The 57,375-nt window shown below is 71.6% G+C and carries 47 protein-coding genes and 5 tRNA genes (2 of these 52 cut by a window edge); 34 read left to right on the top strand and 18 right to left on the bottom strand.

Annotated elements, in window-relative coordinates; genetic code table 11:
• Positions 1-45, top strand: partial view of a ketol-acid reductoisomerase gene (gene ilvC, locus B446_RS25960; protein ID WP_020942404.1) — the 3' portion only. 954 nt of this gene lie to the left of the window's left edge; 45 of the gene's 999 nt are visible here — the last part of the coding sequence; its start codon lies off the left edge, out of view; it ends in the stop codon at positions 43-45.
• Positions 46-329: 284 nt separating this feature from the next.
• The gene (serA, locus tag B446_RS25965) at positions 330-1,919 is read left to right on the top strand and encodes a phosphoglycerate dehydrogenase (RefSeq protein WP_020942405.1); all 1,590 of its coding nucleotides are present in this window, start codon (positions 330-332) and stop codon (positions 1,917-1,919) included.
• Positions 1,920-2,013: 94 nt separating this feature from the next.
• Here serA and B446_RS25970 read toward each other — a convergent pair whose 3' ends face one another.
• A complete protein-coding gene (locus B446_RS25970) occupies positions 2,014-3,546 on the bottom strand; it encodes an MFS transporter (RefSeq protein ID WP_020942406.1) in 1,533 nt (510 codons plus the stop codon).
• Between the two features lie 137 nt (positions 3,547-3,683).
• Here B446_RS25970 and B446_RS25975 point away from each other — a divergent pair, with 137 nt between their 5' ends.
• On the top strand, positions 3,684-4,259 hold the full coding sequence (locus B446_RS25975; RefSeq protein WP_020942407.1) for a TetR/AcrR family transcriptional regulator: 576 nt from the start codon (positions 3,684-3,686) through the stop codon (positions 4,257-4,259).
• Positions 4,260-4,395: 136 nt separating this feature from the next.
• On the opposite strand, the gene B446_RS25980 is transcribed toward B446_RS25975, so the two are convergent.
• Entirely contained in the window at positions 4,396-5,610 is a 1,215-nt protein-coding gene (locus B446_RS25980) for a PucR family transcriptional regulator (RefSeq protein ID WP_020942408.1), read from the bottom strand.
• Between the two features lie 164 nt (positions 5,611-5,774).
• Between B446_RS25980 and B446_RS25985 the strand changes: the two genes are divergently transcribed.
• The 3 genes from B446_RS25985 (at position 5,775) to B446_RS40805 (ending at position 8,854) form a co-directional block, all read left to right on the top strand.
• Entirely contained in the window at positions 5,775-6,701 is a 927-nt protein-coding gene (locus tag B446_RS25985; protein ID WP_020942409.1) for a proline dehydrogenase family protein, read from the top strand.
• Between the two features lie 39 nt (positions 6,702-6,740).
• Positions 6,741-8,372 carry an L-glutamate gamma-semialdehyde dehydrogenase gene (gene pruA, locus B446_RS25990; RefSeq protein ID WP_020942410.1) on the top strand — a complete coding sequence of 544 codons (1,632 nt, stop codon included), beginning with the start codon at positions 6,741-6,743 and terminating at the stop codon, positions 8,370-8,372.
• A 350-nt stretch (positions 8,373-8,722) separates the two neighbouring features.
• The gene (locus B446_RS40805) at positions 8,723-8,854 is read left to right on the top strand and encodes a hypothetical protein (protein WP_020942411.1); all 132 of its coding nucleotides are present in this window, start codon (positions 8,723-8,725) and stop codon (positions 8,852-8,854) included.
• A 45-nt stretch (positions 8,855-8,899) separates the two neighbouring features.
• On the opposite strand, the gene B446_RS25995 is transcribed toward B446_RS40805, so the two are convergent.
• Positions 8,900-10,450, bottom strand: a complete 1,551-nt coding sequence (locus B446_RS25995) for a purple acid phosphatase family protein (protein ID WP_020942412.1) — start codon at positions 10,448-10,450, stop codon at positions 8,900-8,902.
• Between the two features lie 142 nt (positions 10,451-10,592).
• On the opposite strand from B446_RS25995, the gene B446_RS26000 reads away from it, so the two are divergent.
• Entirely contained in the window at positions 10,593-11,636 is a 1,044-nt protein-coding gene (locus tag B446_RS26000) for a 3-isopropylmalate dehydrogenase (protein ID WP_020942413.1), read from the top strand.
• 239 nt (positions 11,637-11,875) lie between these two features.
• Positions 11,876-12,964, top strand: a complete 1,089-nt coding sequence (locus B446_RS26005) for a branched-chain amino acid aminotransferase (RefSeq protein WP_020942414.1) — start codon at positions 11,876-11,878, stop codon at positions 12,962-12,964.
• 16 nt (positions 12,965-12,980) lie between these two features.
• Here the strand turns inward: B446_RS26005 and B446_RS26010 are convergent, their stop codons facing one another.
• A complete protein-coding gene (locus tag B446_RS26010; RefSeq protein WP_020942415.1) occupies positions 12,981-14,423 on the bottom strand; it encodes a cytosine permease in 1,443 nt (480 codons plus the stop codon).
• A gap of 142 nt (positions 14,424-14,565) precedes the next feature.
• Here B446_RS26010 and ureA point away from each other — a divergent pair, with 142 nt between their 5' ends.
• The 5 genes from ureA (at position 14,566) to cimA (ending at position 20,622) form a co-directional block, all read left to right on the top strand.
• Positions 14,566-15,291 (top strand): urease subunit gamma, encoded by a 726-nt coding sequence (gene ureA, locus B446_RS26015; protein WP_020942416.1) that lies wholly within the window; start codon positions 14,566-14,568, stop codon positions 15,289-15,291.
• Complete coding sequence (locus tag B446_RS26020; RefSeq protein ID WP_020942417.1) at positions 15,288-17,012, top strand: urease subunit alpha; 1,725 nt, start codon at positions 15,288-15,290, stop codon at positions 17,010-17,012. The genes ureA and B446_RS26020 overlap by 4 nt, the downstream gene beginning before the upstream one ends.
• 10 nt (positions 17,013-17,022) lie before the next feature.
• On the top strand, positions 17,023-18,063 hold the full coding sequence (locus B446_RS26025) for an agmatine deiminase family protein (protein ID WP_020942418.1): 1,041 nt from the start codon (positions 17,023-17,025) through the stop codon (positions 18,061-18,063).
• A gap of 34 nt (positions 18,064-18,097) precedes the next feature.
• Entirely contained in the window at positions 18,098-18,709 is a 612-nt protein-coding gene (locus B446_RS26030; RefSeq protein WP_020942419.1) for a TetR/AcrR family transcriptional regulator, read from the top strand.
• Positions 18,710-19,011: 302 nt separating this feature from the next.
• Positions 19,012-20,622 (top strand): citramalate synthase, encoded by a 1,611-nt coding sequence (gene cimA / locus B446_RS26035; RefSeq protein WP_020942420.1) that lies wholly within the window; start codon positions 19,012-19,014, stop codon positions 20,620-20,622.
• Positions 20,623-20,703: 81 nt separating this feature from the next.
• On the opposite strand, the gene B446_RS26040 is transcribed toward cimA, so the two are convergent.
• Together B446_RS26040 and B446_RS26045 are read right to left on the bottom strand one after the other, a co-directional pair.
• Positions 20,704-21,303 carry a GOLPH3/VPS74 family protein gene (locus B446_RS26040; RefSeq protein WP_020942421.1) on the bottom strand — a complete coding sequence of 200 codons (600 nt, stop codon included), beginning with the start codon at positions 21,301-21,303 and terminating at the stop codon, positions 20,704-20,706.
• A 118-nt stretch (positions 21,304-21,421) separates the two neighbouring features.
• A complete protein-coding gene (locus B446_RS26045; protein ID WP_020942422.1) occupies positions 21,422-23,290 on the bottom strand; it encodes a ricin-type beta-trefoil lectin domain protein in 1,869 nt (622 codons plus the stop codon).
• Between the two features lie 160 nt (positions 23,291-23,450).
• Between B446_RS26045 and B446_RS26050 the strand changes: the two genes are divergently transcribed.
• The 3 genes from B446_RS26050 (at position 23,451) to B446_RS26060 (ending at position 29,489) form a co-directional block, all read left to right on the top strand.
• Positions 23,451-26,465 (top strand): glycoside hydrolase family 3 protein, encoded by a 3,015-nt coding sequence (locus tag B446_RS26050; RefSeq protein ID WP_020942423.1) that lies wholly within the window; start codon positions 23,451-23,453, stop codon positions 26,463-26,465.
• A gap of 62 nt (positions 26,466-26,527) precedes the next feature.
• Entirely contained in the window at positions 26,528-27,913 is a 1,386-nt protein-coding gene (locus tag B446_RS26055) for a hypothetical protein (protein ID WP_020942424.1), read from the top strand.
• A 94-nt stretch (positions 27,914-28,007) separates the two neighbouring features.
• Complete coding sequence (locus tag B446_RS26060; RefSeq protein WP_020942425.1) at positions 28,008-29,489, top strand: ATP-binding protein; 1,482 nt, start codon at positions 28,008-28,010, stop codon at positions 29,487-29,489.
• Between the two features lie 125 nt (positions 29,490-29,614).
• Here the strand turns inward: B446_RS26060 and B446_RS26065 are convergent, their stop codons facing one another.
• Entirely contained in the window at positions 29,615-30,226 is a 612-nt protein-coding gene (locus B446_RS26065) for a YceI family protein (protein ID WP_020942426.1), read from the bottom strand.
• A 257-nt stretch (positions 30,227-30,483) separates the two neighbouring features.
• Between B446_RS26065 and B446_RS26070 the strand changes: the two genes are divergently transcribed.
• The 4 genes from B446_RS26070 to B446_RS26085 all read left to right on the top strand — a co-directional run bounded on the left by B446_RS26070 (position 30,484) and on the right by B446_RS26085 (position 35,336).
• Positions 30,484-30,999: a hypothetical protein gene (locus B446_RS26070; RefSeq protein ID WP_020942427.1), complete on the top strand. Its 516-nt coding sequence runs from the start codon at positions 30,484-30,486 to the stop codon at positions 30,997-30,999.
• Positions 31,000-31,024: 25 nt separating this feature from the next.
• Positions 31,025-33,343: a polysaccharide lyase 8 family protein gene (locus B446_RS26075; protein WP_106960715.1), complete on the top strand. Its 2,319-nt coding sequence runs from the start codon at positions 31,025-31,027 to the stop codon at positions 33,341-33,343.
• A gap of 154 nt (positions 33,344-33,497) precedes the next feature.
• Complete coding sequence (locus B446_RS26080) at positions 33,498-35,093, top strand: acyl-CoA carboxylase subunit beta (RefSeq protein WP_043476476.1); 1,596 nt, start codon at positions 33,498-33,500, stop codon at positions 35,091-35,093.
• Between the two features lie 57 nt (positions 35,094-35,150).
• Positions 35,151-35,336, top strand: coding sequence for an acyl-CoA carboxylase subunit epsilon (locus B446_RS26085; RefSeq protein ID WP_020942430.1), 186 nt, complete (start codon positions 35,151-35,153; stop codon positions 35,334-35,336).
• A gap of 132 nt (positions 35,337-35,468) precedes the next feature.
• On the opposite strand, the gene B446_RS26090 is transcribed toward B446_RS26085, so the two are convergent.
• From B446_RS26090 to B446_RS26125, 8 genes are all read right to left on the bottom strand, one after another.
• The gene (locus B446_RS26090; RefSeq protein ID WP_026248371.1) at positions 35,469-36,050 is read right to left on the bottom strand and encodes a GTP-binding protein; all 582 of its coding nucleotides are present in this window, start codon (positions 36,048-36,050) and stop codon (positions 35,469-35,471) included.
• The gene (locus tag B446_RS26095) at positions 36,031-36,606 is read right to left on the bottom strand and encodes a DUF742 domain-containing protein (RefSeq protein WP_043476478.1); all 576 of its coding nucleotides are present in this window, start codon (positions 36,604-36,606) and stop codon (positions 36,031-36,033) included. The genes B446_RS26090 and B446_RS26095 overlap by 20 nt, the downstream gene beginning before the upstream one ends.
• 97 nt (positions 36,607-36,703) lie before the next feature.
• On the bottom strand, positions 36,704-37,117 hold the full coding sequence (locus tag B446_RS26100; RefSeq protein WP_007384910.1) for a roadblock/LC7 domain-containing protein: 414 nt from the start codon (positions 37,115-37,117) through the stop codon (positions 36,704-36,706).
• A gap of 10 nt (positions 37,118-37,127) precedes the next feature.
• A complete protein-coding gene (locus B446_RS26105) occupies positions 37,128-40,409 on the bottom strand; it encodes a nitrate- and nitrite sensing domain-containing protein (protein WP_193384499.1) in 3,282 nt (1,093 codons plus the stop codon).
• Positions 40,410-40,790: 381 nt separating this feature from the next.
• Positions 40,791-41,366, bottom strand: a complete 576-nt coding sequence (locus tag B446_RS26110; RefSeq protein ID WP_020942433.1) for a GTP-binding protein — start codon at positions 41,364-41,366, stop codon at positions 40,791-40,793.
• Complete coding sequence (locus B446_RS26115; RefSeq protein WP_009190816.1) at positions 41,347-41,745, bottom strand: DUF742 domain-containing protein; 399 nt, start codon at positions 41,743-41,745, stop codon at positions 41,347-41,349. Before B446_RS26115 ends, B446_RS26110 begins: the two co-directional genes overlap by 20 nt.
• Before the next feature lie 111 nt (positions 41,746-41,856).
• Positions 41,857-42,270: a roadblock/LC7 domain-containing protein gene (locus B446_RS26120; RefSeq protein ID WP_003973453.1), complete on the bottom strand. Its 414-nt coding sequence runs from the start codon at positions 42,268-42,270 to the stop codon at positions 41,857-41,859.
• A gap of 9 nt (positions 42,271-42,279) precedes the next feature.
• Positions 42,280-46,011, bottom strand: a complete 3,732-nt coding sequence (locus B446_RS26125; protein ID WP_106960616.1) for a nitrate- and nitrite sensing domain-containing protein — start codon at positions 46,009-46,011, stop codon at positions 42,280-42,282.
• 558 nt (positions 46,012-46,569) lie between these two features.
• On the opposite strand from B446_RS26125, the gene B446_RS26130 reads away from it, so the two are divergent.
• The 9 genes from B446_RS26130 to B446_RS26175 all read left to right on the top strand — a co-directional run bounded on the left by B446_RS26130 (position 46,570) and on the right by B446_RS26175 (position 51,367).
• On the top strand, positions 46,570-46,758 hold the full coding sequence (locus B446_RS26130; protein WP_020942435.1) for a hypothetical protein: 189 nt from the start codon (positions 46,570-46,572) through the stop codon (positions 46,756-46,758).
• 934 nt (positions 46,759-47,692) lie between these two features.
• Complete coding sequence (locus B446_RS26140) at positions 47,693-48,478, top strand: fumarylacetoacetate hydrolase family protein (RefSeq protein ID WP_020942437.1); 786 nt, start codon at positions 47,693-47,695, stop codon at positions 48,476-48,478.
• Entirely contained in the window at positions 48,471-49,964 is a 1,494-nt protein-coding gene (gltX, locus tag B446_RS26145) for a glutamate--tRNA ligase (RefSeq protein ID WP_078614799.1), read from the top strand. Before B446_RS26140 ends, gltX begins: the two co-directional genes overlap by 8 nt.
• Before the next feature lie 119 nt (positions 49,965-50,083).
• The gene (locus B446_RS26150; RefSeq protein WP_020942439.1) at positions 50,084-50,815 is read left to right on the top strand and encodes an HAD family hydrolase; all 732 of its coding nucleotides are present in this window, start codon (positions 50,084-50,086) and stop codon (positions 50,813-50,815) included.
• A 91-nt stretch (positions 50,816-50,906) separates the two neighbouring features.
• Positions 50,907-50,978, top strand: a tRNA-Gln gene (locus B446_RS26155).
• A gap of 21 nt (positions 50,979-50,999) precedes the next feature.
• Positions 51,000-51,072: transfer RNA gene (locus B446_RS26160), tRNA-Glu, on the top strand.
• Between the two features lie 29 nt (positions 51,073-51,101).
• Positions 51,102-51,174: transfer RNA gene (locus B446_RS26165), tRNA-Glu, on the top strand.
• Positions 51,175-51,194: 20 nt separating this feature from the next.
• A tRNA-Gln gene (locus B446_RS26170) sits at positions 51,195-51,266 on the top strand.
• Positions 51,267-51,294: 28 nt separating this feature from the next.
• Positions 51,295-51,367, top strand: a tRNA-Glu gene (locus B446_RS26175).
• Between the two features lie 192 nt (positions 51,368-51,559).
• Here the strand turns inward: B446_RS26175 and ndgR are convergent.
• Positions 51,560-52,276, bottom strand: coding sequence for an IclR family transcriptional regulator NdgR (gene ndgR, locus B446_RS26180; protein WP_020942440.1), 717 nt, complete (start codon positions 52,274-52,276; stop codon positions 51,560-51,562).
• 188 nt (positions 52,277-52,464) lie between these two features.
• On the opposite strand from ndgR, the gene leuC reads away from it, so the two are divergent.
• The 4 genes from leuC to B446_RS26200 all read left to right on the top strand — a co-directional run bounded on the left by leuC (position 52,465) and on the right by B446_RS26200 (position 55,774).
• The gene (gene leuC, locus B446_RS26185) at positions 52,465-53,889 is read left to right on the top strand and encodes a 3-isopropylmalate dehydratase large subunit (RefSeq protein ID WP_020942441.1); all 1,425 of its coding nucleotides are present in this window, start codon (positions 52,465-52,467) and stop codon (positions 53,887-53,889) included.
• A gap of 5 nt (positions 53,890-53,894) precedes the next feature.
• A complete protein-coding gene (gene leuD, locus B446_RS26190) occupies positions 53,895-54,488 on the top strand; it encodes a 3-isopropylmalate dehydratase small subunit (protein ID WP_020942442.1) in 594 nt (197 codons plus the stop codon).
• A gap of 265 nt (positions 54,489-54,753) precedes the next feature.
• Positions 54,754-54,984: a hypothetical protein gene (locus tag B446_RS26195; protein WP_020942443.1), complete on the top strand. Its 231-nt coding sequence runs from the start codon at positions 54,754-54,756 to the stop codon at positions 54,982-54,984.
• A gap of 136 nt (positions 54,985-55,120) precedes the next feature.
• The gene (locus B446_RS26200) at positions 55,121-55,774 is read left to right on the top strand and encodes an HU family DNA-binding protein (protein ID WP_020942444.1); all 654 of its coding nucleotides are present in this window, start codon (positions 55,121-55,123) and stop codon (positions 55,772-55,774) included.
• A gap of 72 nt (positions 55,775-55,846) precedes the next feature.
• Here the strand turns inward: B446_RS26200 and B446_RS40410 are convergent, their stop codons facing one another.
• Positions 55,847-56,050, bottom strand: coding sequence for a hypothetical protein (locus B446_RS40410; protein ID WP_020942445.1), 204 nt, complete (start codon positions 56,048-56,050; stop codon positions 55,847-55,849).
• Positions 56,051-56,100: 50 nt separating this feature from the next.
• Entirely contained in the window at positions 56,101-56,739 is a 639-nt protein-coding gene (gene cofC / locus B446_RS26210) for a 2-phospho-L-lactate guanylyltransferase (protein ID WP_020942446.1), read from the bottom strand.
• A gap of 154 nt (positions 56,740-56,893) precedes the next feature.
• Here cofC and B446_RS26215 point away from each other — a divergent pair, with 154 nt between their 5' ends.
• On the top strand, positions 56,894-57,375 hold the 5' portion of the coding sequence (locus B446_RS26215) for a lysophospholipid acyltransferase family protein (protein WP_020942447.1). 385 nt of this gene lie beyond the right edge of the window; 482 of the gene's 867 nt are visible here — the first part of the coding sequence; its start codon is at positions 56,894-56,896; the stop codon falls past the right edge of the window.

A 57,375-nucleotide genomic window follows, 5' to 3' on the forward strand; every position in this document is an offset into this window, starting at 1 on the left:
AAGCAGCTGCGCAAGCTGATGAGCTGGGTGAACGAGGAGGCGTAAGCCTCGCGTCAGGGGGCCGGGGCATGCTGCTCCGGCCCCCTTCCGCCACCCCGGACCCCGCCGGGCCGACGACGATCCGCGAACGCCGTCCACCGGTTGTCCACCCCGTCCAGCCACGGACGGGTGATACTTCCGCAGCGGCGCAATACGGCGACCCTGGCGCCACTAGACTGCTGCACAACATACGCGTCAGGCCCACAGCGTCGTGCGTCTTCCGCGGCTAGCCCCCTCCACCGCCAGCGGCCGTCGGGACGGCCGTCCGCATTGGACTTGTGAGGACTCACGTGAGCTCGAAACCCGTCGTACTCATCGCTGAAGAGCTGTCGCCCGCGACCGTCGACGCGCTCGGCCCGGACTTCGAGATCCGGCACGCCAACGGAGCCGACCGAGCCGAACTGCTCCCCGCCATCGCCGACGTCGACGCGATCCTGATCCGCTCCGCGACCAAGGTCGACGCGGAGGCCGTCGCCGCCGCCAAGAAGCTCAAGGTCGTCGCCCGCGCCGGCGTCGGCCTGGACAACGTCGACGTCTCCGCCGCCACCAAGGCCGGCGTGATGGTCGTCAACGCGCCGACCTCCAACATCGTCACGGCCGCCGAGCTGGCCTGCGGTCTGATCCTGGCCACCGCCCGCAACATCCCGCAGGCCAACGCCGCGCTGAAGAACGGCGAGTGGAAGCGCAGCAAGTACACGGGCGTCGAGCTGGCCGAGAAGACGCTGGGCGTCGTGGGCCTGGGCCGTATCGGCGCCCTGGTCGCGCAGCGCATGTCCGCCTTCGGCATGAAGGTCGTCGCCTACGACCCCTACGTGCAGCCCGCGCGGGCCGCGCAGATGGGCGTCAAGGTGCTGTCCCTGGACGAGCTGCTCGAGGTCTCCGACTTCATCACCGTCCACCTGCCCAAGACCCCCGAGACGCTCGGCCTGATCGGTGACGAGGCGCTGCGCAAGGTCAAGCCCAGCGTGCGCATCGTCAACGCGGCCCGTGGCGGCATCGTCGACGAGGCGGCGCTGTACGCGGCACTGAAGGAGGGCCGGGTCGCCGGCGCCGGGCTCGACGTGTACGCGAAGGAGCCCTGCACCGACTCCCCGCTGTTCGAGCTGGACCAGGTCGTGTGCACCCCGCACCTCGGCGCCTCCACGGACGAGGCCCAGGAGAAGGCGGGTATCGCGGTCGCGAAGTCGGTGCGCCTCGCGCTCGCCGGCGAGCTGGTGCCGGACGCGGTGAACGTCCAGGGCGGTGTCATCGCCGAGGACGTCAAGCCGGGCCTGCCGCTCGCCGAGCGCCTCGGCCGCATCTTCACCGCGCTCGCGGGCGAGGTCGCGGTCCGCCTCGACGTCGAGGTCTACGGCGAGATCACCCAGCACGACGTGAAGGTGCTCGAACTGTCCGCACTCAAGGGCGTGTTCGAGGACGTCGTGGACGAGACGGTGTCCTACGTCAACGCGCCGCTGTTCGCGCAGGAGCGCGGTGTCGAGGTGCGCCTGACCACCAGCTCCGAGTCGTCGGACCACCGCAACGTGGTGACCGTGCGGGGCACGCTGGGCAACGGCGAGGAGGTGTCGGTCTCCGGCACCCTGGCCGGCCCGAAGCACGTCCAGACGATCGTGGCGGTCGGCGAGTACGACGTCGACCTCGCGCTCGCCGACCACATGGCCGTGCTGCGCTACGAGGACCGCCCGGGTGTCGTCGGCACCGTCGGCCGCATCCTCGGGGAGGCGGGCATCAACATCGCCGGCATGCAGGTGGCCCGTGCGACGGTGGGCGGCGAGGCGCTGGCCGTCCTCACCGTCGACGACACGGTCGCCCCCGGTGTGCTGGCCGAGGTGGCCGAGGAGATCGGGGCGACCTCCGCCCGCTCGGTGAACCTCGTCTGACCTCCCTCTCGTCCGGGCATCACGAAACGCCGGACGGGCCGAGTTCCCTCGGCCCGTCCGGCGTTCTCCGTATGTCCCGGCGCCGCCCGGTGTCCTACGCGTCGTCGCCCACCCGGATACTGCGCAGGGTCACCGCCGCGCCCACCGCGGCCAGCGCCAGGACCACCGCGCCGGCGATCGCCGCGCCGTGCATCCCGCTGGTGAAGGCCTCCCGCGCCGTGGCGAGCAGGGACCGACCGGCCCGGCCGGGCAGCCGGTCGGCGTCGGCCAGGGCGCCGCCCAGCGTCTCGCGGGCCTCGGCCGGTGCCGAGGACGGCATCCGGTGCCGGTAGACGGCCGTGCCGACGGAGCCGAGGACCGCCATGCCGAGGGCGCCGCCGAACTCGGTGGCGGTCTCCAGCAGGGAGGAGGCGCTGCCCGCGCGCTCCACCGGGGCGGTGGACATGGCCAGGTCGGTGAGCTGGGACATCACCATCACGACGCCGGAGGCCAGGACCCCGGCGGCGGCCAGCACCAGCCACAGGGAGTCGGTGCCGGTGAAGGCGAGGGCCGTGTAGCCGGTGGCGGTGACGGCGAACCCGGCGGCGACGACGTGGCCGCGGTGGACGCCCCGGGCGACGAGCACCCCGGTGACCGGGCCCGCGACACCGATCAGCACCGAGGGGAGCAGGCTCCACAGGGCGGCCTGGAGCGGGCTCTTGCCGAGGACCGACTGCAGGTACTGGGTGGTGAAGATGGCCGAGCCCATCATGCCGAACGCGGAGACCAGGGTCAGGACCAGCGCCGGGGTGAAGCCGCGGCCGCGCAGCAGGGCCGGGGGGATCAGCGGCGAGGCCGCGGTGCGCTGCCGGCGGACGAAGAGGGCCGCGAAGAGCAGACCGACCGTCACCGAGACGACGTAGAGCGGGTGCCAGCCCTCGGAGGGGATCTCCTTCAGGCCGTAGATCACGGGGAGCACGGCGGCCATCGACAGCGGGACGCTCGGCCAGTCGAAGCGGCCGGGGTCCGGGTTCTTCGACTCGGGGAGCAGGATCGGGCCGAGGACCAGCAGCAGTGCCATCGCGGGCAGGTTGACCAGGAAGACCGAGCCCCACCAGAAGTGCTCGACGAGGACGCCGCTCATCACGGAGCCGAGGGCGATGCCGCCCGTCATCACGCCCGACCACAGCCCGATCGCCTTGGCCCGCTGGCCGGGGTCGGTGAACATCGTGCGCAGCAGGGCCATCGTCGACGGCATCAGGGTGGCGCCGCCGATGCCGAGGATCGCGCGGGCCGCGATCAGGGTCCCGGCGCTGTCGGCGTAGGCGGCCAGGAGCGAGGCGCCGCCGAAGGCCGCGGCGCCCGTCAGCAGGAGCCTGCGGCGGCCGACGCGGTCGCCCAGGGACCCCATCGTCATCAGCAGGCCGGCCAGGACGAAGCCGTAGATGTCGAAGATCCACAGCTGCTGGGTGCCGCTCGGCCGCAGGTCGGCGCTGATCGCAGGGGTGGCGAAGTACAGGACGGAGACGTCCATGGAGACCAGCAGCAGCGGCAGCATCAGCACGCCCAGAGCGGTCCACTCACGGCGTCCGGCGCGGACGGGGGCGCTCTCGGCGCCGACGGTGGTCGTGCTCGTCGAGTTCGTCATGACAGGGACTGTACGGACGTCTTAAACGCTTGTCTAGAACGTTTGTATAGAACATACGTATAGGACGCTCGCATCGAACCGCCGTGTAAGTCAGCCGTCTAGGACGCCTGTATGGACCGCCGGGTAGCCTGATCCGCATGGGACACCGTGAGGATCTGCTCGAAGGCGCCAAGCGCTGCCTGCTGGAGAAGGGGTTCGCGCGGACGACGGCGCGCGACATCGTGAAGGAGTCGGGGACCAACCTGGCCTCGATCGGCTACCACTACGGCTCGAAGGACGCCCTTCTCGCGCAGGCCTACGTCGCGCTCATGGAGAACGTGTCCGGCGCCTTCGAAGGCAGCGGCGACCTGGCCGAGGGCGCACCCGGATCGCTGGAGCGCTTCCGGTGGGTGTGGTCCAACATCATCGCCACCATGCGGGAGCCCGGCTCGGTCTACCGGCTGAGCATGGAGGTCATGACCCTCGACATGCCGGTGGTGCGCGAGCACCTGTCCCGGGCCCAGCGCGAGGGCGGCCGCGGACTGGTGGCGCTGCTGATGGGCGTGCCGGAGGAGGAGGTCTCCGACGAGAGCGCGGACACGCTCGGCCGGTTCTACCTGACGCTCATGACCGGCCTCATCGCCCAGTGGACCTTCGACCCGAAGAACGCCCCCGAGGGCGACGCGCTGACCGAGGGCCTGCGCCAGGTCGTCGAGGCGGCCACGAAGAGCTGAGCCCCGCCGGGCCGAGCCCCCTTCGGACCCGCCTTGCCCCGCCGGGCCGAGCCCCATGGGCCCCGCTCTGCCGCGCCGGGCCCCGCCCCGTCGGGCCCCCGTCGGCCCGGACCCCGTCGGTCGTCCGCCGCCCGGACTACAGCCGTGCCCGTTTGAGGGCCATGTGCAGCAGGAGGCGGTCCTCGCCGTCGTCGAGGTCCAGGCCCGTGAGCTGTTCCACCCGGGACAGGCGGTAGTACAGGGTCTGGCGGTGGATGCCCAGGGCGGCGGCCGCGCGGCCGGCCTGGCCCGCGCAGTCGAGGTACACCTCCGCGGTCCGGGCCAGCTCCCGGTGGGCGGGGGAGAGCAGCGGGCCGACCACCGGGTCGTGGGCGGACTGCGGGGGCAGCGCGGTCAGCAGCCGGTACGGCCCGATCCGCCGCCACTCGGCGACCGGACCGAGCCGCGGCTCGGCCAGCGCGGCGCGCGCGGCGGCGGACGCCTCCCGCCAGACGTCCCCCAGCTCGGCCAGCCCGGTCCGGGGCTCCCCGACCCCGGCGGCCGCCGGCCGGTCCCGCGAGCCGCGGCCACCGGCCCCCTCCGACTCCTTCAGCAGCCGGGCGGCCGCCGTCAGCGCCGGCGTCGCCACGTCCGTCGCGCGCAACCGGACCAGTACCGCCAGGCTCTGCTCGGTCGCCCCCCACGGCACCGTGCACAGCGCGGTGGCGTGCGGGACCGCGCGCGCGGACGGCGCCTGTTCCGGATCGGCCGACGGCCAGGGCGCCACGCAGACCAGCGTGTGCGGGACGTCCGCGCGGGGCCCGAGCGCCGTGCGCAGCTCGGCCACCGCCATGTCCTGCTGCCAGCCGCGCTCGGCCGCCAGTACCGCCCGCAGCTCCCGGCCGAGGTCGGCCCCGGCCTGCGCCTCGTCGGCCAGCAGCGCGCCGATCCGGCCGGCCACCAGCATGGCGGCGGCGAGCTGCGCGTCCGTCGGGCCCGGATCGTCGTCCAGCAGCCAGACGTAGCCGAGGACCACCCCCCGGTGGCGCACGGGGAGGCAGACGCGCCCGCGGTAGACACCGGCGTCCGGGGTCGGCGGGATGCGCACGGGTCCGGTAGCCCGCGTGATGCCGAAGCCCTCGAACCAGGTGCGCACCGCCGCCGTGGAGCGCCGGGTCAGGATCGAGCGCGTGCGCACCGGATCCAGGGCCGAGGGGTCCAGGTCGCCCTCGCTGTCGTACGCGCCGAAGGCGATCAGCTCGAAGTCCCGGTTCTCCAGGGTCGCCGGCGCGCCCAGCAGCTCCGAGATCTCGTCCACCAGCTCCTGGTAGTCACCCTTGTGATCGGTCGCCACCCGGGCATTCTCCCGCATTCTCCGGCCCTCTTCATACATCTGTCTGAGATCGGACTCGGGGATGCGTGACAGCTGTCGATGGCCCACGATCGGAGAACTCCCTAGGTTTCACGGTGGTTCTCCGTGCCGTACCCGGACAGTCGGGTAGTGGCCGTTCAGATGCTCGCCTGTGGAGGTGCCCCGTGCTGGGTCCCGTGATTCTCGCCGCGTCGCGCAGCGACCGGATGCGTCGCCTGATCTCGGCGGCCCCGGTGACCAAGCAGGTCGTCGACCGCTTCATCCCCGGCGAGACCGTGACCGACATCGTCCCGATCGTCGAGGACCTCACGGCCAAGGGCCTGGAGCTGACGATGGACGTCGTCGGCGAGGACATCACCACCCCCGAGCAGGCCGCCGCCGCCCGCGACGCCTACCTGGAGCTGATCGGCCGGCTCAAGGAGCTGGAGCTCGGCGAGCGCGTGGAGATGTCCGTCAAGCTGTCCATGTTCGGCCAGGCGCTGGAGGGCGGCCACGAGCTGGCCCTCGCCAACGTCCGCCCGGTCGTCGAGGCCGCCGCCGCCATCGGCACGACCGTCACGCTGGACGCCGAGGACCACACCACCCTGGACTCGATGTTCGCCATCCACGAGGAGCTGCGGAAGGACTTCCCGCAGACCGGCTGCGTCATCCAGGCCTACCTCTTCCGCACCGAGGCCGACGCCCGCCGCCTGGCGGACGCCGGCAGCCGCGTGCGTCTGGTGAAGGGCGCCTACAAGGAGCCCGCCGAGGTCGCCTACCAGCAGAAGCACGAGATCGACAAGGCCTACGTGCGTATCCTGAGGACGCTGATGGAGGGCGAGGGCTACCCGATGATCGGGTCCCACGACCCGCGCCTGATCTCCATCGCCCAGGAGCTGGCCCACCAGGCCGGCCGCAAGCTCGACGAGTACGAGTTCCAGATGCTGTACGGCATCCGCGGCGACGAGCACCTGCGCCTGGCCGCCGAGGGCCACCGCATGCGCGTCTACACCGCCTACGGCACCGACTGGTACGGCTACTTCATGCGCCGTCTGGCGGAGAAGCCGGCGAACCTGCGCTTCTTCCTCCGGTCGATGGTCAGCAAGGGCTGAGCCCGAACACCCGCTCACGTACAAGGAGTTACGGATCTCATGGACGCTGTGACCCAGGTCCCCACCCCGGTCAACGAGCCGGTGCACGGCTACGCCCCCGGTTCGCCCGAGCGCCTGCGCCTGGAGGCCAAGCTCAAGGAGCTGGCCGACAACCCGATCGACCTGCCGATGACCATCGGCGGCGAGAAGCGCATGGGCGGCGGCGAGCCGTTCCAGGTGGTCCAGCCGCACAACCACAAGGCCGTCATCGGCACCCTGCGCCACGCCACCCAGCAGGACGCGCAGGACGCCGTGGACGCGGCCCTGGCCGCCGCGCCGGCCTGGCGCGCCATGTCCTTCGACGACCGCGCCGCGATCATCCTGCGCGCCGCCGAGCTGCTCTCCGGCCCGTGGCGCGAGACGATCGCCGCCTCCACCATGCTCGGCCAGTCGAAGACCGCCCAGCAGGCCGAGATCGACAGCCCCTGCGAGCTCGTCGACTTCTGGCGCTTCAACGTCCACTACGCCCGCCAGATCCTCGCCGAGCAGCCCCCGGCGAACTCCCCGGGCGTGTGGAACCGCATGGACCACCGCCCGCTGGAGGGCTTCGTCTACGCGATCACGCCGTTCAACTTCTCGGCGATCGCCGCGAACCTGCCCACCGCCCCCGCGCTCATGGGCAACGTCGTGGTCTGGAAGCCGTCCCCGACGCAGACGCACGCGGCCGTGCTCCTCATGCAGCTCCTGGAGGAGGCCGGCCTGCCCAAGGGCGTCATCAACCTCGTCACCGGCGACGGCATCGAGGTCTCCAAGGTCGTCCTCGAGCACCGCGATCTGGCCGGTATCCACTTCACCGGCTCGACCAAGACCTTCCAGTACCTGTGGAAGACGGTCGGCAACAACATCGAGAAGTACCGCTCCTACCCGCGCCTGGTCGGCGAGACCGGCGGCAAGGACTTCCTGGTCGCGCACCCCAGCGCCGACCGCGCGGTGCTGAAGACCGCCCTGACCCGCGGTGCCTTCGAGTACCAGGGCCAGAAGTGCAGCGCCACCTCCCGCGCCTACATCCCGGCCTCCATCTGGAACTCGGGCTTCAAGGAGGAGTTCGCGGCCGAGGTCGACTACCTCACCATGGGTGACGTCACCGACCTGTCGAACTTCATGGGCGCCGTGATCGACGACCGCGCGTTCGCCAAGAACAAGGCCGCGATCGACCGGGCCAAGGCGGACCCGACCTGCACGATCGTCGCGGGCGGCACCTACGACGACTCGGTCGGCTACTTCGTCCGCCCGACCGTCGTCGAGTGCAGCGACCCGGAGAACGAGGTCTTCACGAGCGAGTACTTCGGCCCGTTCCTCGCCGTGCACGTCTACGAGGACGACCAGTACGACGAGATGCTGACCCAGATGGAGTCGGTGTCGGACTACGCGCTCACCGGTTCGGTCATCTCGGGCGACCGTGCCGCGGCCGCGTACACGATGGAGAAGCTCCGCTACGCGGCGGGCAACTTCTACATCAACGACAAGTCGACCGGCGCCGTCGTCGGCCAGCAGCCCTTCGGCGGCGGCCGCGCCTCCGGCACCAACGACAAGGCCGGTGCCCCCCAGAACCTCCTGCGCTGGACCCTGACCCGCGCGATCAAGGAGACCCTGGTCCCGCCGACCGACTACGCGTACCCGCACATGGGCTGATCCGCCCACCCCCGAGCGACGGGCCGGGGAGCCTGACACCGATCAGGCTCCCCGGCCCGTTTCCATGTCCTGAGGGCTGTCCGGGCCCCCGCCCCGGACAGCGAACGCGCAGGTCAACGCGGTGTGACCGGGTCCACCGTCTCAGATAGTAGGAAGTCCGAGTAATTGGGCAGACAGGCGCGGTCCGCTCCCTTACTTTGGAAGAAGCCGAACGTCTCGCTCGATCCAGCGAATGGCGGTCGTGAGCCGGGCCCCGTGCAGGCAACCCCTGCGGCCGCAGCTCCCCGCCCCTTCCGGCGTCTCGTAACCCTCATTGCGCACAGCACGTGCGTCGAAGGAGTCGATCTGCCATGGCCGAGACGACCGTCAGCCGCCGGGTCCGCCACGCGACCCGCACCAGCGAGTCCGACCGCAAGAACGCCGCCGCCGCCCTCCAGCGCGCCCTCGACCGCCGCGACAACGGCGGCGAGACCGGCCACTGAGCCACCCCGGACCGGGAGCCGCACCCCGTGGGGTGCGGCGCGGCCTCAGCCGCCGCGCCGCACCTCGAAGTGGTCGATCCGCCGGCCGTCCTGCGCCAGCGCCGACACCTTCAGCCGCGGCCGCGGGCCGGGCCGCGCCTCCACCCTGAGCAGCGAGAAGCCGGTGTAGCGCACCCGCGACCAGTGCGCCGTCTCCGGCACCCGCTCCTTGTCCCGGCCCCAGTGGAAGGTCGGCACCGCGCGGTGCCGGCCGACGTGCCCCTCGTAGCTGTCCCTGACGCCCGAGGGGAAGGAGTACAGGTCGCGGCCGCCCCCGCCGGCGGTGACGTACACGATCCCGTCCCGGGCGGGGTCGGTGGAGCCGCCGACGGGCACCTCACGGCCCACCGCGCCGTTCCGGATGGCGTCCGTGCGCTCGTAGACGTGGTTGTGCCCGTTGATCACCAGGTCCACCCGGTGCCTGGCGAGCAGCGGCAGCCACTTCGCCCGCACCCCGCCGTCCGAGGCGTGCTGCGAGGTCGAGTACGCGCAGTGGTGGAAGAAGACGACCACGAAGTCCACGCCCGGCCTGGCCCGCAGCTCGCCCAGCTTCGCGTCCAGCCAGCGGGTCTGCCGGCCGTCACTGTGCCCGTGGTTGGCGGGGATCTCGTACGACACGTCGTTGGCGTCCAGCGCCACGAAGGCGGTGTTGCCGTAGGTGAACGCGTAGGCGCCCGGCGTCCCGCGCGGGTCGAACCCGCTGTCCGGCAGGGAGAACCGGGCGAGCTGGCCGCCGTAGCCGTCCGGCGAGTACCACGCCTCCATGTCGTGGTTGCCGGTCGTCACCATCCACGGCACCGACCGCGCGACCGGCTCGTTCTGCTTCAGGAACAGGTCCCAGAACGTGGGGTCGTAGCCGTCCGAGGTCTGCCCGGCGCCGTTGACGTCCGCGTAGCAGATGTCGCCCGCGTGCAGGTGGAAGGCCGGTTCCTGGCGCAGCACCACGTGGTCGTTGGCGTTCGCGGCCCGGCCGACCCCCTGGTCGCCGAAGGCGGTGAAGACGAAGCGCTCCGCCGCCGCGGGCGCCGTGCGGAACGAGGCGAGGGCGGTGCGGTGGGCGGGCGCGGCCGGGTCCCAGCCGTCGTGCCCGACCCCGTAGTAGTACGTCGTGCCCGGCCGCAGCCCGTCCAGAGCCGCGTGCAGGTAGTACTGCTCGACCGCCCGCCGCACCCCCGGTACCCCGGGCGTGCGCAGGTCGCGCAGCTCGGCCGGGACCCGGCGGCCGAGGTCGTCCGGGCGCGTCCCGAGGCGCAGATACGGCCGGCGCACCGCGAACGGCACCTGCCAGGAGACCCGCATCTGCGTCCTCGGGTCGGCGCCGAAGGCCAGGTGGCGGCCGAACGGCCGGATCACCGACCCGGAGACGCGGGAGGCGGCCGGGCCCGGCCGCGCCGCCGCGCCGGCACCGGAGCAGCCGGCCAGCAGCCCGCCCGCGACCGCGCCCGCCGTCACCAGGGTGCGGCGGGGGACCAGCCGGGCGCGCAGGTACTCGTACTGCTCGGCCATGCTCATCCGCTCCGCCAGCGGGCGCGGGATGCCGAAGTCGGGAGTCTCCATGGAGGGGAAGTTTCCACGGGGTTGCGACGGCCGAGCCACCCCGGGGTGAACGCCAGCCGACAGGATGACACCGCACCCGTCCCGGGTGTCCGCATCGCGGACAAGGCGTGTCATCCCCTGGGACGAGGAGTAGGGTGCCGACATGTCTCGCAGCATCAATCTCGCAGTGATCCCCGGTGACGGCATCGGCCAGGAGGTCGTGGCCGAGGGTCTCAAGGTCCTCTCCGCCGTCCTGCCGCAGGATGTGAAGCTGGAGACCCAGGAGTACGACTTCGGCGCCAAGCGGTACCACGCCACCGGTGAGACCCTCACCGACGCCGACCTCGACGCGCTCAAGCGGCACGACGCCATCCTGCTCGGCGCCATCGGCGACCCGTCCGTGCCGTCCGGCGTGCTGGAGCGCGGCTTCCTGCTCAAGCTCCGGTTCGCCTTCGACCACCACGTCAACCTGCGTCCGTCGAAGCTGCTCCCGGGTGTCGCCACCCCGCTCGCCGGCCAGCCCGAGATCGACTTCGTCGTGGTCCGTGAGGGCACCGAGGGCCCCTACACGGGCAACGGCGGCACCATCCGCAAGGGCACCGAGCACGAGGTCGCCACCGAGGTCTCCGTCAACACCGCCTTCGGGGTGGAGCGCGTGGTCCGCGACGCCTTCGCCCGCGCCCAGGCCCGCCCGCGCAAGAAGCTCACGCTGGTCCACAAGAACAACGTGCTGACCTTCGCCGGGCACCTGTGGACGAACGTCTTCAACAAGGTGGCCCAGGAGTTCCCCGAGGTCACCACCGACTACATCCACGTCGACGCGGCGACCATCTACCTGGTCACCGACCCGGCCCGGTTCGACGTGATCGTCACCGACAACCTCTTCGGCGACATCATCACCGACCTCGCCGCGGCCGTCTCCGGCGGCATCGGCGTGGCCGCCTCCGGCAACATCAACCCCGGCCGCGAGTTCCCGTCCATGTTCGAGCCGGTGCACGGCTCGGCCCCGGACATCGCGGGCCAGGGCAAGGCCGACCCCACCGCCACGGTCCTGTCCGTCGCCCTGCTGCTGCGCCACCTCGGCTACGACGGCGAGGCCGACCGCATCGACGCGGCGGTCACCGCGGACCTGACCGAGCGGGCCGGCAAGCCCGCCCGGAGCACCTCGGAGATCGGCGACGCCCTCGCCGTACGCGTAGCCGGCTGACCCGCCGAGCACGCCCAAGCCGCCGGGTCGCATCAGCGCCCGGCGGCTTTTCCTGTGCGGTCGCCGGGTGCCACCATCAACCCCGGGCCGCATTCACCCCGATTCCGTCCGCCGGGGCCCCGCGCGCGATAATCGAACGCGGAGCCGCGACATGAGGGAATGCTCGGACGTCCTCGCACTGGCCACCGGCCGGCCGGGCGTGCACGCGGCTCGTCACTACAACCGGTGAAGGACAACACATGACGACGCCCACGATCGAGCTCAAGCCCTCCGCCCACCCGCTCGCCGCCGCGGAGCGCGAGGCGATCCTGGCCAGCCCCGGATTCGGCCGCCACTTCACCGACCACATGGTGACGATCAAGTGGACCGAGGGCCGCGGCTGGCACGACGGCCAGCTCGTTCCGTACGCGCCGATCCCCCTCGACCCGGCCACCAACGTCCTGCACTACGCCCAGGAGATCTTCGAGGGCCTGAAGGCCTACCGCCGGCCCGACGGCTCGGTCGCCACCTTCCGCCCGGACCAGAACGCCAAGCGCTTCCAGCGTTCCGCGCGCCGCCTGGCGATGCCGGAGCTGCCGGTCGAGACGTTCATCGAGGCGTGCGACGTGCTGGTCCAGCAGGACAAGGACTGGGTGCCCGCGCACGGCGGCGAGGAGTCCCTCTACCTGCGCCCCTTCATGATCGCCACCGAGGTCGGCCTCGGCGTCAAGCCGGCCAACGAGTACCTCTTCATCGTCATCGCCTCCCCGGCCGGCGCCTACTTCCCGGGCGGTGTGCGCCCGGTGTCGATCTGGGTCTCCGAGGACCGCGTCCGCGCCGTCCCCGGCGGCATGGGCGACGCCAAGACCGGCGGCAACTACGCCGCCTCGCTGCTCGCCCAGGCCGAGGCCGCGGCCAAGGGCTGCGACCAGGTCTGCTACCTCGACGCGGTCGAGCACAAGTGGGTCGAGGAACTCGGCGGCATGAACCTGTACTTCGTCTACGGCGACCGGATCGTCACGCCCACGCTGACCGGCTCGATCCTGGAGGGCGTCACCCGTGACTCCCTGCTGGCCGTCGCCCGCGACCTCGGCTACAAGTCCGAGGAGGGCCGCGTCTCCGTCGAGCAGTGGCAGCGCGACTCCGAGAACGGCACGCTCACCGAGGTGTTCGCCTGCGGCACCGCGGCCGTGATCACCCCGGTCGGCACCGTCAAGCGGGACGGCGCCGAGTGGCGGCAGAGCGGCGGAGAGCCCGGCGAGGTCACCCTCCGCCTGCGCCGCGCCCTGCTGGACATCCAGCGCGGCACGGCCGAGGACCGGCACGGCTGGATGCACGAGCTGGCCTGACGCCCCCGGCCAGCCCTCAGCGCTCGGCGCCCACGCCCGCGGCCGCCGCGGACTCCTGGTCCGCGGCGGCCGTGGGCCGTTCCGGGGTGAGCGTCAGCAGCACGTAGACCAGCCCGCCGACGGCGCCCGACAGCAGGAAGCTGCAGTCCACCCCGCCGGTCAGGCCCAGCAGCGGGCCCTCGTACGACGGCAGGGACACCGCCAGCAGGCCGACGGCCGCGCCGGCCGCCCAGGAGACGGTGGCCCGCGGGTTCCAGCCGGCCCGGTACCAGTAGATCCCGCCCCGCGAGCGGCGGTTGAAGACCTGGAGGGCGTCGGCGTCGTACACACCGCGGCAGCGGACGAAGCCGATGAGGGTGATGACCGCCCACGGGGTGCCGATCGCGGTGAGCAGCAGCACGAAGGACGTCATGGCGGACTGCGCGTTCCAGGCGTAGTGCCCGGCGAAGACGCAGGCCGTGGCCACCACGGCGACCGTGCAGGTGGCGCGGGCGCGGGAGGCGCGGGGCAGGATCGCGTCCAGGTCGAGGCCCATCGAGTACAGCATCAGGCCCGCGTTGCCGACCGAGCCCGCGGAGGCGGACAGCAGCAGCGGCAGCAGGTACCAGGCGGGCGAGGCGGAGACCAGGGGACCGGCGTAGTCGCCGGCCGCGCGGGCCGCGTAGGCCGTGAAGGTGCCGAACAGCTGCGGCACCAGCAGACCCAGGACCAGGCCGAGCCAGGTCGCGTGCAGCACGCGGCGGCCGGAGTGGCGCGCGGGGGAGATGTAGCGGGTGTAGTCGCCGAGCAGCGTGATGAACGCGATCGGCCCGGACAGCCCCGCCGCCACCGCCGCGAGGAACCAGGTCGGCCAGAAGGAGCCCAGCAGGTAGCCGCCGGCGTCCGCGAGCGGCGAGGTGCCGAAGCGCGGGGCGTAGGCGAGGACGCCGAGGGCCAGCAGGGCGGTCATGCCGACGGCCAGTACCCGGGACATGGCGAGCAGTACCCGGTAGCCGTAGACCGCGCCCGCGACCGTCGCCGCGGCGAGCAGCGCGTAGACGACGGCGTACGACAGTCCGTCCGCGCGCAGCCCGAACAGCCGGCCGAGCACGCTCACCATCACGTCACCGCCGATCCACACGGTCAGGGCGGTGTAACCGAGGGCCAGCAGCAGGCCCACCACCGAGCCGACGAGCCGGCCGCGCACGCCGAACTGGGCGCCCGAGGAGGTGGACAGGTTGGTCGCGGTGCGCAGGGAGACCAGGGCGAGCGGGGCGGTGAACACGGTGCCGACCACGGTGCCCGCGACGACCGCGCTCACCGAGGCCCACCAGCCGAGCCCGAACGACGCCGGCAGCCAGCCGAAGATGATCACCCCGAGGCAGAGGTTGGAGCCGAGCAGGATCGAGACCAGGTCCCGTGGCCCGCTGGTCCGCTCCTCCTCCGGGATGGTGTCGACACCGCGCTGTTCGATCGGCATGGCTGGTCTCCTTCGACGCCGCCTACGGTTTGAGCGACGTTCAATGTGTCGTGAACAGCGGTCGTGGGTCAATGCTTCTGTTTCATGAAGAGTGTGTTTAGAGTGATGTTCTAAACTGTGGAAGGCAAGGAGGTGCCGCGTCGTGAGACTCACCCCCACCGAACGTGACCGGTTGCTGCTCTTCGGAGCGGCCGAGCTGGCCCGGGCCCGCCGGGCCCGCGGCCTCCGGCTGAACGTGCCGGAGGCGACCGCGCTGATCGCGGACACCGTCTGCGAGGCCGCGCGGGACGGCAGGCGGCTCGCGGAGGCCATCGAGGCGGCCCGGTCCGTCCTCGGCCCCGAGGACGTGCTGCCGGGGGTGGCCGACGTGGTCACCGAGGTCCACGTCGAGGCGGTCTTCGACGACGGTTCCCGGCTCGCCGTGGTCTGCGACCCCATCGGCGCCGGGACGGGCGAGGACGGCCCGGGCGCGCTGCTGCCGGGACCGCAGCACACCGAGCCCGGGCCCGCCGTCCGGCTGCGGGTCACCAACACCGCGACCGTGCCGGTCTCCGTCACCTCCCACTTCCACTTCTTCGAGGCCAACCCGCGGCTGGACTTCCCGCGGGAGAGGTCCTACGGCATGCGGCTCGCCGTGCCCGCCGGCTCCTCGGTCCGGTTCGGGCCCGGCGAGAGCGCGGAGGTCGGGCTGGTGCCGATCGGCGGCGCGCGGATCGCGATCGGCTTCGCCGGCCTGGTGGACGGGCCGCTGGACGCACCGGGGGCCCGTGAGGAGGCCCTGCGCCGGGCCGCCGCCTGCGGCTACCTCGGCATCACACCGGACGGCAGCACACCGGACGGCAGCACACGGGAAGGGGACGAGCGATGAGCCGCTCCAAGGGCCGGGAGATCAGCCGCGCCACCCAGGTCGACCCGCACGCGTACGCCGCCACGCACGGCCCCCGGGCCGGCGACCGCGTCCGGCTCGGCGACTCCGGCCTCGTCGTCCGGGTCGAGTCGGACGCCCAGAAGTACGGCGACGAGTTCCTCGCCGGCTTCGGCAAGACCGCCCGCGACGGACTGCACCTGAAGGCCGCCGCCGTCCGCGACACCTGCGACGTCGTGATCAGCAACGTCCTCGTGATCGACGCCGCGCAGGGCATCCGCAAGGTCTCGATCGGCATCCGCGAGGGCCGGATCTGCGCCGTCGGACGCGCGGGGAACCCGGACACCCTCGACGGGGTCGACGTCGTCGTGGGCACGGGCACGTCCATCGTCTCCGGCGAGGGCCTGATCGCCACCGCCGGCGCCGTCGACACCCATGTCCACCTGCTGTCGCCGCGGATCATGGAGGCCTCGCTGGCCTCCGGCGTCACCACGATCATCGGGCAGGAGTTCGGCCCGGTGTGGGGGGTCGGCGTCAACTCGCCGTGGGCGCTGCGGCACGCCTTCAACGCCTTCGACGCCTGGCCGGTCAACATCGGCTTCCTGGGCCGCGGCTCGTCCTCGCACGACGCTCCCCTGGTCGAGGCGCTGGCCGAGGGCGGGGCCTCGGGGTTCAAGGTGCACGAGGACATGGGCGCCCACACCCGTGCCCTGGACACCGCCCTGCGGGTCGCGGAGGAGCACGACGTCCAGGTCGCCCTGCACAGCGACGGCCTCAACGAGTGCCTCTCGGTCGAGGACACCCTCCGCGTCCTGGAGGGCCGCACGATCCACGCCTTCCACATCGAGGGCTGCGGCGGCGGGCACGTGCCCAACGTGCTGAAGATGGCCGGGGTCCCGAACGTCATCGGCTCCTCCACCAACCCGACCCTGCCCTTCGGCCGGGACGCGGTCGCCGAGCACTACGGCATGATCGTCTCCGTCCACGACCTGAAGACCGACCTGCCCGGCGACGCGGCCATGGCCCGCGACCGCATCCGGGCCGGCACGATGGGCGCCGAGGACGTGCTGCACGACCTGGGCGCGATCGGCATCACCTCCTCCGACGCCCAGGGCATGGGCCGCGCGGGCGAGACGGTCCGGCGCACCTTCGCCATGGCGGGGAAGATGAAGGCCGAACTGGGCCCGATGGAGGGCGACGGCGAGGGCGACGACAACGCCCGCGTCCTGCGCTACATGGCCAAGCTGACCATCAACCCGGCCATCGCCCACGGTCTCGCGCACGAGGTCGGCTCGATCGAGGCCGGCAAGCTCGCCGACATCGTGCTGTGGCGCCCCGAGTACTTCGGCGCCAAGCCGCAGCTCGTCCTCAAGTCCGGCTTCCCGGCGTACGGCGTGGTCGGCGACCCCAACGCGGCCACCGACACCTGCGAACCGCTCGTGCTCGGACCGCAGTTCGGCGCGCACGGCAGCACGCCCGCCGACATCTCGGTCGCCTTCGTCGCCCAGGCCGCCGTGGACCAGGGCAACGACACGATGCCCACCCGCCGCCGCCGGGTCGCGGTGCGCGGCACCCGGGGGATCGGCCCGGCCGACCTGCGCCTGAACGCCCGCGTCGGAGCGGTCGACGTCGACCAGCGCACCGGCCTGGTCACCCTCGACGGCGACCCGCTGCGCTCCGAGCCCGCCGAGTCCGTCTCCCTCAACCGCCTCTACTTCCTCTAAGGACCCGACGATGAGCACCCCCGCCGCCGACGGCTTCCGCATGCCCGCCGAGTGGGCCCCGCACGAGCGCACCTGGATGGCGTGGCCGGGCCCCAACCCCACCTTCGACGACCCGGACGACCTCGCCCTCTCCCGTGCCGCCTGGGCCTCGGTCGCCCGCGCCGTGCTGCGCTTCGAGCCGGTGACGGTGGTCTGCGGCCCCGGCCAGTCGGCCGCGGCCCGGACCCTGCTGGGCCCCGGCGTCGCCACCGTCGAACGGGACCTGGACGACGCCTGGATGCGGGACATCGGTCCCACCTTCCTCACCGACGGCCAGGGCCGGCTGGGCGCCGTGGACTGGACGTTCAACGGCTGGGGCGCCCAGCACTGGGCCCGCTGGGAGCACGACGCCAAGATCGCCTCGTTCGTCGCCGACCGCGCGGGCGCGAAGGCGTACGCCTCGAAGCTGGTCAACGAGGGCGGCGCCATCCACGTCGACGGCGAGGGCACCGTGCTGCTCACCGAGACCGTGCAGCTCGGCCCCGAGCGCAATCCGCACTGGTCGCGTGAGGAGGTCGAGGCCGAGATCCACGCCCACCTCGGCACCCGGAAGGCGATCTGGCTGCCGCGCGGCCTGACCGGCGACTACCCTCCCCACGGCTTCGGCACCCTCGGACACGTCGACATCGTCGCCGCCTTCGCCCGCCCCGGGGTCGTCGTCGCCCACCACCAGCCGGACCCGGCCCACCCCGACCACGAGGTGACCCGGGAGGTCATCGGCCGGCTGAGGTCCGCGACCGACGCGCGCGGCCGCCGTCTCGAGGTGGTCGAGGTGCCCGCCCCGACCGCCCTGGAGGCCGACGGCCACTGGGCCGACTACTCCTACATCAACCACTACCTGTGCAACGGCGGGGTCGTGCTGTGCGGCTTCGACGACCCGCGCGACGAGATCGCCGCCGGGATCTTCCGCCGCCTCTTCCCCGAGCGGACCGTCACCCTCGTGGACGCCCGTACGATCTTCTCCGGTGGCGGTGGCATCCACTGCATCACCCAGCAGCAGCCGAAGGTCTGACACGTACCGGACCCCTGACGTACAGGAGCAGCAGATGGCCGGTGCGGCCCGTCCGCGCAGGAACGCGCCGCCGCGCGAGGAGGTCCTCGTCGCAGCCATGGACATGATCGCCGAGCGCGGTCTGGAGAAGCTCACCATGGCGGCCCTCGGGCGCGAGGTCGGGATGAGCAGCGGCCATCTGCTGTACTACTTCCACTCCAAGGACGAGCTGCTGCTGCGGACCCTGGAGTGGAGCGAGGGCCGGCTGGGCGCCGAGCGCGGCCGGCTGCTCACCCGGCCGGGCACCGCCCGGGAGCGCCTGGAGGCGTACGTCGACCTGTACGTGCCCGACGGCCACCGCGACCCGCACTGGACGCTGTGGCTGGAGGTCTGGAACCGCTCGCAGAACGCCGACGACGCCGCCCGCGAGCGGCAGGCCGCCATCGAGGGCGCCTGGCACCGCGACCTGGTCGCCCTGATCGCCGAGGGCGTCTCGCGCGGCGAGTTCCGCCCGGTCGACGCCGACCGCTTCGCCGCCCGGCTGCGGGCCCTGCTGGACGGCTTCTCCATCCACGTCGCCATCGGTCTGCGCGGCACGGACCGCCCGCAGGTGATCTCCCACGTCCGGGAGTTCCTCGACCAGGCGCTCGTCACGGTGGACGCCTGACGACCGCATCCTGAGACGGTCCGTGGACCGGGGGCGGTGCTGTGCCAGACTGCCTGCGTGCTCTCGCTCACCATGATTATGGGCAGCAGGCGCGCCGGTCCGCAGTGACCACCTACGTACGACCAGGTGCGGGTGGCCACCGTCGTCCTCGACCCGCGCGCAGACCTCTCGCACCCGCGAGGGGTTTTTTCGTTTTCCGGCCCACCCGAAGCCGGGAGCGGAGCGCGAGGGACCATTGGGGGGACGGTTGGAGCCGGTCATTCCGGTTAGACCGAAGATTCACAATCAGGAGCCTTGAGACCATGACCGAGACGGCAACCAGCGAGCTCGACGACTCGTTCCACGTCTTCGACACCACGCTGCGCGACGGCGCGCAGCGCGAGGGCATCAACCTCACCGTCGCGGACAAGCTCGCCATCGCACGGCACCTGGACGACTTCGGCGTCGGCTTCATCGAGGGCGGCTGGCCCGGCGCGAACCCGCGGGACACCGAGTTCTTCGCCCGCGCGCAGGCCGAGATCGACTTCAAGCACGCCCGTCTGGTCGCCTTCGGCGCCACCCGCCGGGCCGGCGCGAAGGCCGCCGAGGACCCGCAGGTCAGGGCGCTCCTGGAGTCGGGCGCCCCGGTGATCACCCTGGTCGCCAAGTCCCACGACCGGCACGTGGAGCTGGCGCTGCGCACCACGCTGGACGAGAACCTGGAGATGGTCCGCGACACGGTGTCCTACCTGCGGGACCAGGGCCGCCGGGTCTTCGTCGACTGCGAGCACTTCTTCGACGGCTACCGCGCGAACCCCGAGTACGCCAAGGCCGTCGTACGCGCCGCCGCCGAGGCCGGCGCCGACGTCGTCATCCTCTGCGACACCAACGGCGGCATGCTCCCCGCCCAGGTGCACGCGGTCGTCTCCACGGTCCTCGCCGACACCGGCGCCCGGCTCGGCATCCACGCCCAGGACGACACCGGCTGCGCGGTCGCCAACACGCTCGCCGCGGTCGACGCGGGCGCCACCCAGGTGCAGTGCACGGCCAACGGCTACGGCGAGCGCGTCGGCAACGCCAACCTCTTCCCGGTCGTGGCGGCCCTGGAGCTGAAGTACGGCAAGAAGGTGCTGCCGGAGGGCCGGCTGCGCGAGATGACCCGGACCTCCCACGCCATCGCCGAGGTCGTCAACCTCACCCCCTCCACCCACCAGCCGTACGTGGGCGTCTCCGCGTTCGCGCACAAGGCGGGCCTGCACGCGTCGGCCATCAAGGTCGACCCGGACCTGTACCAGCACATCGCCCCCGAGCTGGTCGGCAACACCATGCGCATGCTGGTCTCCGACATGGCGGGCCGCGCCTCGGTCGAGCTGAAGGGCAAGGAGCTCGGCGTCGACCTCGGCGGCGACCGGGAGCTGGTCGGCCGGGTGGTCGAGCGGGTCAAGGAGCGCGAGCTCGCGGGCTACACCTACGAGGCCGCCGACGCCTCCTTCGAGCTGCTGCTGCGCGCCGAGGTCGAGGGCAGGCCGCTGAAGTACTTCGACGTCGAGTCCTGGCGGGCCATCGTCGAGGACCGGCCCGACGGCACCCACGCCAACGAGGCCACGGTCAAGCTGTGGGCCAAGAGCGAGCGGATCGTCGCCACCGCGGAGGGCAACGGCCCGGTCAACGCCCTGGACCGGGCGCTGCGCGTGGCCCTGGAGAAGATCTACCCCCAGCTCGCCAAGCTGGACCTGGTGGACTACAAGGTCCGCATCCTGGAGGGCGTGCACGGCACCTCCTCCACCACCCGGGTGCTGATCTCCACCTCCGACGGGGCCGGCGAGTGGTCCACGGTCGGCGTCGCCGAGAACGTCATCGCCGCCTCGTGGCAGGCCCTGGAGGACGCCTACACCTACGGGCTGCTGCGGGCCGGGGTCGAACCGGCCGAGTGACGGCACGAGCGCACCGCACCCCCGTCCCCGGGAGCGCGGTGCGCCACCGCGCCGCACCGGGCCGGCCGGAGCCGGGGCGGGTCAGGGCGCGCGCCAGATGTTGTCGAAGGCCGCGTTCTCGATCCGCCGCCGCTGCCGTACGCCCTCCAGCTCCGTCAGCGCGTGGTTGACGGCGGCCAGCACGGTGACGACCGCCTCGTCGAGGCCCTCCCCGGCCTGTCCGCCGTCCCCGAGGCCCAGGGCCGCCGCGAGACCGGCGAGCACCGGCTCGTGGGACTCCCACCGGCCGGTGGCGTGCCGGCGCGCCTCCGTGCCGGCGGCCGCGTCGGCCTTCGGGCGGTACGGCAGCCAGTGCCGGCGCTCGCCGGTGAGCTGCCCCCGGGCGTCCAGGTCGTCGAGGTAGACCCCGGTCAGTCCCTCCCCGCGGCGCCACAGCCAGTCCTCGACCGTCTCGTACGGCTCCCGCCGCACGAGCGCGGCGCCCGCCTCGTCCAGGAGCCGGTCACCCAGGGCCAGCGGCGGGCCCGGCACGATGCGCTCGTCGTCCAGGGTGAGCGCCCGGGCGCCGAGGAGGTCGATCAGCTCGGCACCCGCGAGGGCCAGCGACAGGTCGCCCTGCTCCACCGGACGGTCCCCGGGGACGTCCGTGGCGACGATGAACAGGTCCTGCGGTGTGGTCATGTCGGCTTCCCCTCCGGGCTCGCGGCTCCCCGCACCACCAGCATGTGCGGAGGGCCGCCGATCCGCAGCACGGCGGCCCCCGCCGTGTCCCGCCCCTCGGGGGCGGGACACGGCCGTCCTACTGGAGCTTCCACTTCTGGTTGGCCGCGCCCGTGCACGACCAGATCTGGGCCCGCGTCCCGTTCGCCGACGAGTTGTCCGTGACGTCGAGGCACTTGTTCGCCGCCGTGTTCACCACGTCACCGGTGGACGCGTCGTACGACCACTTCTGCGCGCCGGTGCCGTTGCAGTCGTACAGCTGGACCTTGGCCCCGTCCGCGGTGGAGGCCGAGGTCACGTCCAGGCACTTGCCGAGGGCCCGGACGGACCCGTCGCCCGGCAGCGTCCACTGCTGCGCCGTGCTGCCGTTGCAGTCGTAGAGCTGCACCGACGCGCCGTTCGCGCTGGACGCGCCCGCCACGTCCAGGCACTTGCCCGCGAGCCCCACGAAGGCGCCGGAGCGGCCGCCGCCGCCCGACTGGGTGCCGGACCAGGTGAAGGTCGCCGAGGTCCTGCCGGGCAGCGAGTAGGTGGCGTGCTGCGCACCCCAGTTGACGGTCACCGACCTGGCGGACGACGAGCCGTTGTACGCGATCAGCGCCTTGCTGCCGTCCGGGTTGCGCCACGCCACGTTGGGCACGGTGGTCGAGGCCGTGGAGGCGATGCGCTGGGCGCCCGGGCGGACGAACTTCGTCAGGTGGCCCATGTCGTAGTACTCGACGGTGTAGTCGACCGTCCCGCTCGCGCCGTCCCCGTTGTGCACGGTGACCAGGCCGGTGCAGGTGCCGCAGCCGCCGTTGTGCGGGCCCATGTTCTGGTCCACCGCGAGCGACCACTTGGTCACCGACTTCGCCCAGTTGCGCGTGTAGTCGATGATGTTGGACATGTCCTCGCGCTGCTGGTCGGCGATCCAGGTGCCGCCGGAGTGCTCGGTGCCGAAGGCGTCCAGCGTGGGGTACTGGTCGTGCACGCTCGTCTGCTTGCCGATGTCACCGCCGTAGCCGTGCCAGGCGATCCCGCCGAAGTTGGGGTGGTTGCGCACGGCCGGGTCGTCCACCGTCTGGGCGGCGTAGGAGTCGTAGACGTCCCAGTTCCAGTCGTGCGCCAGGACCTTGGTGGTGAGCCCCGCCGCCTGCAGCTTCGGCAGCAGCTCGTTCTTGGTGAAGTACGCCAGCCCGTTCCCGTTCCAGCTCATCGACGGGTAGCCGGAACAGCAGGTCGGCTCGTTCTGCGCGGTGACGTAGGAGACGTTCACGCCCTGGTCCCGGTACGCCTGGAGGTACTTCACGAAGTAGGAGGCGTACGCGCCGTAGTCCTCGGCCTTCAGCCAGCCGCCGTTGAGCGAGCCGCTGTCCTTCATCCAGGCGGGGGCCGTCCACGGCGAGGCCATCACCGTCAGGGCCGGGTCGAGCTGCAGTGCCTGCCTGGTCAGCGGGACGACGTCCGCGAGGTCGTGCGCGAGGGAGAACCTGGCCAGCGAGGTGTCGGTCTGGCCCGCGGGCACGTCGTCGTAGGTGTACCCGTACCGCGCCAGGTCCGAGGCGCCCATGGGGTTGCGCAGGAACGACAGCCCGATCCCGTCCGACGGCGAGAACAGCTTGCGCATGGTCGCGTCCCGGGTGCTCGCGGACAGCGCCCCGCTGCTGTTCATCAGCCAGGCGGCGGTGTCCGTGAAGGACGCGCCGCCGCCGGTGAAGGTCTGGTAGCGGGTGTTCTCGTCGACGGTGATGTTCTCGCCGCCGCCACCGGTGCCGGACTGGAAGGCGAACGGCGTCTGGGCCTGGAGACCGCGTACGACGTGCCGTCCGGCGGAGTCGTCGGTGGTGGTGAGCCACGCGGTGACCTGTTCGCCGGCCGCGTGCGCGGACGGTGCGCCGAGGGTCGTCAGCCCGGCGGCGGCCAGCAGGCCGGCCAGCAGCAGCCGGGTGGTGCGCAGGGGGGTTCTCATGGTGCGTCGCCCTTCTGGGGAGAGCCAACGTGCCGGAAGTGTGGGGGGACTTGCAGCGCCCGGCCGTCCTGACGTGCCGTCTTGACGGTTGTGTGGGCCCCCAGTTAACTCATGCTGTGAGCTAAGTCATGAGTGAACCATGAGAGCCGAGGGAAGGTCCATGCGCAGAACCGCCCTGCTCGTCTCCGCCGCACTCCTCACCGGTCTGCTCCCCTGGGCGACCGCGCGAGCCGCCGACGACCCGCCACCCGTCCCCGTCGACCGCTTCGAGGGCGAGGTCCCCTTCGCCTCCCAGCCCGCCGAGGGCATCTTCACCTGGGGGAGCGACTCCGACGACCCGCCGGCGCTGCAACTCGCCGCACGCTCCGACGCCCCCGAGGGCGCCAAGGTCCTCAGCGGCAGCTACGACATCAGCGGCTACGGCGGCTTCTCCCACGACTTCGCCGCCGGGGAACCCGCTCACGACTGGTCGGCGCACCGGGGCATCCGCTTCTGGTGGGACGGCCAGGCGGACGGCAGGAAGATCGCCTTCGAGATCAAGGACGGCGGCCACGACGGCGAGGCCTCGGAACTCTGGACCACCTCCTTCACCGACGACTTCACCGGCTGGAAGCAGGTCGAGCTCCCCTTCACCGACTTCGCCTACCGCACCGACTACCAGCCGGTCGGCGGCATCGACCACGTCCTCGGCCTCGACCGGATGTGGGGCTACGCCGTCACCCTCCCCGTCGGCGTCAAGGGGCGGTTCGCGATGGACGGCGTCGAGCTGTACGGCCGCGCCGACCAGTCGCTGCGCGCCTCCGTCACGACCGACACGGCCGTCCGCACCGTCACCGAAGGCGGCACCGCCAAGGTCGGGATCACCGTGGCCACCACCGGCTCGGCGCCCCTGGACGAACCGGTGACCGTCACCTACGCGACCCGCACGGACGGCACCGCCGAGCCCGGCCGGGACTACACCCCGGTCTCCGGCACCCTCACCTTCCCGGCCGGCACGGCCTCCGGCACCACCCGGACCGTCGAGGTGCGCACCCTGAGGGACAAGACGGCCGAGCCCGCCGAGACCGTCCCGCTGGGGCTCACCGTGACCGGCGCCAAGGCGCCCGCCGAGACCCCGCAGGTCGTCATCGACGCCCACGGACTGCCCTACCTGGACCCGAAACTGCCGGTGCGCAAGCGGGTCGCGGACCTCCTGGGCCGGATGTCCCTGGCGGAGAAGGCGGGCCAGATGACCCAGGCCGAGCGCGGGGCCGTGGGCACCGGGGCCGACGTCGCCACGTACGCCCTCGGCTCGCTGCTGTCCGGCGGCGGCTCGACCCCCACGCCCAACACCCCGGCGGCCTGGGCGAAGATGACCGACGGCTTCCAGCTGCGCGCCCGGGCGACCCGCTTCCAGATCCCGCTGATCTACGGCGTCGACGCGGTGCACGGCCACAACAACCTGGTCGGCGCCACGGTCATGCCGCACAACATCGGCATCGGCGCCACCCGCGACCCCGCTCTCGCCGAACGGACGGGCGCGGTGACCGCCGCCGAGGTACGGGCCACCGGAGTCCCCTGGGACTTCGCGCCCTGCCTGTGCGTGAGCCGTGACGAGCGCTGGGGCCGCTCCTACGAGTCCTTCGGCGAGGACCCGGCGCTGGTCGAGTCGATGGAGACCGTCGTCCAGGGCCTCCAGGGCCGCGCGAACGGCGCCGACCTGCGCCGGAACGACAAGGTGCTCGCCACCGCCAAGCACTTCGTCGGCGACGGCGGCACGGAGTACGGCTCCTCGACCACGGGCACGTACAAGATCGACCAGGGCGTCACCAAGGTCACCCGGCAGGAGCTGGAGGCCGTGCACCTGGCGCCGTTCCGCACGGCCGTCGACCGGGGCGTCGGCACCGTCATGCCGTCGTACTCCTCGCTCGACGTGCTCGGCGACGGGCAGGGCCCCGTCAAGATGCACGCCCGGGCCGACATGATCAACGGCGTCCTCAAGGGCCGCATGGGCTTCGGCGGCTTCGTCATCAGCGACTGGAACGCCATCGACCAGCTCCCCGGCGACTATCCGGCCCACGTCCGCACCGCGGTCGACGCCGGTGTCGACATGATGATGGTGCCCTACGGCTACAAGGAGTTCAGCTCCACCCTGGCCGACGAGGTGAAGGCCGGCCGGGTCACCGAGCGGCGGATCGACGACGCGGTCTCCCGGATCCTCACCCAGAAGTTCCGCCTCGGCCTGTTCGAGCACCCCTACGCCGACACCGCCGGCGCCGCCGCCATCGGCTCCCCGGCCCACCGGGCCGTGGCCCGCGCCGCCGCCGCCGAGTCGCAGGTGCTGCTGAAGAACAGCGGGGGACTGCTGCCCCTGAAGAAGAGCCAGAAGGTGTACGTCGCCGGCTCGAACGCCGACGACATCGGCAACCAGAGCGGCGGCTGGACCGTCACCTGGCAGGGCTCGTCGGGGAACATCACCCCGGGCACCACCATCCTCCAGGGCATGCGCGAGGCGGGCGGGCACGTCACCTACTCCAAGGACGCCTCCGCCCCCACCGCCGGGTACGACGTCGGCGTGGTCGTCGTCGGCGAGACCCCCTACGCGGAAGGGGTCGGCGACGTGGGCAACGGCCACGAGCTGACGCTGTCCGCCGCCGACCAGGCGGCCGTGGACAAGGTCTGCGCGGCCATGAAGTGCGCGGTCCTGATCGTCTCCGGGCGCCCGCAGCTCATCGGCGACCGGCTCGGCCGGATCGACGCGCTGGTGGCCTCCTGGCTGCCCGGCACCGAGGGCGGGGGCGTCGCCGACGTCCTGTACGGCAGCCGCCCCTTCACCGGACAGCTCCCGGTCACCTGGCCCAGGTCCGCCGCCCAGCTGCCGATCAACGTGGGCGACTCCGCGTACGACCCGCAGTTCCCCTACGGCTGGGGCCTGACCACCCGCACCCGCGTCCCGCACGGCGGCGAGGCGGCCCTGCGCGCCCTCGCCAAGGCGGCGGCCGCGGCCGAACGGGCCGGCGCCGGCCGCGTCGGGCGCGAGCTGGTCACCGAGGCGCGGCTGATCGTCCAGGAGAAGGTGGGCGAGCGGATCGACGCGGCGGTGTCCGGACCCTTCGCCGACGCCGACCACCTCCTGCTGACCGGCCACTACGGGAAGGCGGTGCGGAAGCTGACCCAGGCGTACCGGGCCGCCTAGCCTCGTGCCTCCCACGGGGGCACATATCACCGGTACCGGGAGGCTTCGGGTAGCGTCGAAGGATGAAGGCCGTCCTGCGGACCCGAAGGCTCCCGGCACTGCTGCTGGCCGCCCTGCTGCTCCTGCTCGTGGCCGGGCCGGCGCCGGGGGCGAGGGCGGCCGAGGGGGTACGGGCGGCGACCGGCGTGTCCACGATCGCCGAGGCCCTGCGCAGGGGCCCGGTCTACGTCGACCCGGCCGCCTCCGGCCAGTTGACCGCCGCCGGCGCCGACACGCTCGCCCGCGAGATCAAGGACGCGAACAAGCCCCTGTTCCTCGTGGTGCTGCCCGCCGGATACCCGACGCGGAACCTCTTCTCCGCCCTGCGCACGGCCACCGGCGTCACCGGCCTGTACGCCGTCCGCCTCGGCGACCGGTTCGACGCCCGCGCCGACTCCTCGGTCCTGCCGCGCACCGCGGTGCGCAACCTCGTCACCAGTGTCCAGGGGGAGGACGCCAGGACCCAGCTCTCCGACTTCACCCACCGCGCCCTGGCCCACATGGGCGGCCACGCCCCCGCTTCCTGGGGCTCGTCGGCGCCGGGCGGGGGAGGGGTCTCCGGCACGACGCTGATCACCACGGCCGCGGTCCTGGTGGCCGGGGGCGCGGGCGCCTACGCCCTCGTCCGCCGCAACCGCCGCCGCCGGGACGAGGAGCAGCGGGCCGCCCTCGACCGGCTGCGGGTGGTCGTCGACGAGGACATCACCGCTTTCGGCGAGGAACTGGACCGGCTGGACTTCCACCCGGCGGAGGCGGGCGCCGACGACGCCATGCGCGCGGACTACGAACGGGCGCTCGACGCCTACGAGCAGGCGAAGCAGCGCATGGCCGAGGCCCGCGGCCCCGAGGACGTCCGCGCGGTCACCGAGGCGCTGGAGGACGGCCGCTTCTCGCTCGCCCTGCTGGCCGCCCGCCGCGAGGGCCGCCCCCTCCCGGAGCGCCGGCCGCCCTGCTTCTTCGACCCCCGCCACGGGCCGTCCGTCACCGACGCCGCCTGGACCCCGCCCGGCGGCGCCCCGCGCGAGGTCCCGGTCTGCGCGGCCGACGCCACCCGGCTGGCCGACGGCCGCGACCCGGTGATCCGCGAGGTGGACACCGACCTCGGCCGCCGCCCCTACTGGGACGCGGGCCCGGCCTACGGACCCTGGGCCGGCGGCTACTTCGGCGGCGGCATCCTGCCCGGCCTGCTCGTCGGCACCGTGCTCGGCAGCATGATGGCGGCCCCGTCCTACGCGGCCGACTACGACCCCGGCCACGGCGAACCGGGCGGCGCCGACTTCGGCGGCTACCAGGGCGGCGACGTCTCGGGCGCGGACTTCGACCCCGGCGACTTCAGCGGCGGCTTCGGGGACGGCGGCGGCTTCGACGGGGGCGGTGACGGGGGAGGCGACTTCGGCGGAGGCTTCTGACGCCCGGGCCGGTGAGTGACGGACCCGGCGGTCCGTCGTTGAGGGAAACGTACTTCCGGGAAACGTACTTCCCTCAACGCTGCCGGAGCTGCTCATGTCCCCTCGCTCGCACCTCGCCAAGCCCCCCGACATGTTCGCGCGTGACTGGGAGTGGAGCGAGCTCACCGCGTTCGCCGCCGACGAGGGCCCCGAGGCCACGATGGCCGTCGTGTCCGGCCGGCGCCGCCAGGGCAAGTCCTTCCTGCTCGACTCCCTGGCGCGGGCGGCCGGCGGCTTCTACTTCTGCGCGTACGAGGCCACGGAGGCCGAGTCGTTGCGCCGCATCGGCGAGGAGCTCGGTCAGTACAGCGGCAGCCTCGCGCCGATGCGGTTCGACCGCTGGGAGCAGGCCGTCGACGCGCTGCTCGCGCTGGGGAAGGAGCGGCCCGTCCCGGTGGTCATCGACGAGTTCCCCTACCTGGCCCGGGCGACGGCGTCCCTGCCCTCGATCCTCCAGGTCGCCTACGGGCCCCGCCGCCCCGAACGCCTGGAGTCCCGCACCCGGATGCTCCTGTGCGGCAGTTCCCTGTCGTTCATGGGCAGGCTCCTGAGCGGCACCTCGCCGCTGAGGGGCCGCGCCGGTATGGAGCTCGTCCTCCAGCCACTGGACTTCCGCCAGGCAGCCGCCTTCTGGGGCATCGACGACCCGCGCCTCGCCCTTCTCGTGCACAGCGTCGTCGGCGGAACCCCGGCCTACCGGAGGGAGTTCGTACGGGACGACACCCCGGCCGGTCCGGCCGACTTCGACGCCTGGGTCTGCCGTACGGCGCTCTCGCCCAGTTCCCCGCTCTACCGTGAGGCCCGCTACCTCCTCGCCGACGAGTCGGACCTCCGGGACCGGGCGCTGTACCACTCCGTGCTCGCGGCCCTCGCCTCGGGGAACGCCACCGCCGGACGTATCGCCGCATGCCTGGAGCGGCCGGTCAGCGACATCACCCACCCCCTCACCGTCCTCCAGGACTGCGGCCTCGTACGCAAGGAGGCCGACGCCTTCCGCAGGAACCGCAGCGTCTACCGAGTGGGCGAGCCGCTCATCGCCTTCGACCACGCCATCTCACGGCCGAGGCTCCCCCTGCTCGACCGGGGGATGGCGGAGCAGGTCTGGCGGAGTTCGCGCCCGCGCTTCCTGTCCGCCGTCGTGGGGCCGCACTTCGAGCAGATCTGCCGGGAGTGGGTGGCTCACTTCGCCGCACCGGAGACCTTCGGCGGCATGCCGATCGACGTGACGTACGGAACGGTGCCGGACCAGGCGGGGCGGACCAGTCACGAGATCGACGTCGTCGTACGCGGGGCGGTCGGGCAGGACAGCGGAGTCCTGTTGTCCCTCGGTGAGGCCAAGTGGGACCAGGTGATGGGCGTGGGGCACCTGGAGCGGCTCCGTCGTGCGGCGACGCTGCTCGACGGACGCGGCGTCGACGTGTCGGCGGTGCGGCTCGCCTGCTACAGCGGCGCGGGCTTCACGGAGGAACTCCGTGACGCGGGTGCCCGGGGCGAGGTGGTGCTGGTGGACCTGCGACGGCTGTACGGGGGTGAGTAGCCCCCGGCGTCGGCACCCGTCCCGCGGGACGACACGCGAGCGCCCGCCCTCCCCCGTGGCGGGGGACCGGAGGGCGGGCGCGCTCGTGGTGCGCAAGAGGCGCGGGCGGCGGGGCCGCCCGGGGGTCACGCGTTCTTGATCGCCGAGATGTCGAAGATCAGCTTGATCTTGTCGGAGATCAGAACGCCGCCGGTCTCCAGCGCCGCGTTCCAGGTCAGGCCCCACTCGGAGCGCAGGATCTCGGCCTTGCCCTCGAAGCCGACGCGCTCGTTGCCGAACGGGTCCTTGGCGGCGCCGTTGAACTCCAGGTCGATGGTGAGGGGCTTGGTGACGCCGAGGAGGGAGAGGTCGCCGGTGATGCGGTAGTCGTCGCCGCCCAGGGCCTCCGCCTTGGTGGAGCGGAAGGTCATCGCCGGGAACTCGTCGGTCTTGAAGAAGTCGGCGGACTTCAGGTGACCGTCACGGTCGGCGTTGCCGGTGTCGATGCTCTCCATCGTGACGTCGATGGTCGCGGTGGACTGCTCGGGCTTCTCGCCGTCCAGGCGCAGGGTGCCGGTGAACTCCTGGAAGCCGCCCTTGACGTTGGTGACCATCGCGTGACGGGCCACGAAGCCGATCGTGCTGTGCGCCGGGTCGATCGTGTACTCGCCGCTCAGCGCGGCCAGGTCGGGGTTGACGGCGGCCGGAGCCGAGGCGGTGGGGGCGGGGGTGCTTTCCTTGCGGCCGAAGATGCCCATGACGTTCTCCTTGGGGACGGGACGCGGCCGGGGGAACGGGTCGCGCCGCTTCTGTTTAATGTTCAACGAACTGAACGACTCCGACGGTAGACCTATTCCGTTGAGTTTTCAACATCATCCGGAACGTGTTTCCGCGACGACGGCGAGTGACGACGTCCGCCCTCTGGCGGACGCGCGTAGACCTCGGGCACCATCAGCGGTGCGCACCCTGCACAGCCGACCCACAGGAAGCACGGCCATCCGCAGGAAGGGTTCCCATGAAGGCCACCGAGTTCTTGAAGGTCCGCTCCGTCCTGACCGCACTCGCCCTGGTCGTCGCACCCGGCGTCGCCGTCGTCGGCACCGCCACCGACGCCTTCGCCGTCACCAAGATCAGCCAGGCCACCGCCGAGTCGATGTTCCGGCAGGTCGGCATCACGTGGTCGTCCTCCGGCGGCTGCACCGACCGGAACAACTCCACCTGCACGTCGTTCGACCAGCTCAACCTCGCCACCGCCCAGGGCGCCCAGACCCTCAAGCGGGCCAGCGGCTGCGCCCTCAACATCACCGGCGGCACCGAGACCGGCCACGCCTCCGGCACCTACTCCCACTGGAACGGCTACAAGCTCGACTACGGCAAGAACACCTGCGTCACGTCGTACATCAAGAACACCTTCACCTACATCGGCCTGCGCGGCGACGGCGCGCCGCAGTACCGGTCCGGTTCGGGCAACATCTACGCCGACGAGGGCAACCACTGGGACGTCCTCTACTACAACTGCGGCGGCTGCTGAGCCGGAGGGGGCGGTGACCGGCGCCATGACCACGTCCGGACCGACACGGCGCGCGCTCCTGCTGGCCGCCGCCCTCTTGGCCACCGCGGCCCCCCGGGCCACCGCGGCCCCCGCCGCCGACCCTTACGACACCCTGCGCCGCCGGTGGCTCGACATCGCCCTCGGCACCGGGTACGACCCGGCCGCCGAGCCCTACGCCTCCCGGCTCGCCCGGCTCGGCGCGCTGGCGCGGGACTTCCGGGCCACCATGGCACCCGCCCCCGGCTCCCTGTGGCCCGGCCACCCCTTCGACCCGCCCACCGGCATCACCCTCGGCTACGGCCGGCTGTGGACCATGGCCCAGGCCTACCTCCAGCCCGGCACCGGCTGCACCGGCGACGACGCCCTGCTCGCCGACGTGCTGCGCGGCCTGGACCACCTCGCCGCCACCGTCTACAACCCGGGCACCACCCGCTACGGCAACTGGTGGGAGTGGCAGATCGGCAGCCCCCGGCTCCTGATGGACCTCACCGCCGCGCTGTACGACCACCTCGGGCCGGACCGGGTCGCGGCGGCCTGCGCGGCGGTCGGCCACTTCGTCCCGGACTCGACGCTCACCGACTACTCGGGCACCTCCACCGGGGCCAACCGGGTCGACCTGTGCCGCTCCGTCGCCCTGCGCGGCGTCCTCGGCCGCTCCGGCGACCGCCTCGCGCTCGCCCGTGACGCCCTCTCGCCGGTCTTCCCGTACGTCACCCGCGGCGACGGCCTGTACGCCGACGGCTCCTTCGTCCAGCACACCTGGGTCGCCTACTCGGGCACCTACGGCCAGGTCCTGCTCGACGGCCTCGGGCGGCTGTTCGCGCTGCTCGCCGGGTCGCCGTGGGAGGTCACCGACCCGGCCCGGCAGAACGTCCTCGACAGCGTCGAGCACGCCTACGCCCCGCTGATCCACGACGGGCTGGTCATGGACTGCGTCAACGGCCGTGCCATCAGCCGAGGCTGCCAAGAGGGCGACGACCCGCACCTCATGCGCAGCGACCACCACCACGGCCAGGCCCTGATCGCGGCCGTCGCCCTGCTGGCGGACGGCGCCCGGCAGGAGGAGCGCGCACGCTGGTACGGCCGGATCAAGGGATGGATCGAACGGGACACCGTGACACCGCTCCTGACGGCCGGCCAGTTCGGCGTGGCCGATCTCGCCCGGCTGCACGCGGTCGCCCGCTCGCCGGTGCCCGCGCTCGCCGAGCCCCTCGGCCACCGCCTGTTCCCGGCCATGGACCGGGCCGTGCACCGCCGCCCCCGCTTCACCGCCGCGCTCGCCATGGCCAGCGCCCGCATCGCGCACTACGAGTGCGGCAACGGCGAGAACCCGCGCGGCTGGCACACCGGCTCCGGCATGCTCAGCTGGTGGCCGGCGGGCCGCGGCGACCAGTACACCGACTGGTACTGGCCGACCGTGGACTGGTACCGCCTGCCCGGCACCACGGTGTCCACCCGGCGCCTCGCCGACCGGGCCGGCGGCGAGTGGGGCGCCGCCCGGCCGGACACCACCTGGGTCGGCGGCACCACCGACGGCACGTACGCGGCCGTGGGCCAGCATCTCAAGGGCGTGGACTCCACCCTCCAGGCCCGCAAGTCCTGGTTCTTCCTCGACGACGCGGTCGTCTGCCTCGGCGCCGGGATCACCTGCGCCGACGGCGTCCCCGTGGAGACGGTCGTCGACAACCGCAACCTCGGCGAAGGCGGGACCCGGGCCCTGACCCGCGGGCCCGGCTGGGCCCACCTGGAGGACCACGGTGGCTGGCTTGTGCCCTGCGGCGGCGAGCTGCGCACCCGGTGCGAGGACCGCACCGGCTCCTGGTCCGCCATCAACGCCTCCGGCACGGCCGAACGGCGCACCCGCCGCTGGGCGACCCTCTGGCTCGACCACGGCACCGACCCGGCCGGCGCGGACTACGTCTACGCCGTGCTGCCGGGCGCACCGCGCCACGAGGTCGAGGCCCGCGCCGCCGACCGCCACTGGCTGCGCCTCCTCGCCAACGACGCCCACTGCCAGGCCGTCGCCGTGCCGGGCCTCGGCCTGACGGCGGCCAACTTCTGGACAGCCGGTACGGTGGGGGAGCTGACCGTCTCGGCGGGCGCGAGCGTGCTCGTCAGGCGCCGGGGCCGGACCGCTACGCTCTGCGTGAGCGAGCCGCCCCGTACGGGCGGGGCGCTGGAGATCGTCTGGGACCGTCCCGTGTGCTCGGTCCTGCGGGCCGGCGAGGGCGTGGAAATCCTCTCGTCATTGGGCCGTCTGAGGCTCCGTGTCACTCCGGGGATGGCATGTGCCACCCACGAATGTGTGGTGGCTCTCCGCTGACGTGTTTGTGGCTTCCCTACAACACGGGTGCCCCCTGAGCAGTCGGAACGGCTGCATGCCCCTCGGGTTCTGTTCGGTGGTAATAGGAAAACGGCCCGGAGACTGTACGGAGTCGACGGCTCGCAATCCTTGGTGTCCTTCGTATGGTCGCTACATGACCGTTTTGGAAGAGACGACGGGTGAGCCGACGGGCGAGCCGACGGACGCGCGCGGACGGGTCGCCGAGCTGCACGAGATCCGTGCGCAGGCCCTTGGGGGCCCCAGCGAGAAGGCGACCGAGGCGCAGCACGCCAAGGGCAAGCTGACGGCTCGGGAGCGCATCGAGCTGCTCCTGGACCCGGGCTCCTTCCAGGAGGTCGAGCAGCTGCGCCGGCACCGGGCGACCGGGTTCGGCCTGGAGGCGAAGAAGCCGTACACCGACGGTGTGATCACCGGCTGGGGCACGGTCGAGGGCCGCACGGTCTTCGTGTACGCGCACGACTTCCGGATCTTCGGCGGCGCGCTGGGCGAGGCCCACGCCACCAAGATCCACAAGATCATGGACATGGCCATCGCGGCCGGTGCCCCGCTGGTCTCCCTCAACGACGGCGCCGGCGCCCGCATCCAGGAGGGCGTCTCCGCCCTCGCCGGCTACGGCGGCATCTTCCAGCGCAACACGAAGGCCTCGGGTGTCATCCCGCAGATCTCCGTGATGCTCGGCCCGTGCGCCGGCGGCGCGGCCTACAGCCCGGCGCTGACCGACTTCGTGTTCATGGTCCGCGAGACCTCGCAGATGTTCATCACCGGCCCCGACGTCGTCAAGGCCGTCACCGGCGAGGAGATCACCCAGAACGGCCTGGGCGGCGCCGACGTCCACGCCGAGACCTCCGGCGTGTGCCACTTCGCCTACGACGACGAGGAGACCTGCATCGCCGAGGTGCGCTACCTCCTCTCGCTGCTCCCCCAGAACAACCGCGAGAACCCGCCGCGGGTGGACTCCTCCGACCCGGTGGACCGCCGCGGCGACGTCCTGCTCGACCTGGTCCCCGCGGACGGCAACCGGCCGTACGACATGGCCAAGGTCATCGAGGAGATCGTCGACGACGGCGAGTACCTGGAGGTCCACGAGCGCTGGGCGCGGAACATCATCTGCGCGCTGGGCCGCCTGGACGGTCAGGTCGTCGGCATCATCGCCAACCAGCCCCAGGTGCTCGCCGGCGTGCTGGACATCGAAGCGAGCGAAAAAGCTGCGCGCTTTGTCCAGATGTGTGACGCTTTCAATGTCCCGATCATCACCTTCCTGGACGTGCCCGGGTTCCTCCCCGGCGTCGACCAGGAGCACGGCGGAATCATCCGGCACGGCGCGAAGCTCCTCTACGCCTACTGCAACGCGACCGTGCCGAGGATCTCGCTGATCCTGCGCAAGGCGTACGGAGGTGCCTACATCGTCATGGACTCCCAGTCGATCGGGGCCGACCTCACCTACGCCTGGCCCACCAACGAGATCGCCGTGATGGGCGCCGAGGGCGCGGCCAACGTCATCTTCCGCCGTCAGATCGCCGAGGCCGAGGACCCCGAGGCGACGCGGCAGAAGATGGTCAAGGAGTACAAGGCCGAGCTGATGCACCCGTACTACGCGGCCGAACGCGGTCTCGTGGACGACGTCATCGACCCCGCCGAGACCCGCGAGGTCCTGGTCAGGTCGCTGGCGATGCTCCAGTCCAAGCACGCCGACCTGCCCTCCCGCAAGCACGGCAACCCCCCGCAGTAACCGAGTGGACCCGCCGCGGCAATCCCGCGGACCTCTCTCTCACGGAGACTGACATCCATGAACACTGACATCCGCGTCGAGAAGGGCCACGCCGAGCCCGAGGAGGTCGCCGCCATCACGGCCGTCCTCCTGGCCCGTGCGGCCGCCCAGCCGGAGGCGCCCGTCCACCACGGCCGCGCCAGGGCCGGCTGGCGCCGGCTGGAGCGCGAGCCCGGCTTCCGGGCACCCCACAGCTGGCACTGAGCCTCCCCAGCGCGCACGAAGCCCCGCCACTCCTCCGGGAGGGCGGGGCTTCGGCGTCCCCACGGGGCGCACGTACGGCACAGGGGCCCTCTCCGTACGGAGAGGGCCCCTGGGGACGAACGCGGGCGGCCGCTAGCGCAGGCGGGCCATCAGCGCGTGCTCGACGAGAGTGATCAGCGCCGACTTGGCGTCCGCGCGGTGGCGGGCGTCGGTCGTGATGATCGGGGTGTCGGGGCCGATCTGCAGGGCCTCACGGACCTCGTCGGGATTGTACGGCTGGTTGCCGTCGAAGCCGTTGAGGGCGATGACGAACGGCAGGCCGCTGTTCTCGAAGTAGTCGACCGCCGGGAAGCAGTCGGCGAGACGGCGGGTGTCCACGAGCACGATCGCGCCGATGGCGCCGCGGACCAGGTCGTCCCACATGAACCAGAAGCGGTCCTGGCCCGGCGTACCGAACAGGTACAGGATCAGGTCCTGGTCCAGGGTGATGCGGCCGAAGTCCATGGCCACGGTCGTCGTGGTCTTGTCCCCGGTGTGGGTGAGGTCGTCGATACCGGCCGACGCGGACGTCATGACGGCCTCTGTGCGCAGCGGGTTGATCTCCGAGACGGCGCCGACGAACGTGGTCTTGCCCACGCCGAAGCCGCCCGCCACCACGATCTTCGCGGAGGTGGTGGAGCGGGAAGGACCGCCGCTAGAGCTTGCGAAGTCCACTGAGCACCCTTTCGAGCAGTGTCACGTCTGGCTGGCCACCGGCGTTCTCGTCGCCGCCGGGCTGATGGATGGCGACCAGGCCCGCCTCCGCCAAGTCGGCGACGAGAATCCTGGCGACGCCGAGGGGGATCGTGAGCAGGGCCGAGACCTCGGCCACCGACTTGATCTCCCGGCACAGGTTGCAGATCCGCTGATGCTCGGGCAACTGACCCTGCATCTGGTGCGGAGCGGCGGTGGTGTGCACCAGTGCCTCGATGGCGAGCTGGTAGCGCGGGCGGGTCCGGCCGCCGGTCATGGCGTACGGACGCACCAGGGGGTTGTTCGCTGCGGCCGCGGGCGCCGGCTCGGGGCGGCGCTGCGGCTGCACCGGCTGGATGCGCGGGGCCGGCGGCTGGTCGTACGGAGACGGACCGGGGCCCTGCGGCGCGTACGGCTGCCGGTGGCTGGGCGCGGAGGGGAAGTTGTAACGGTTCGGGTTCTGGGAACCGTCGCCGTGACCCTGTGCAGGACCGTACGACCAGTTTCCCGAATTGGAACCGCCTGGGGGTGTTGCCACTCTCTTCTCCTCCTCCGACTGCGCCGGGCACCCATCCGTGTGGAGCCGCGTCCCGAAACCTTACGGCCCCGGGACGTGTATTCGCACCGTTGGTCTGTTAGTTGAGAAGGCTTCCCTGGAGTTCCGCACGCAGATCCGGGGTCAGGACCGAGCCCGCGCGGTCCACCAGAAGGGCCATCTCGTACCCGATGAGGCCGATGTCCGCCTCCGGGTGTGCCAGGACTGCGAGCGAGGAACCATCGGAAACGGACATGATGAAGAGGAATCCCCGCTCCATCTCCACAACTGTCTGGTTCACGGCGCCGCCCTCGAAGATGCGCGAGGCACCGGCGGTCAGCGAGGTCAGACCGGACGCGACAGCTGCCAGCTGGTCGGCACGGTCGCGGGGGAAGCCTTCGGACATCGCCAGAAGGAGTCCGTCGGCGGAGACCACCACCGTGTGGGACACCCCCGGGGTGTTGTCCACGAAGTTGGTGATCAACCAGTTCAGGTTCTGTGCCGCCTGGCTCATCGGGCTCACACTAACGCTCCTGGTTGTAGGTGCTGTCAGGACCGAAGCCCTGGCCGTTCGTTTCACTGCCTGCGTTGCGTCCGCGCTGGACGCCTCGACGCAGGTTGCTCAGCCTGCCCCGGACGTCCTCCGGGGCGCGGGAGACCTGTGGGCCTCCCTGAGGGGTGCTCTCGGCGGTGCCCTCGACCAGGTTGGCCTTGGGTACCCGCCGCGGCAGACCGGAGGCGGTGACTCCGCCCGCCTTGGGCTTGCGAAGCTGCGAAGCCTGCTGCCAGCGCTCGTCGTTGGCCGAGCGCCAGCCGTTGTCGCCGCCCGTCGCCGGGCTCTTGCCCGCCGCCGGAGCCGGCGCTTCCTGCTGCACGCGCGCCGTGCCGTTCGCGGCACTCGACGACCCGCCGGAGCCGCTCGCGGGGGCTCCGCGGCGGGGCAGACCGGCGTCGGTCAGGCCCTGGGCGGCGGATGAGGCCGTTCCCGGACGGTCGAAGCCTACGTGGTTCCGCTCGCCCGCGTCACCGGCCTGCGGGGATTCCGCTTCCGGAGCGTACTGGGCCGGGTAGCCGTTCTGGTAGTTGTTCTGCTGCGGCCAGTCGTCCTGGTACGACTGGGCACCGTAGGAGCCGAAGCCGTCGGACGCGGAGTCACGCGAGGACGCGTGCTCCTCCTGGGCCGGTTCCGCATACGAGGGCTCGGGGTAGCCGGCGCCGTTCGCGGCGAAGCCGTCGTTCCGCGAGGCGTCACCGTTCTGCGCGTAGTACTGCTCGTCGTACGACTTCTCGTACGGCTCCTCGTACGCGGTGCGCTGCTGCTCCTCGTACGACTGCTGCGGGTACGACTGCTGCGTCTGCTGCGGGTACGCCTGCTGCTCGGGGAAGCCCGGCTCGCCGCCGTCGAAGGCACGCATCGCCTCGAACTCGTCCCGGTACCCGGACTGCTCGTCGCCCTCCGGGTGCGGCTGCCCGTGGGACTGGGCCTCCAGGGCCGCACGGCGCTCCTCACGCATCAGGGAGCGGCCGACGGGGTCCAGGTCACGGATGTCGTCGGGGACGTCGGTGTACCGGCTGTCGTCGAAGCCCAGTTCCGCCGCTGTGCGCATCGGTTCCATCTGGGGCTGGGCGAAGCTCTCACCCTGGAACTGCTGCTCCGGGATGATCTGCGAGACCGTGAACTCCTCGCGGTCCAGCGGCGTCTCGCCGCCACCGCCGTGCGTGATCGCGTCCGGCAGCATGACCAGGGAGGTCGTACCGGCCTGCTCGCCCGAGGGGCGGAGCTGGACGCGGATGCCGTGCCGGTCGGACAGTCGGCCGACCACGAACAGGCCCATGCGCTGCGAGATCGCGGCGTCCACGGTCGGCGGGTTGGCCAGCTTGTGGTTGATGTCCGCGAAGTCCTCGGCCGTCAGGCCGATGCCCTTGTCGTGGATCTCGATCATCACGCGGCCGTCGGGGAGACGGGTCGCGGTGACGCGGACCTTGGTCTGCGGGGAGGAGAACGTGGTGGCGTTCTCCAGCAGCTCGGCCAGCAGGTGCACGAGGTCGGTGACCGCGCGGCCGTGGATCTCGGCCTCCGGCACGCCGGACAGCTCGATGCGCTCGTACTGCTCCACCTCGGAGGAGGCGGCGCGCAGGACGTCCACCAGCGGGACCGGCTGGTCCCAGCGGCGGCCGGGCTCCTCGCCCGCGAGGACCAGGAGGTTCTCGCCGTTGCGGCGCATACGGGTCGCGAGGTGGTCCAGGCGGAAGAGGTTCTCCAGCTGGTCCGGGTCGGCCTCGTTGTTCTCCAGGTCGGTGATCAGGGTCAGCTGGCCCTCGATCAGCGACTGGTTGCGGCGCGAGAGGTTGGTGAAGATCGCGTTGATGTTGCCCCGCAGCAGGGCCTGTTCGGCGGCGAGCCGGACGGCCTCGCGGTGGACCTGGTCGAAGGCGCGGGCGACCTCGCCGATCTCGTCCGTGGAGTTGATCGGGATCGGCGCGACCCGGGTGTCGACCCGGCCGGGGTCGGTGCGGGAGAGCTGGTCGACCAGCATCGGCAGGCGCTGCTCGGCGATGCCGAAGGCCGCGTTGCGCAGCTGGCGCATCGAGCGGCTCATCTGCCGGGCCACGGCGCCGGCCAGGATGAACGCGAGGAGCAGGGCGACCACGACGACCGCACCGGTGATGATCGCGGAGGTCTTGGCGTCGTCGGCGATGCCGGAGGCCTCGTTCACCGCCTTCTCGGCGAGGTTCGACTCGATCTGGCGGTAGGCCTTGTACTTGAGCGAGTTCACCGCGAACCAGTTCTTGGCGGTGATGCCCTTGGTGGCCATGGCCTGGCGGGTGAGCGGGCTGGTGTCCTTCATCGTGGCCAGCGCCGCGACCATCTTGGCCGGGTCCGACGGCGGGGCGACGTACTTCGGGTCCTGCTGCTTCTGCTGCTGGACCAGCGCGGCGCCGTCCGTCTTGATCTTCGCCTGGGCGTCGGCCAGGTTCTGCGCGTCCTGGTCGGTGCCACCGCCGAGGTACTCCTCCAGGGCGATGCGCTCCAGGTAGGCGTACGAGGACAGGGAGACGCGCTGCGTCGCCAGGTTCCCGGCGTCCGGGCCGGGGTTGACCAGCAGGTGGGTGCCGATCGACCGCTCCAGCGAGAGCGCCGCCTTGGTGAGGGAGATGGCGTAGACGGTACGGCCGTAGGAGGTGATGTTGCCGGTGCCCAGACCGAGCTCGTTGGCGAACTCCATCAGGGGGTGGCTGACCTCGACGTAGCCCTCTTCGGTCTGCACGCCGTGCACCTTGGAGGTGTACGCGATCTGGCGCAGCGTCTGCAGCTGGGGCTCCGCCTTGCGGAACAGCTGCAGCCGGCGCTTCAGACCGGGCTTGTCCGGCATGTCCTGCGCGGCCTGGGTGAAGGCGTCGGCGGCCTGGTCCGTGGCCTTGCGGGCGGCGGTGACGGTGTTCTTGTCGTTGCCCAGCAGCAGGGGTGCCGCCGTGACGTCACGCTCGTTCTCGAGGGCGTCGGCGTAGGAGAGCGCGGCACGCACCAGACGGGCGGTGTTCTCCGCGTCGCGGGCCTGCTGCCAGGTGTCGATCGAGCTCTTCACCTGGAAGCCGCCCATGACGAGGCCGACCACCACGGGTATGAGCAGAATCGCGTTCAGCCTGGTAGGCACCCGCCAGTTGCGCGGGGAGAACCGGCCACCGCTCTTCGCGGGCGTGGCCGCCGGCTCCGCACCGGGCACAGCGGTGGGCGCCGCAGCGCGCGGCGGCGGGGTGAAGTTGCCCCGCGCCGACGGCTCGGGACCGTTCTTGCTTCGCCTCACTCGACCAACAACCTCTCGGCGGTCGGCACCTACGTCGTGCCGCAGTCTCTCAGAGCCCGGTTCGTCTTCGACCACTCGGTAGGTACGTCTTTGACTAATGGGCAGTTCAGGCATTCCAGCACGTGGACCAGCGCACTTCCAAACAGTGGAAACACCTGATCGACGCTCTTGTAAGCCCCAGATAAAACGGTCATAAAGAGCGAGCCCCGCCAAAAGGCGGGGCATTCGTGCGCACAGCGGCACCGCTCGACCGCGTCGCGTGGTGACGCCGGGGGATTCCTCTGCCGAACTGTTATGAACACCGGAGCCGACCGTGTGCAAGGCCACAGCCGGCTCCGAGGGTCCTACGACAACTGCCGTACGACATGTCGAACTTGGGTGCTACCGCAGGCGTGCCATCAGGGCGTGCTCCACCAGCGTGATCAGCGCGCTCTTGGCGTCCGCGCGGTGGCGGGCGTCGGTCGTGATGATCGGGGCGTCGGGACCGATCTGCAGCGCCTCGCGCACTTCCTCCGGGGTGTACGGCTGCTGTCCGTCGAAGCCGTTGAGGGCGATGACGAACGGCAGGCCGCTGTTCTCGAAGTAGTCCACCGCCGGGAAGCAGTCGGCGAGACGGCGGGTGTCCACCAGGACCACCGCGCCGATGGCGCCGCGGACCAGGTCGTCCCACATGAACCAGAAGCGGTCCTGGCCCGGCGTACCGAACAGGTACAGGATCAGGTCCTGGTCCAGGGTGATGCGGCCGAAGTCCATGGCCACCGTGGTGGTGGTCTTGTCCCCGGTGTGGGTGAGGTCGTCGATGCCCGCCGAGGCGGACGTCATGACGGCCTCCGTACGCAGCGGGTTGATCTCCGAGACGGCGCCGACGAACGTGGTCTTGCCCACGCCGAAGCCGCCCGCCACCACGATCTTCGCGGAGGTGGTGGCCCGGCCCCCGTCAGAGCTTGCGAAGTCCACTGAGCACCCTTTCGAGCAGCGTCACGTCCGGAGCGCCGCCGTTGTTCTCGTCGCCACCAGGCTGGTGGATGGCGACCAGGCCGGCCTCGGCGAGGTCGGCGACCAGGATCCGGGCCACACCGAGCGGCATGGCCAGCAGCGCGGAGACCTCCGCGACCGACTTGACCTCCCGGCACAGGTGGCAGATGCGCTGGTGCTCCGGAAGGAGTCCCATCAGGGCTGCCGGGTCGGCCGTGGTGCTGATCAGTGCCTCGATGGCCAGCTGGTACCGCGGCCGGGTCCGGCCGCCGGTCATCGCGTACGGCCTCACCAGCGGCTGGTCGCCCTCATCCCCGTACGGCTCGGCGTACGGATCATGATGGGCGGTGGGCGGGGTCATGAATCCTCCGGGCGGGACAGCAAGTCGGTCAGTCGTGCCGTCTGACGGGGCCGGTGGGGGGATTGTGGCGGCCGGACGGTGTTTTCGTGAGGTGGGTGGTGCCGGAGCGGGTCAGTGGAGCAGACTGCCCTGGAGTTCGGCGCGCAGGTCCGGGGTCAGTACCGCACCCGCGCGGTCGACGAGCAGGGCCATCTCGTAGCCGACCAGACCGATGTCGCACTCGGGGTGGGCCAGGACCGCGAGGGACGACCCGTCCGAGACGGACATCAGGAAGAGGAAGCCGCGCTCCATCTCCACGACCGTCTGGGCCACGTTGCCGCCCTCGAAGATCCGGGAGGCCCCGGCCGTGAGGGAGGTCAACCCGGACGCGACGGCCGCGAGCTGGTCCGCGCGGTCGCGCGGAAAGCCTTCGGACATCGCCAGCAGAAGGCCGTCGGCGGAGACCACCACGGTGTGGGACACCCCGGGGGTGTTGTCCACGAAGTTGGTGATCAACCAGTTCAGGTTCTGTGCCGCCTGGCTCATCGGACTCAACTAACGCTCCTGCTGGTGAGTGGGGCTGGGGAAGCTGCCGGTCTGGCCGTTGCCGGCCTGGCGGCCCTGTGCGATGCCCCGACGGAGATTGGTCAGCCGGCCGCGTACGTCGTCAGGCGCACGCGAGACCTGCGGACCGGCTTGGTGCTGTTGCTGCTGAGCCGTGCCCGGGACGAGGTTCGCCCGGGGCACCCGGCGCGGCAGGCCGGAGGTGGTGATGCCGCCCGCCGCGGGCTGTCGTACGCGCTCCGCCTGACGGACGAGTTCGTCGTTCGGCGAAGTGCGCCATGACCCGGTCGTGGAGGCCGGGCGCTGAGGGGCCGGTGCCTGCTGCTGAGGAGCGGGCACCGGGGTGTTGTCCGGCTGCTGACCACCCTGCTGACCCTGCTGGCCGTGGAACCAGTTGGTCTCCAGCGTGTCGAACAGCGGGGTACGGCCGTCGCCGGGACCGCTGGCCGGCGGCAGCGCCTCCGGCTCCTGGCGGACCGGACGCTGCGGGGCCGGCCGGCGCGGGGCGCCGAAGTCGGCACGGCCACCCGGCTGCGGACGCTCGAACTGACCGGTGCCCGCGGGACCCTGGTCCGGCCGGCCGGGCAGCGCGTGCTGCCCGGTCGAGCCGCCGTCGAAGCCCGCGTCGTAGTTCTGCGGGACCGGGAACTGGCCCGTGCTCTGCGGGTCCTGCTGCGCCGGCGTGCCGTACACGTCCGAGCGGGTGAACTGGCCGCCGCCCTGCTGCCCGTACTGACCGTTGTCCTGCTGGCCGTACTGGGCGAACTGGCCGGTCTGCTGCTGCGGGGCTTCGGCACCGGGGCGCGCGAACTGGCCGGTGGAGCCGGCCGTACCGAGGTCGGGGCGGGGGAACTCACCCGTCGAGCCCGGACCCTGGGCGTCGATGCGCGGCATCTGCGTGGTCGAGCCCGGACCCTGCCGGTCGTCGCCGCGCGGTACGCGCCCGGTGTGCGCCGCGTCCTGCTCGTCGTGGCCGCGCGGGGCGTCCAGCGAGGCACGGGAGACCGGGGCCTGGGCGTTGTCGCTCCAGTCCGGGGTGCGGGGCGCGGGCGGGTTGCCGCCGGGCAGCTCGGCCCGCGGGCCGCCGCGCGGCGCGAGCTGCGGCTGCCTGCCCTGGTCCGCGGCACCGCCGCGCTGCGGGGCCTGGCCACGTCCGCCGAAGAGGTCCTGGGAGCCCGCGGGCTGCTGACCCTGCTGGGCGCCGAAGCCGCCGGCACCCGCCGGGGCCGGCCGGCCCTGCTGACCGGGACCCTGGGGACCGCGCGCGCCACCGGGCGCGCCGGGACGGCCGCCCTGGCCGGCACCGGGCAGCGCGGCCCGGGGGCCCTGGGCGGCGCCGACCTGGCCGCGCGGGCCCTGGCCCGCGCCGAGGTGGCCGGCCGACGGCGTGCCGCCGAGGGCGCCACCGGGGGCACCCGCGGGACCGCCCGCGCCGTTGTTGCCGTTGCTGCGGCGGGCGGCCGCGGCACCGGCCGCGGCCTGCGCGGCGGCCGGGCCACCGGTGGAGGCGGGCGCGCCGGGCTTGCCGGGAGCGGGCTTCTTGCCGCCCTGGGCGACGTCCACCGGCAGCATGACCAGCGCGGTCGTACCACCGGAGTCGGACGGCCGGAGCTGGATGCGGATGCCGTGACGCTGCGACAGACGACCGACCACGAACAGACCCATGCGGCGGGAGACCGAGACGTCCACGGTGGGCGGCGAGGCGAGCCGCTCGTTGATCGCCGCGAGGTCCTCGGGGGAGAGACCGATACCGGTGTCGTGGATCTCGATCAGCACACGGCCGTCGGGCAGCGCGTGACCGGTGACCTTGACCTTGGTCTGCGGTGAGGAGAAGGAGGTCGCGTTCTCGAGCAGCTCGGCGAGGAGGTGCACGAGGTCGTTGACCACGCGGCCGGCGACCTCGGTCGTCGGCACGGCGGCCAGCTCGATGCGCTCGTACTGCTCCACCTCGGACGCGGCGGCGCGGAGCACGTCGACCAGCGGGACCGGGCGGGTCCAGCGCCGGCCGGGCTCCTCACCGGCGAGGACGAGGAGGTTCTCACCGTTACGGCGCATGCGGGTCGCGAGGTGGTCGAGCTTGAACAGCGAGGAGAGCTGGTCCGGGTCGGCCTCGCGGGACTCCAGCTCGGAGATGAGCGAGAGCTGGCGCTGGATGAGGCCCTGGGAGCGGCGCGAGAGGTTGGTGAACATCGCGTTGACGTTGCCCCGCAGCAGGGCCTGCTCGGCGGCGAGGCGGACGGCCTCGCGGTGCACGTCGTCGAAGGCCGCGGCCACCTGGCCGATCTCGTCCCGGGAGTGCACACCGACCGACTCCACGGACGTGTCGACGTCCTGCGGGTCGGCCTCGGAGAGCTGCTTGACCAGCTCGGGCAGCCGGTCCTGGGCGACCTTCGTGGCGGTGTCCTGCAGCCGGCGCAGCGAGCGGATCATGGACCGGGCCACGACGAACGCGCCGACGAGCGAGATGCCGAGGACGATCAGGATCAGGACACCGGAGATGATCGCGTCCTGTTCCTTGGACGACTTCAGCTCGCGGGCCTTCTGCTCCATGTCCTCGAGCAGCGTGTGCTCGATGTTCTTCATCTGCTGGATCTTGGAGGTGCTGTCGTCCACCCAGTCGCGGTAGGACCGCGCCGGCAGACCGTCGAGGCCGTCGCGGGACTCGAAGGTCCGCTTGGCGTAGAGGTCCGCGGCCTGGATGGTCGGGTTGTTCTCCTCGATCGGCTTGAGCAGCGCGTCCGGGTTCTGGGCGCTGTAGATCTTCCGGAAGATCGCGATCTGGGAGTTCTCGCTCTCGTACGCCGACTGGCCGTAGAGGCGGTCGTTGTCCGAGAGGTGGCCCTTGGAGGTGTTGCTGGAGGTGAGGGCCGCGGCGATGACGGCGCGCTGCACCGAGGCGTACTCCTTGGCGGCCGAGAACGCCGCCAGGGCACGGGTACGGGAGATCATCTCCGGGTTGCTGGACGCCTCCGCCATGGACTGGGAGAGGTCGATCAGCTGGGTGATCAGCCGGTGGTAGGCCTCGACCGTCTGCGTCGAGTTGTTCTTCGACTGGTAGGCGGTCCGGCGGATCTTGGCCAGGTCGTCCAGCTGGTTGGCGAGGCTCACCAGGGTGTCGCGGACGCCCTGCAGGTTGCCGTTCTTGCTGGCCTCGTCGATCTGCTCGGAGGCGTTGAGGAAGTTCTCGCGGGCCCGGTCGGTCTTGTCCTCGTAGCCCTTGACCTCGTAGGTCGTCGTGACGCCGTGCGACAGGGGGCCGGCGGACTGGTCACGCTCGTCCTGCAGCGCCATGGCCAGCTCGGTGGCCTGCTTGGTCATGTCCGTCAGCAGCTTCATGTTGTCGAGCTGCTGGATGTCGGTCACGTTCTGGTCGATGCGCAGCGCGCCCAGCGAGGTCGCCGCGACGACCGGGAGCGCGAGCAGCGAGACCAGACGCGTGGAGATGCGCCAGTTGCGCAGGGCCAGGCGCGAGCCGGGGCCGGTCGGGGCCTTGGGGGACTGCACGTCCGGCGTCGGGTTCGTGGTCTTGTTCTTCGTGGAGCCCGGCGGACCCGTCAGGGCCGAGACGCCGGAGCGCCCGGGGCGCTCACCGCCGTCACCGGCCGGCGCCGAGCCCGGGTTCTGGGCGTGCTGGGGCGAGGAGCTGCCCTTCATCGGGCCAGTCCCGTCGTGCGACTCCGGCTCCGCCGAAGCGCTGCCATCCCTCTTGAAACGTCCCTGCACTAGCGTCGCAACCTCTGGACCAGGCGCCCCTCCGGTTGAACGGAGGGACACGGTGTCGGCGTATTGAAGAGCGCCCTGAATGCGCCCTCCGGGTGGTCTTGAGTGACCGGCGCAGGCTCCCCCTATCTCGCCGCCACTCGGCGCTGCGTAGCGCCCCCTGCGCGCCGGCTCGATCCCGCGGCGGTCCGTGGAATTCCAGCACAGTGCAGGATCTCCAACAAGGGCCGTGTCCCGAGCTGTGACCTCCGTGACACGTAGTGAGTCAGGCGTCACCACCCGTGGAGGGCGATTCCCCGCGAAACGGGCGTACCGCTGCGAGTCGTCGTCCCACGTCCGGTGTCCCAGTCGCCATGATCAGGAGCGGAATGGAAGCTTCAGGGGGTCAATGTCCGTTTCGCTGAGGAGAGTTGTCAGCCGGAATTGACCGGTTTGCCCCCACGTTCGTGAGCAAACTCACACGCAGATCATGGGGAGTTCACGTCTGTGGCAGGGAATCGGATGTTTAGCCTGACGCTTTACACGATGAAGCACTCTGTCTCGACCAACAGGACGACAACGGTGAAGACGACGATGATGTTCCGCAACATAGCCAACCCGCGGCGCACGACGCTGGCGCACCTCGAGGACGCCGACGACCTGCAGACGCCCGAGCTGCCGGAGCACTCCGTCGACCTGCCCGCCCAGACGGCCAACCCCCGCCGCACCGTCCTGATGGAGGTCCCGGCAAGCGTGGCGGCCGGCGAGTAGCCGAGCGCACCCCCGCTGTCGAGCGCGGTCCGCGGGTCACGTCCCCGAGACGATCCTCCGGGCCGCGCTCACTGTGTGCCGGTGCAGGTCCCGCAGCCGCCGCAGCACCGTGATCCGCTCACGGATCATCCCGCGCTGGATCCCGGCCTCGGCCCTCGCGCCCTGACGCCGCGGTCCCGCATCGCGTCCGCCTTTCCGTGGAATGCGGACTTCTTTCCGTAGAGCACGTCGCGCTGCTCCGCTTCGAGTTCCGGCGCGGGGTCTCTCGGCTGCGGCGGCAGATGGTATCCGTAGCGCGCCGCGACGGTCATGTCGGTTATTCCGTACCGGAGGTCCGAGGTCGCACCGGAGGTGCTTTTCCGCACGGGCCGGCAGGAAAGCCCGAAACCTTTCATGCAGTCGCGGGCCAGAATCTGCTGCGCGGACTCGATGACCGCGTACTCCGCGTCGCTGTAGCTGTAGGCCGCGAGGGTGCCGGCCCCGGGGACGACGGGCCGGGGGAGGCGTAGCCCGCCAGGAGTGCCGGCAGGGCGAGCAGCGCGGCGGTACACGCCCCGCGTCGGCGCCTCGGTTCCACTTGTAGCAGCCGGTGCCGCGGAATGCGGTGAAGGAACCGGTCCGGCCGCTGTTGTAGAAGAAGATTCCGCAGTCCTTCTCCTCGTTCAGGCAGTAGCCGGAATGACGGCGGCGATGGTTTTCCGTGGGGGATACTGAAATCCTGATCCGGTCCGATCAATAGCGTTTCAGGCCACGGAAAGAGGAGAGGCCGCCGAATGCCCGGGCGGGAAACGCGCGAAATTCGAAATTCCGGTACGCCGGTTTCCGGTGCGGAAAAGACGCGGTCGCCACGCCGTACTGCCCGAACGCCGGGCGGCCCGACCGGTTAACCTGGGGCGTCAGTACGCCGGTTCTCAGTAAGGGGCGCAAGGATCCCGTGCGCATCGCCAGGTTCTCCATCGACGGGAACGTCGCCTTCGGCGCGGTCGAGGGCGACAAGCAGGACGAACTCGTCCTCGACATCATCAAGGGCATCCCGTTCGCGGACTTCGAGCTGTCCGGGACGAAGGTGCCGCTGAGCAAGGTCAGGCTGCTGCCTCCGGTGCTCCCCAACAAGGTCGTGGCGTTCGGGCGCAACTACGCCGACCACGCCAGGGAGCTCGGCCACGAGGTGCCCGACGTCCCCTTCGCCTTCTTCAAGCCCTCCACCTCGGTCATCGGGCCCGGCGACGAGATCCGGTACCCGGCCTTCTCGCAGGAACTGCACCACGAGGCCGAGCTGGCCGTCGTCATCGGCCGCATGTGCCGCGAGGTCCCGCGCGAGCGCGTCAAGGACGTGGTCTTCGGCTACACCTGCGCCAACGACGTCACCGCCCGGGACGTGCAGAAGCGGGAGAAGCAGTGGGCGCGGGCCAAGGGCTTCGACACCTCCTGTCCGCTGGGCCCCTGGGTGGAGACGGACCTGGACCTCGACCGGGCGAACGACCTGACCGTCCAGCTCACCGTCAACGGTGACCAGCGCCAGCTCGGCCGCACCAGCGAGATGATCCATCCCATCGAGGACCTGATCGTCAACATCTCCGAGGCCATGACCCTGCTGCCCGGCGACGTCATCCTCACCGGCACCCCCGCGGGGGTCGGCCCCCTGAACGTCGGCGACGAGGTCGCCGTCACCATCGAAGGCATCGGCACTCTCACCAACAAGGTTGTCAAGCGTGGCTAGCGCATCCGGCTCCCCAGTACGCGTCCGTTTCTGCCCCTCGCCCACCGGTAACCCCCACGTGGGCCTGGTCCGCACCGCCCTGTTCAACTGGGCGTTCGCCCGCCACCACCGGGACAGCGGTGCTCAGTTCGTATTCCGCATCGAGGACACCGACGCGGCCCGCGACTCCGAGGAGTCGTACAACCAGCTCCTCGACGCGATGCGCTGGCTGGGCTTCGACTGGGACGAGGGCCCCGAGGTCGGCGGCCCGCACGCGCCGTACCGGCAGTCGCAGCGCATGGACCTGTACAAGGACGTCGCCGACAAGCTCCTCGAGGCCGGCCACGCCTACCACTGCTACTGCTCCCAGGAGGAGCTGGACACCCGCCGCGAGGCCGCCCGCGCCGCCGGCAAGCCGTCCGGCTACGACGGGCACTGCCGCGACCTGAGCGAGGCGCAGGTCGAGGAGTACCGGGCCCTGGGCCGCTCCCCGATCGTCCGCTTCCGCATGCCCGACGAGACGATCACCTTCGACGACCTGGTCCGCGGCGAGATCACGTACCTCCCGGAGAACGTGCCGGACTACGGCATCGTCCGCGCCAACGGCGCCCCGCTGTACACGCTGGTGAACCCGGTCGACGACGCGCTGATGGAGATCACCCACGTGCTGCGCGGCGAGGACCTGCTCTCCTCCACCCCGCGGCAGATCGCCCTGTACAAGGCGCTGACCGAGCTGGGCATCGCCAAGGCGACTCCCGCCTTCGGCCACCTGCCCTACGTGATGGGCGAGGGCAACAAGAAGCTCTCCAAGCGTGACCCGCAGGCCTCGCTCAACCTCTACCGCGAGCGCGGCTTCCTGCCCGAGGGCCTGCTCAACTACCTGTCCCTGCTCGGCTGGTCGCTCTCGGCCGACCAGGACATTTTCTCGGTCGAGGAGATGGTCGCGGCCTTCGACATCAAGGACGTGAACCCCAACCCGGCGCGCTTCGACCTGAAGAAGTGCGAGGCGATCAACGCCGACCACATCCGGATGCTCGACGTGAAGGACTTCACGGAGCGCTGCGCGCCCTGGCTGAGGGCCCCCTTCGCCACCTGGGCGCCGGAGGACTTCGACGAGACCAAGTGGCGGGCGATCGCGCCGCACGCGCAGACCCGTCTGAAGGTCCTCTCCGAGATCACGGAGAACGTCGACTTCCTGTTCCTGCCGGAGCCGGTCTTCGACGAGGCGAGCTGGGCGAAGGCGATGAAGGAGGGCTCCGACGCCCTGCTCCGCACGGCCCGGGAGAAGCTGGAGGCGGCCGACTGGGCGTCCCCCGACTCCCTCAAGGAGGCCGTCCTGGCGGCCGGTGAGGCCCACGGCCTCAAGCTCGGCAAGGCCCAGGCGCCGGTCCGCGTCGCCGTCACCGGCCGCACCGTCGGCCTGCCCCTCTTCGAGTCCCTCGAGGTCCTGGGCAAGGAGAAGACGCTGGCCCGCATCGACGCGGCGCTGGCGAAGCTGGCCGCGTAGCGGACGCCCTGCGCCGAGGGGCGGCACCCGGGACCCCCGGGTGCCGCCCCTCGGCGTCCACGCGTCCGTCGCCGGCATCCGGGGGACGGGAGGGCGGCGCGCCGGTTACCGTCGGTGTCATGACGATCAGAGCCGTCGTCTGGGACGTCGACGACACCCTTTTCGACTACACGACCGCCGACCGCGAGGGCATGCGCGCCCACCTGGCCGCCGAGGGGCTGCTCGCCGGGTACGCGACCCCGGAGCAGGCGCTCGGACGGTGGCGGGAGATCACCGACCGGCAGTGGGCCCGCTTCTCGGCGGGGGAGGTCTCCTTCGACGGGCAGCGCCGCGACCGCGTGCGGGTCTTCCTCGACCGGGAGCTGTCCGACGCGGAGGCGGACGCCTGGTTCCGGCGTTACATCGGTCACTACGAGGCCGCCTGGGCGCTCTTCCCGGACGTGCTGCCCGCCCTGGACGCCCTCGCCGGCAGCCACCGGCACGCCGTCCTGTCGAACTCCAGCCTCACGGTCCAGGAGCACAAGCTGCGCACCCTCGGTCTCCTCGACCGCTTCGAGAGCGTGCTGTGCGCCGCCGAGCTGGGCGTCTCCAAGCCCGAGCCCGGCGCCTTCCTCGCGGCCTGCGAAGCCCTCGGCCTGCCCCCGGGCCAGGTGGCGTACGTGGGCGACCACCCGGAGATCGACGGCCGGGGCGCCGCCGAGGCCGGGCTGCTGTCCGTGTGGATCGACCGCGGCGGGGTGTACCCGAGGGACCCGGACGCCGTCTCGGCGCACCGGATCTCGACCCTGGCCGAACTGCCCGCGCTGGTCCGCTCCGATACTCGTTTTGGAGCCCCGTCCACCTTCGGGTAATGTTCTTCCTGCGCCGCCGGGGAGCGGGCCGAAAGGCCGGAACCCGGGGGAGCGAACTAGAACGAGATCCCCTCAGGGGCTTGAGTTCCAGTGGCCTATGGTGTAATTGGCAGCACGACTGATTCTGGTTCAGTTAGTCTTGGTTCGAGTCCAGGTAGGCCAGCTCGCAGAGCTCATCTGCAAAGCCCCCGTTGTGTAGCGGCCTAGCACGCTGCCCTCTCAAGGCAGTAGCGCCGGTTCGAATCCGGTCGGGGGTACTGATCTCGATCAAGTCGGGATCGCTAGGGCCCCCGTTGTGTAGCGGCCTAGCACGCCGCCCTCTCAAGGCGGTAGCGCCGGTTCGAATCCGGTCGGGGGTACGACTGGTCTAAACCATCATTGGTCTATGGTGTAATTGGCAGCACGACTGATTCTGGTTCAGTTAGTCTTGGTTCGAGTCCAGGTAGACCAGCTCGGATCTGCGGAAACGTAAGATCCTCGCCCCCGTTGTGTAGCGGCCTAGCACGCCGCCCTCTCAAGGCGGTAGCGCCGGTTCGAATCCGGTCGGGGGTACGACACGAAGGCCCTCCACCTCGGTGGAGGGCCTTCGTCGTGTCCGGGGCCTGCCGGCGGCGGCAACTCGACGTACGGGGTGAGTTGTTTGGCCTGCCGCCCGGCGGCGGGCGCCGACGCGCCTCGGCCGGTCCCGGCGGAGCACGGTGCCGCGGCGTTGGGGCGACCGTGTTCCGGCGGGACCGCGCCGGTTCAGCCCGTGCGGCGCAGGGCCTCGGAGAGGCGGGACGCGGCGTCGATGACGGCCTGGGCGTGCATCCGGCCCGGGTGCCGGGTCAGGCGCTCGATGGGGCCGGAGACGGAGACGGCGGCCACCACGCGGTTGGAGGGGCCGCGCACGGGCGCGGAGACGGACGCGACGCCCGGCTCGCGCTCGCCGATGGACTGGGCCCAGCCGCGCCGCCGTACGCCCGACAGGGCCGTCGCCGTGAAGCGGGCGCCCTGCAGACCCCGGTGCAGCCGCTCGGGCTCCTCCCAGGCCATCAGGATCTGCGCCGAGGAGCCGGCCTTCATGGTCAGCGTGGAGCCGACCGGGACCGTGTCCCGCAGGCCGGACAGGCGTTCCGCCGCGGCCACGCAGATCCGCATGTCACCCTGGCGGCGATAGAGCTGCGCGCTCTCACCGGTGACGTCGCGGAGGTGGGTGAGCACGGGGCCCGCCGTGGCGAGCAGCCGGTCCTCGCCGGCCGCGGCCGCGAGCTCCGCGAGGCGCGGGCCGAGGATGAACCGGCCCTGCATGTCGCGTGCCACCATGCGGTGGTGTTCCAGGGCCACGGCCAGGCGGTGGGCCGTGGGTCGTGCCAGTCCGGTGGCCCCGACCAGACCCGCGAGGGTGGCCGGACCGGACTCCAGAGCGCTCAGGACGAGGGCCGCCTTGTCCAGAACGCCGACGCCGCTACTGTTGTCCATGCAACGATACTCCCGTCTCACTCTGTGAAACGCAAGTTCAATTTTCCATGGAACGCGCCACTCTGGAATCACACAGCGGCCCGTGGACCACGGGGCCTGGCGGCGGACGCCCGAACCGGGGCGCGGGCAGCCGCTTCCTGAAGATCTCTAGTTGTGTCGGTGGAAGCGTGCCGACCGGAGGGAAAGCGATGGGTAGGACACTCGCGGAGAAGGTCTGGGACGACCACGTCGTCCGGCGCGCCGAGGGCGAGCCCGACCTCCTCTACATCGATCTGCACCTGCTGCACGAGGTGACCAGCCCGCAGGCCTTCGACGGCCTGCGGCTCAGCGGCCGCAAGGTGCGCCGCCTCGACCTCACCATCGCGACCGAGGACCACAACACCCCGACCCTCGACATCGACAAGCCGATCGCCGACCCGGTCTCCCGGGCCCAGCTGGAGACGCTGCGCAAGAACTGCGCCGAGTTCGGCGTGCGCCTGCACCCGCTCGGCGACGTCGAGCAGGGTGTCGTGCACGTCGTGGGTCCGCAGCTGGGTCTGACCCAGCCCGGTACCACGGTCGTCTGCGGCGACTCCCACACCTCCACGCACGGCGCCTTCGGCGCGCTGGCGTTCGGCATCGGCACCTCGCAGGTCGAGCACGTGCTGGCCACCCAGACGCTGCCGCTGGCCCGCCCGAAGACCATGGCGATCACGGTCGACGGCGAGCTGCCCGAGGGCGTCACCGCCAAGGACCTGATCCTGGCGATCATCGCGAAGATCGGCACCGGCGGCGGCCAGGGCTACATCCTGGAGTACCGCGGCTCCGCCATCGAGAAGCTCTCGATGGAGGCCCGGATGACCATCTGCAACATGTCGATCGAGGCCGGTGCCCGCGCGGGCATGATCGCCCCCGACGAGACCACCTTCGCCTACCTCCAGGGCCGCCCGCACGCCCCCGAGGGCGCCGACTGGGACGCGGCGGTCGCGTACTGGAGGACGCTGCGCACCGACGAGGACGCCGTCTTCGACGCCGAGGTGCACATCGACGCCGCCGCACTGTCGCCGTTCGTCACCTGGGGTACCAACCCCGGCCAGGGCGCACCGCTTTCGGCCGCCGTCCCCGACCCGGCTTCGTACGAAGACGCTTCGGAGCGCCTGGCCGCCGAAAAGGCCCTGGAGTACATGGGGTTGGACGCCGGACAGCCGCTGCGCTCCATCAAGGTGGACACCGTCTTCGTAGGCTCCTGCACCAACGGGCGCATCGAGGACCTGCGTGCCGCCGCCGACCTGCTGCGGGGCCGCAAAGTCGCCGACGGGGTACGGATGCTGGTCGTCCCGGGCTCCGCGCGGGTCGGTCTGCAGGCCGTCTCCGAGGGCCTGGACGTGGTCTTCAAGGAGGCCGGCGCCGAATGGCGGCACGCGGGCTGCTCGATGTGCCTCGGCATGAACCCCGACCAGCTGGCCCCGGGCGAGCGTTCCGCGTCCACCTCCAACCGCAACTTCGAGGGACGGCAGGGCAAGGGCGGCCGCACCCACCTGGTGTCGCCGCAGGTCGCGGCCGCGACCGCCGTCCTCGGCCACCTGGCCTCGCCCGCCGACCTGTCCGACGCCCCCGTGCCCGCTGGAGTCTGAGAACCATGGAAGCCTTCACCACCCACACCGGCCGGGCCGTCCCGCTGCGCCGCAGCAACGTCGACACCGACCAGATCATCCCCGCCCACTGGCTCAAGAAGGTGACCCGGGACGGCTTCGAGGACGGGCTGTTCGAGGCCTGGCGCAAGGACGAGTCCTTCATCCTCAACCGGCCCGAGCGCCAGGGCGCCACGGTCCTGGTGGCCGGCCCCGACTTCGGCACCGGCTCCTCCCGGGAGCACGCCGTCTGGGCGCTGCAGAACTACGGCTTCAAGGCCGTGATCTCCTCCCGCTTCGCGGACATCTTCCGGGGCAACTCGCTGAAGAACGGGCTGCTCACGGTGGTCCTCGACCAGAAGGTCGTGGACGCGCTGTGGGAGCTGACCGAGGCCGACCCCACGGCCGAGGTCACGGTGGACCTCGAGGCCCGTGAGGTGCGCGCCCAGGGCGTCACCGCCGCCTTCGAGCTGGACGAGAACTCCCGCTGGCGGCTGCTCAACGGCCTGGACGACATCTCCCTCACGCTCCAGAACGAGGGCGACATCGCCGCCTACGAGGACAAGCGCCCCGCCTACAAGCCGCGCACCCTCCAGAGCTGATCCCCGGCGGCCGGACAAGTCGAGTTTCGGTCACCGCAACACTCCCGCCGTACCCCCGATCGCCACGATCGGGGGTACGGCCGTTTCTGCACCCGAACGGCCCCCTGCCGCTCCGGTCGGCCGGTCAACTTCCCACGTTAAACGCCTCGTTGGCCGGGTACGCGGTCACCGGTACCGCGGCGCCGGAAAGTGCCGAGATGGCTGTACGGGGCGGCAGTTGCACCCTGCGCAGGCGACAACTCGCCCCAGATGGCACAATCTGTGCATGGAACACGACGGCCAACTCGAGCTCTATACGGCGGTCGCGAACCAGCTCAAGGAAGCGCACGCAAGAGTGCGCGCACTGCAAGTCCCGGAGGGCGTACGGATGGCGCTGGCCCGGAAGCTGCTGGTCATTACGGCCGCGGCCAAGCACGATCCCGCCGCTGCGGCACGGCGGCTCGAGCGGTTCACCGAGGACCTGGACGAGGGTCGCATCCCCGAAGAGGACCGCTGAACAGCCCGAGACAACCGAGTCCGTTGCGGCACAAGGGTGATTAGCCCGTTTCGTGTTTGATTTGCGGTATATATCTGCCTAACGTGCGAAAAAGCTTGAACACTTTCGTTCTGGCGATGTCTCCGAAGGGGAAGACGTGAACAAGGCGCAGCTCGTAGAAGCGATTGCCGAGAAGGTGGGCGGCCGCCAGCAGGCCGCCGAAGCCGTCGATCATGTCCTGGACGCCATCGTCCGCGCGGTCGTCGCGGGCGAGCGGGTCTCGGTCACCGGTTTCGGGTCCTTCGAGAAGGTGGACCGTCCCGCTCGCTACGCCCGGAACCCCCAGACGGGCGAGCGGGTTCGCGTCAAGAAGACGTCCGTGCCGCGCTTCCGCGCCGGTCAGGGCTTCAAGGACCTGGTGAGCGGGTCGAAGAAGCTGCCGCGCGGCGGTGAGGTCTCCGTCAAGAAGGCGCCCAAGGGCAGCCTGACCGGCCTGGCTTCCGCCACGGTCAAGAAGGCCGCCGCGAAGAAGACCACCAAGGCCGCCGCGAAGAAGACCACGGCGAAGAAGGCGGCGCCGGCGAAGAAGACCACGGCCGCCGCCGCGAAGAAGACCACGGCGAAGAAGGCGGCGCCCGCCAAGAAGACCACGGCGACCGCCAAGACCACCGCCGCGAAGACCACCGCCAAGAAGGCGACGGCCAAGAAGGCCCCGGCCAAGAAGGTCACCGCCAAGAAGGCCCCGGCCAAGAAGTCGACGGCCCGCAAGACCACCGCCAAGAAGACCACCGCCCGCAAGGCGACGTCGTAAGGTCACCGGGACAGCCACGCGCCGGGCCGGACTCCCCTGGGGAGCCCGGCCCGCGGTGTTCTCCGGACGGTCTCAGAACGTCTGCAGGGTCACCAGCGTGATCCGCAGGGCGTCACCGGCGCCCTCGGTCTCGATCCGCACCCGCTGCCCGGGCCGCAGCAGCCGCAGCGCGCCCGCGTCGAACGCCGCCGCGCCGAAGGGCACCGGGGTGCCGTCGTCGAGCAGCACCTGCCCGCTGCGGGTCTCGGGGTCGTACGTGTATGCGGTCGCCTGCATGACCGCCAGCGTAGTGCCTGCGCCGGCCCGCCCGCGGCCCGCCGGCCCCTTCAGGAGCCCGGTATCAGCAGCCCCGCCGACACCGCCGCCGTGTACCGGCCGACGCCCAGCGCCAGCGCCGCGCGCAGGTCCTCGCCGGTGTCCACGTCCTGGCGTACCGAGTCGACCCCGCCGAGACCGAGTTCCGCCGCGCCGGAGACCCGGTGCCGGTCCCGGGAACCGGTACCGAAGGCCGGACTCAGATCCCGTCCGGGCGCCGCGGCCAGCAGAGTGGTCCCGAGGGCGGCCGCGTCCGCGAGAAAGGCGCGCGGGAATTCGGCCGCCGCGTCCAGCACCCGGGCCAATTCCGGCGGGCGCAGGGCCGGAAGATCGGCGTTCAGCGCCGCGACGGCGGCCTCGGGGTGCATTTCCCGTACGGCGTCCGCGCCGTGCCGGAGAGCGGCGTTCAGGCCGCTTCGCGGTGTGTCGGGGACGATCCGGGCGCCCAGCACGGCCAGTTCCCGGCCGGCCAGCACGTCGTCCGTGACGACCGCCACATGCGCCACCGCCCGGCACGCCAGCGCCGCGACCACCGTGTCCTGCGCGAACGCCAGGGCCAGACCGGGGCGCACCCCGTCGGCCGCCGTGTCCGAGAGCCTGCTCTTGGCCCGCGCCAGGGGCTTCAGGGGGATGACCAAGGTCCACTGCACCGGCGTACCGTCCCTCTCTCGTCGCGCTCATTGTCACCCGGTGCATCCGGCACGGAGGTGGGTGGGGCGTACGGTGTCCTCGACAGACCGGCGGCCCGGGGCGACACTTGTGCGGCCCCCGGGGCCTGAGCAAGTCCTAAAGGAAGGTGTCCGCGTGTCCCGCCGCAGAATCGGGTTCTGGTACCGCTTCGCAGCGGTCCTCTGCAAACCGCCGCTGGTGGTTCTGATCAAGCGGGACTGGCGCGGAATGGAACACATTCCGGCCGACGGTGGATTTATCACCGCGGTGAACCACAATTCCCACGTGGACCCCTTCGCGTACGCGCACTATCAGTACAACACCGGACGGGTTCCGCGATTCCTGGCGAAGAGCGGACTTTTCAAGAAGGGATTCGTCGGCGCCGCCATGCGCGGCACCGGGCAGATCCCCGTCTACCGCGAGAGCACGGACGCGCTCAGCGCCTTCCGTGCCGCGATCGACGCCGTGGAGCGCGGCGAGTGCGTCGCCTTCTACCCCGAGGGCACCCTCACCCGCGACCCGGACGGCTGGCCCATGACCGCCAAGACCGGCGCGGCCCGGGTCGCCCTGCAGACCAAGTGCCCGGTCGTCCCGGTCGCCCAGTGGGGCTGCAACGA

Source organism: Streptomyces collinus Tu 365 (genome assembly GCF_000444875.1).
GTDB lineage: Bacteria > Actinomycetota > Actinomycetes > Streptomycetales > Streptomycetaceae > Streptomyces > Streptomyces collinus_A.

Bases quoted from the DNA above. Each gene is read 5' to 3' on its own strand.
- B446_RS26150 (WP_020942439.1), top strand. From the start codon at position 50,084: ATGACGATCAGAGCCGTCGTCTGGGACGTCGACGACACCCTTTTCGAC.
- B446_RS40805 (WP_020942411.1), top strand. From the start codon at position 8,723: ATGGCCGAGACGACCGTCAGCCGCCGGGTCCGCCACGCGACCCGCACC.
- B446_RS26020 (WP_020942417.1), top strand. From the start codon at position 15,288: ATGAGCCGCTCCAAGGGCCGGGAGATCAGCCGCGCCACCCAGGTCGAC.
- B446_RS26115 (WP_009190816.1), bottom strand. From the start codon at position 41,745: ATGACCCCGCCCACCGCCCATCATGATCCGTACGCCGAGCCGTACGGG.
- pruA (WP_020942410.1), top strand. From the start codon at position 6,741: ATGGACGCTGTGACCCAGGTCCCCACCCCGGTCAACGAGCCGGTGCAC.
- B446_RS26120 (WP_003973453.1), bottom strand. From the start codon at position 42,270: ATGAGCCAGGCGGCACAGAACCTGAACTGGTTGATCACCAACTTCGTG.
- B446_RS26055 (WP_020942424.1), top strand. From the start codon at position 26,528: ATGAAGGCCGTCCTGCGGACCCGAAGGCTCCCGGCACTGCTGCTGGCC.
- leuD (WP_020942442.1), top strand. From the start codon at position 53,895: ATGGAAGCCTTCACCACCCACACCGGCCGGGCCGTCCCGCTGCGCCGC.
- B446_RS26040 (WP_020942421.1), bottom strand. From the start codon at position 21,303: ATGACCACACCGCAGGACCTGTTCATCGTCGCCACGGACGTCCCCGGG.
- B446_RS26070 (WP_020942427.1), top strand. From the start codon at position 30,484: ATGAAGGCCACCGAGTTCTTGAAGGTCCGCTCCGTCCTGACCGCACTC.
- B446_RS26010 (WP_020942415.1), bottom strand. From the start codon at position 14,423: ATGCCGATCGAACAGCGCGGTGTCGACACCATCCCGGAGGAGGAGCGG.
- B446_RS25980 (WP_020942408.1), bottom strand. From the start codon at position 5,610: ATGCGGGAGAATGCCCGGGTGGCGACCGATCACAAGGGTGACTACCAG.
- cimA (WP_020942420.1), top strand. From the start codon at position 19,012: ATGACCGAGACGGCAACCAGCGAGCTCGACGACTCGTTCCACGTCTTC.
- B446_RS26065 (WP_020942426.1), bottom strand. From the start codon at position 30,226: ATGGGCATCTTCGGCCGCAAGGAAAGCACCCCCGCCCCCACCGCCTCG.
- B446_RS26005 (WP_020942414.1), top strand. From the start codon at position 11,876: ATGACGACGCCCACGATCGAGCTCAAGCCCTCCGCCCACCCGCTCGCC.
- B446_RS26000 (WP_020942413.1), top strand. From the start codon at position 10,593: ATGTCTCGCAGCATCAATCTCGCAGTGATCCCCGGTGACGGCATCGGC.
- B446_RS26060 (WP_020942425.1), top strand. From the start codon at position 28,008: ATGTCCCCTCGCTCGCACCTCGCCAAGCCCCCCGACATGTTCGCGCGT.
- B446_RS40410 (WP_020942445.1), bottom strand. From the start codon at position 56,050: ATGCAGGCGACCGCATACACGTACGACCCCGAGACCCGCAGCGGGCAG.
- leuC (WP_020942441.1), top strand. From the start codon at position 52,465: ATGGGTAGGACACTCGCGGAGAAGGTCTGGGACGACCACGTCGTCCGG.
- B446_RS26025 (WP_020942418.1), top strand. From the start codon at position 17,023: ATGAGCACCCCCGCCGCCGACGGCTTCCGCATGCCCGCCGAGTGGGCC.
- ndgR (WP_020942440.1), bottom strand. From the start codon at position 52,276: ATGGACAACAGTAGCGGCGTCGGCGTTCTGGACAAGGCGGCCCTCGTC.
- B446_RS26080 (WP_043476476.1), top strand. From the start codon at position 33,498: ATGACCGTTTTGGAAGAGACGACGGGTGAGCCGACGGGCGAGCCGACG.
- B446_RS26030 (WP_020942419.1), top strand. From the start codon at position 18,098: ATGGCCGGTGCGGCCCGTCCGCGCAGGAACGCGCCGCCGCGCGAGGAG.
- B446_RS26075 (WP_106960715.1), top strand. From the start codon at position 31,025: ATGACCACGTCCGGACCGACACGGCGCGCGCTCCTGCTGGCCGCCGCC.
- B446_RS26085 (WP_020942430.1), top strand. From the start codon at position 35,151: ATGAACACTGACATCCGCGTCGAGAAGGGCCACGCCGAGCCCGAGGAG.
- B446_RS26195 (WP_020942443.1), top strand. From the start codon at position 54,754: ATGGAACACGACGGCCAACTCGAGCTCTATACGGCGGTCGCGAACCAG.
- B446_RS25970 (WP_020942406.1), bottom strand. From the start codon at position 3,546: ATGACGAACTCGACGAGCACGACCACCGTCGGCGCCGAGAGCGCCCCC.
- B446_RS26050 (WP_020942423.1), top strand. From the start codon at position 23,451: ATGCGCAGAACCGCCCTGCTCGTCTCCGCCGCACTCCTCACCGGTCTG.
- B446_RS25975 (WP_020942407.1), top strand. From the start codon at position 3,684: ATGGGACACCGTGAGGATCTGCTCGAAGGCGCCAAGCGCTGCCTGCTG.
- B446_RS26100 (WP_007384910.1), bottom strand. From the start codon at position 37,117: ATGAGCCAGGCGGCACAGAACCTGAACTGGTTGATCACCAACTTCGTG.
- B446_RS25995 (WP_020942412.1), bottom strand. From the start codon at position 10,450: ATGGAGACTCCCGACTTCGGCATCCCGCGCCCGCTGGCGGAGCGGATG.
- B446_RS26045 (WP_020942422.1), bottom strand. From the start codon at position 23,290: ATGAGAACCCCCCTGCGCACCACCCGGCTGCTGCTGGCCGGCCTGCTG.